Source organism: Sphaerisporangium sp. NPDC005288 (genome assembly GCF_040607475.1).
Lineage (GTDB): Bacteria > Actinomycetota > Actinomycetes > Streptosporangiales > Streptosporangiaceae > Sphaerisporangium > Sphaerisporangium rhizosphaerae.
This window is the reverse complement of the sequence record NZ_JBEXGT010000056.1, coordinates 1-48902: the sequence shown is the minus strand read 5'-3', so window position 1 is coordinate 48902 and position 48902 is coordinate 1. Positions and strand designations below refer to the sequence as shown.

Genomic DNA, 48902 nt, shown 5'->3' with positions numbered 1-48902 from the left:
GTCCGGCCACCGGCCGGCCGGCCGGCCCCTGCCTCGTCCCACCGGCCGTCACCGGGACCTGGAGGCCGGCGAGGCCGAGACGGACGGCCTGTTCGGCGGCGGCGCCGCGGCTGGGGGCGCCGAGCTTGGCGAGGATCGCCGAGACGTGGTGGCCCGCGGTCTTGACCGAGATGAACAGCTTCGCGGCGATCTCGGCGTTGGTGTGCTGCGCGCAGACCAGGGCGAGCACCTCACGCTCGCGCCGGGTCAGCCCGGAGGGATGCTCCCGGGTGGCCGCCCGCGGCCCGGCCGGCAGCGACCGGACGCCGAGCCCGCGCAGCTCCTGACGGACGATGCGGGCCGCGGGGAAGGCGCCCAGGTCGGTGAACGTCGCCAGGGCCTCACGCAGCTCCGGCTCGCCGCCGGCGCCGGACAGGGCGAGCGCGGCGTCGTAGCGGCAGTCCAGCTCGGTCCAGGCCCGCGCCGCCGCGACGGGCTCCCCGCCGAGCTCCAGCCGGTACGGCTCGGGCACCTCCCCCTGCGGCGGCCGCGGGGACCCGGTCCGCACCAGCCAGACGGCGACCGCGCCACGGTCCCAGGGATCGGAACCGGCCGACACGTCGTGGGCCAGTTCGGCCTCGCGGCGCGCCTGTCCCGTCCTGCCCTCCAGCCAGTACGCCTCGGCGCGGGTCAGCCGGACGGGCACGATCTGCTGCGGCTCGCCGGTGCGGTCGGCCAGCACGGCCGCCTCCTCCAGGTGCTCCCACACCCCCGGCTCCCCCCGGCGGGCCAGGACCGAGCCGATCCTGCGCACCGTGCACAGCCGGTTGGACGGGGACGCGCCCACCGTGGCCAGGATGCCCGTGCTGATCGACAGCGACTCCTCCCAGCGCCCGTCGCGCTCCATGACGGTGGACCGCTCGCTGCGCAGGCACGTCCCGTAGGAGGTGAGGTCGTGCTCGTCGCAGTAGGCGATGCCCTCGGCCAGGTAGCGCTCACTGTCGGCGAACCGCCGCCGGCCGTTGTGCAGGGCGGCCAGGTTGGCGTACGCCCTGCCCGCCTGGTCCTGGTGCCGCCCGGCCAGCGCGATCTCCAGCGCGCGGCGCATCGGCCCCTCCCAGTCGCCGCCCCGGGTCCAGGCGCACACGGCGCGGGTGTTCAGCGCGTCGCTGAGCACGTCGGTGGCGCCGAGCCGCTCGGCCAGCTCCTGGGCTCGCAGCGCCGCCCCCTCCGCCGCGTCCAGTTCGTAGCGCAGCATCCGCTGGTTGGCGTAGGTGGCGTACGCCCAGGCCAGCTCGACGCCCGGCCCGAGCGGCTCAAGGAGCGACACGGCGCTCTCGACGGGGGCCCGTTCCCCGTGGCACATGTTCCACATGATGCGCGACAGCCGCCGCAGCGCGTCGCCCTCCCGCAGCCGGTTCCCCGCCTTGCGCCACTCCACCAGGGCGCGCTCGCACGCCTCGGCAGCCTCGTGCCACTGGTCGAGCAGCGCCGCCTCGTCGGCCAGCCCCTCGCACAGCTCGGCGAGGGTCGTGGCGTCCGTGCCGTCCGTGCCGGCCGCGAAGCGCAGTGCTCGCCGGAACTGCGCCGCGGCCTCGCGGTGGGAGGACAGCCACGCCGCGCGGCGGGCGGCGGCGGGCGCGTGACGCAGGACCGCGGCCGCCTCACCGGCCGCCTCGGCGTGGAAGGCCATCCGGGCGTCGTCGTCGCAGCCGAGGGATTCGAGCGCGGTGAGGACCCGGCCGTGGACGGCGCGGGCGCGGTGGGCGGGCACCGCCTCCTGCACCGCCAGCCGGGCGATCTCGTGACGGAACCGCAGCCACTCGCCGTCCCCGACGACCAGCCCGCACGCCAGCAGCTCGTCCACGGCCGGGCCCGGGAACGCGGCCACCGCCTCCAGCAGCCGTGACTCGACCCTGGTGCCGGTCAGCGCCGCGACGTCGAGCACCTGACGGGCCGGGCCGCTCAGCCGCGCCGCGCGCGCCAGCACCGCGTCCCGCGCCGAACCCGGGATCTGTGATGACCCGGGCGCGTGCATGCCGGCCCGCACGACCTCGGTCACGTAGAAGGGGTTGCCGCCGGTCAGCCGGTGCAGCGCGCAGGCGTCGGCGCCGCTGCCTGCGGCCAGCTCCCGCACCGCCTCCGCCGACAGCGGCGCAAGGCCGATGCGCCGGGTCGACCGCTGCGAGGCCAGACCGCCCAGCGTGACGCGCAGCGGATCGGACGGCGCCATGGCGTCGTCCCGGTAGGTCGCGATGAGCAGCAGCCCGGTGCCGCGCAGCCGCCGGCCGAGGAAGCTCAGCAGGTCCAAGGTGGCCTCGTCGGCCCAGTGGACGTCCTCCACCACGACGGCGTCCAGCGCGTGCGGGTCACCGACTTCGCGCAGCAGCCCCCGGAACAGCTCCTCGCGGCCGGCTCCGGCGCGGCACAGCTCCAGCAGGGGGCCGCCCAGCCGGTCGGCCAGGTCGAACAGCGGCCCGAGCGGGCGCGGGGTGAACAGCCCGTCGCACGCCCCCCACGACCACCGTGCCGGCGGCAGGTCCCGCTGGAAGCGCTCGACCAGCGCCGACTTGCCCACCCCCGCCTCGCCGGCGACCAGGACCAGCCGCCCCTCACCCCGCGCGGCCTCGGCCGCGTACTCGGCCAGCGACGCAAGCGACGACTCCCGCTCCAGCAAGCGCATCCCCGTAGTATCCGCCACCGCCGCGACGGCCGGTAAGGGATCGCCCCGGCCTCCGGCGGCCCGGCCGGCCGGGGCGCGGGCGCGAGGAACGGGAACGGGTCTACCCGCCGGAGGTGAACCCGCCGGCGATGATCTCCAGCAGGGCGGCGTGCGTCGGCTGGTCGGCCGCCACGACCAGACCGCCCGCGCCGGTGTGCGCGGGCTCGCCGCGCAGACCGGTCACCACGCAGCCGGCGGCCCGGCACAGCGCGATGCCGGCCGCGAAGTGCACGCTGTCGCGCAGGTGGCCGTCGGTGAGGTACGCGGCCCGCCGGCCGGCGGCCACCCAGGTCACCGCCAGGGTGGTGGAGACGACGCGGGGCCGGAACCGCGCGGCGAAGCCGGGGTCGGCGAGCACGCGGACGGCGCGGAAGCCCGGCTGGTTCGGGAACGGCGGATCGAGGTTGAGGTCGACCAGCCGCGACTCCGCCGAGGGCGCCAGCGCCTGGTCCACGCCGTCGCGGCGGACGTAGGCGTGCTCACCGCCGGTCCAGAACACCTCCCCGGAGAACGGGTCGGCGCAGGCGGCCACGATGACCTCCGGCCCTTCGCGCAGGGCGACGTTCACCGCGACCAGCATGCCGCCCGTGGCGTAGTTGAGCGTGCCGCACAGGGGGTCGACCAGCCACACCCGCTCGGCGCCCGCGGAGCCCGTGCGCCCGCTCTCCTCGCCCACCACCGCGTCGTGCGGGCGGGCGGCGCGGATGACCTCCACGATGGCCTTCTCCGCGTCGATGTCGGCGGCCGTGGCGAAGTCGTCCCCGGACTTGCGTACGCGCGTCATCGACGCGCCGTACATCGCGCGCACAACGTCGGCTCCCGCCTGCGCCGCCGTCCGGGCCAGCTCCTCATCGGTGATCACCATGCGCGCAGCATAGGGGCCGGCACCATGGACGCCCCCGCCACCCCCACGGCCGCCCCCTGCCGGGCCGGCGAGCTCACCACAGCGGCGGTCGAGGACGGGCGGGCCGCCCCCGCGCCGTCGCGATCCGCCGGACGATCGCGGGATCGTCGTCGATGTGGCCCTCGGACCGCCCGCGGCGAACTCCGCGTCGCCGCGGGCGGCACGGCGGAGGCACGGCGGAGGCACGGGCGCGGCGTCCACTGGGGGCCTCCTCCCTCTGCGGCGGCGCGCGAGGCGGGGTGGGACGAGGCGGGGTGGCGCCGCCGGTCGCCTCAGCCGTCCTGGCCAGGGGCGGCGCGGCTGGCGGCGACGGCCAGGCGGGTCTCCTCCTGGACCAGGTCGGCGTTGATCGCCGCGGCCGCGCGCATCCCGGCCGCCGCCGCGGTGACGACCTGGCCCATCAGGTCGGTGACGTTGCCGGCCACCCACACCCCGGGCACACCGGTGGCGCCCATGGGATCGGCGTCGAGGCGGGTGCCCACGACGTGACCGCCCAAGGACTGCTCGACCGGCTCCAGGCCCAGGCCCGCGAGCGCTCCGGTGCGGGCCGACAGGTGCGACATCACCACCAGGGCGGTGCAGGGCACCACCCGGCCGTCGGCCAGCCTCACCCCGGTCAGCCGGTCGCCACCGACCTCCAGCCCGGCCGCCTCGCCCTCGACCACCGCGATGTCGCGGGCGGCCAGCCGCTCACGGTCGCCCGCCGAAGGCTCGGGCGCGGTGTGCAGCAGCAGGGTCACCCGCGGGCTCCATTGCCGCCACAGCAGGGCCTGCTCGGCGGCCAGGGCGCTGGTCGCCAGCACGGCGATCGGCTGGTCGCGGACCTCCCACCCGTGGCAGTACGGGCAGTGCAGCACGTCGCGACCCCACCGCTCGGCCAGTCCCGCCACCTTGGGCGGCTCGTCGGCCAGGCCGGTCGCCACCAGCAGCCGGCGCGCCCGGACCGGCGAACCGCCGGCCGGCACCACACGGAATCGGCCGTCCTTGGTCCGTTCGACCGCGATCACCTCGCCGGAAAGGACGCTGCCGCCGTAACGGGCGACCTCCGCGCGGCCCTCGGCCAGCAGCCGCGCGGGCGGCGTCCCCTCGCGCCCCAGGTAGTTGTGCACCGCCGAGGCCAGGGCGTTGCGCGGGCCGCCCGCGTCCACCACCAGCACCGAGCGGCGCGCCCGGGCCAGGGTCAGCGCCCCGCTCAGCCCGGCCGCCCCGCCGCCCACCACCACCACGTCGAAGTCCCGCTCCCGCTCGTCGGAAGCGGTCCGCGCCGTCTGTTCGTGCCTGTCGGTCATGTCCGGCACCTCCGTTCGCCGCAGATGCTCCGCCACCGTTCGCCGATCGGGCAAACCCTCTTGCCGATCCGGCAAGGGTAAAATCCCGCCAAAGCATGCGAGGGCCCGGCGCCGCCCGCGGCGCCGCTTCACGGGCCCGCACGGCGGGTCCGGCGCGGGCGGGCCCCGCGGCGACCGCCGCCCGCCCCGCGGACGTCACCTGCGCACCCGGCCGACGGCGTAATTTGAGATATGGACCGTGACCGGCCACTAGGAGCCTTCCTCCGGGCCCGCAGAGAGTTCACGACTCCTGAGCAGGCGGGAATCGCGCCCGGCCCGAACCGCCGCAGGACGCCGGGACTGCGGCGTGAGGAGGTGGCGATGCTGGCCGGCGTCAGCATCGACTACTACATCCGGCTGGAGCAGGGCCGCGAGCGCCGTCCCTCGGAGCAGGTGCTGGACGCTCTGGCGCAGGTCCTGCAACTGGACGCCGAGGCCACCGAGCACCTGCACGAGCTGGCCCGCCCGCGCGTGCACCGGCGCGAGGTCCCCGGCCGCGCCGACACGGTCGACCCCAACGTGATACGCCTGATGAACGGCTGGGACCGCGTCGCCGCCTACGTGGTCAACCCCCGCCTGGACGTGCTGGCCAGGAACGCGGTGGCCAGTGCCCTGTACGAGGGCCTCGACCACAACGACAACCTGCTGCGGCTGGCCCTGCTCAATCCCCGGGCGCGGGAGTTCTATCTGGACTGGGAGAAGGACACCCGCTACAAGGTGGCCCACCTGCGCGCCGCGTCCGGCGCCGACCAGGACGACCCGTACCTCAACGAGCTGGTGGAGGAGCTGTCACGGGCCAGCCGGGAGTTCCGCCGGCTGTGGGACCGCCACGACGTGCGCAGCCGCATCCGCGCTCCGGTGCGCTTCCATCACGCGGTGGTCGGCGAAGTGATCACCACCATGGAGGTGCTGAGCGTCGACAGCGCTCCGGGCCAGAAGCTCGTCGCCTTCCAGGCCGATCGGGGCAGTCCTTCCGAGTGCAAGCTGGCAGAGCTCGGCCGCATGGGAGGGGAGACGGCCGGCCGCCGCGGCGAGGGCCCGTCCGGACGCGAGCGGGGCGGGGCGTCCCGGCCCGCCGTCTCACCCGAGGCCGGCGACGCGGCGGGCCGGGTGCGGTGCCACCCGGACGCGCCCTCCGGCGGGCAGGGACGGTGACCCTCGCGGCGCGGCGCGGCGCGGCCGGGCGGAAGATCGGGTGTCCGGCGGGGGCTTTCCGTTCGGGTGCTCGTCATGCCCCGGACCTGCCAGGCGTAGCGTTGCCAAGGTGAGCCCGCCCGCCTGCGGCCTCGGACCGCGCGGCCGCGGGCCCTGGCCGTGACCGGCGAAGGGAGCATTCGATGACCGCCAAGACCTCCCACGTGACGGACGTGGCACGTGAGGCGCATCGGCTGATCGTGGACGTCGGGATGCCCTTCGAGGAGTTCAGGCTGAGATACGAGCGGGCGGTGCCCCCCTTCGACGCGCCGGTGTACGAGCGGCTCGTGGCGGAGGGAGCCGGCTGGCCCGCCGTGCGGGCCGCCGCCGACCGGAACGCGCCACACGGCTTCGTGATCTTCTGGAGCCTCGACAACGGGGCGCTTCTGCGGGGTTCGGGCGAGTGGTGGCGCAGCGTGCAGTACCTCATGGGCAACGCGGCCATCGCCGAGGGGATGTTCCGCCATGATCCGGCGGTGATGCTCTACGCGCCGCTGCGCACCACGATCTACGAGTACCCCGCGGGGGTGACGCACTTCGCGATCGAGCAGCCGAGCGCGCAGTTCGCTCAGTTCGGGCATCCGGAGATCACCGCGGTCGGCGCCGAACTGGACGAAAAGCTCGCGCGTCTGCTCCGCCACCTCCGCGTCCCGGTGCCCGACCGTCTCCTGCACGACGCCCGCCCCTGAAACCCTGACACCCGAGGCGTCCCTGCCGGTCGCCGGCTCCCGGCCGAGTGGCGGCGGGAGGGATGAGGCGGAAAGCGGGAAGCGGAGGCACAAATCTTCCGCTTACTCGTGAGTAATGTCAATTATCGACATTTGTCAGAAAGCTCCTTACTGTGCACCCGTTGGCACCCCCCACCGAGGAGCACGCATGAGACCCCCCGGACGCCGATCGATCCCCGCCGCCAACCGCCTGCTGGCCGCCGCCCTGCTGGCCCTGGGTTCCCTGCTCGCGCTCACCGCCGCCCCGGCGAGCGCCGCCCCGCCGAGCGCCCCGGCCGAGCCCGCCCTGGCCGCCGCGTTCGCCCGCGCCGCCGCCGCCCACGACGTCCCCCGCGACCTGCTGGTCGCCCTGGCCTACGCCGAGACCCACCTGGACGGGCACGCGGGCAAGCCCAGCGCCAGCGGCGGCTACGGCGTGATGCACCTGGTCAGCAACCCCACCACCCACACCCTGGAGCGGGCCGCCGAGCTCACCGGCCGTCCGGCGGCCACACTGCGCTCCGACACCGCCGCCAACATCGACGGCGCCGCCGCGCTGCTGCGCTCCTACGCCGAGGAGGCCGGCCTGGACGAGACGGCCCGCAAGGACGCCGGCCGCTGGTACCCCACCGTGGCCAGGTACGGCAACGCCACCACCCCCGAGGTGGCTCGGCTGTACGCCGACACGGTGTACGAACTGCTCGGCCGGGGACTCCGCGCGGCCGGTGTGAGCATCGCCCCGCGCGAGGTCACCGCCGACCGCGGCGCTTACGCCCGCACCCTGGACCTCAACGCCCAGGCCGCCGCCGCGCCCGACTACCCGAGCGGCACCTGGGTGGCGGCCAGTTCCAGCAACTACACCGCCTCCAGCCGCCCGTCGGCCTACGCCATCGACCGGGTGGTCATCCACATCACCCAGGGCTCCTACGCCGGCACGATCTCCTGGTTCCAGAACCCCAGCGCCCAGGTGTCGGCGCACTACGTCGTGCGCTCCTCCGACGGCGCGGTCACCCAGATGGTGCGCGAGAAGGACATCGCCTGGCACGCCGGCAACTGGAGCTACAACACCCGCTCGATCGGCATCGAGCACGAGGGCTACGTCACCGACGCCTCCTGGTACACCGACGCGATGTACCGGGGCTCGGCGGCGCTGACCCGCTACATCTGCGACAAGTACGGCATCCCCAAGGACCGGGCCCACATCATCGGCCACTCGGAGGTGCCCGGAGCCACCCACACCGACCCCGGCCCGTACTGGGACTGGAACAAGTACATGGGATACGTCACCGGAGGCGCCACCACCTGGTCGGCCACCGTGGACAACGCCACCGCCGGCGCGTTCACCGCCAGCGCCAACTGGGGCGTGTCGACCTACTCCTCCCAGCGTTACGGCGCCGACTACCGCTACGCCGGCCCGCTGTCGGCCAGTGACCCGGCCTGGTACCAGGCGAGCATCCCCAGCGCCGGGACCTACCGGGTGGAGGTCTGGTATCCCGCTGACCCCGGTTACAACAGTTCCGCGCCGTACATCGTCGCCGCCTCCGGCGGCAACCAGACGGTGTACGTCGACCAGCGCTCCGGCGGCGGCGGGTGGCGCTCGATCGGTACCTTCTCCCTCAACGCGGGCACCTACAACGTGGTCGCGGTGAGCCGCTGGACCGGCGGCACCGGCTACGTCGTCGCCGACGCGGTGCGCATCAGCCGCTGACCACCCGCGGTCCTCGACGGCCGCCGACGGCCGCGGCCTGTCGCGACGCCCCGACAACGACCGCGAGCGGCGACGACCCGCGACCGGCGACGACCGCGACGCCCGGCACGTGCCGGGCCCTGCCCGCCCGGGCCCCGCCCGCTCCGCCGGTCCGGAGCGGGCGGCGGGTCATCACAGCTCGGCGCGGTAGGCCTCCAGCCGGTCGGCCAGTTCCTCGGGCCGGCTGAGGGCGATGCCGTGGCCGCCGTCGATCTCGTCGGGGACGATGCCGAGGCGCTCGCCGACGACCCGGCGCATGAACTCCGCCGGGAAGAAGCGGTCGTCGCGGCACAGCAGGAACCGGGTCGGCACCGCCGGCCACGCGCGCAGCGGCCAGGGTTCCAGGAACGGCGTGGCCGACTGCGCGCGGCGCCGGGCGAGCGCCCGCGCCGCCAACTCGGGCGGCACGTCGTGCAGGAACAGGGCGATGTCGTCATCGGGCGCCCTGCCGTCGCGTTCGTCCTGTTCGCGTCTGGCCTGCTCCCAGCCGGTGGCGGCCCACCACCGCCCGGGCGTCTCCCCCGGCGCGGGGATCATCGCCGTCACCAGCACCAGCAGGTCGACCGGCACCCGCTCGCACACCAGGGCCGCGGTGAACCCGCCCAGGGACTGCGCGACCACCACCAGGCCGGTGCGTGCGCCGATGGCGTCGACCACCGTGTCTGCGTACCGGTCCAGTCCGGCCGAATCGTCATCGCAGGGCAGGTCGGGGGCGACCACGTCGTGGCCGCGCGCACGCAGCTCCGCCGTCACCAGATGCCAGTACCAGGAGCCGGACCCGGCGCCCGGGATCAGCACATAGGTCGTCATACCGCCCCGTCCCCGTGACCGCCGTCCCCGTTACCGCCGTCCCGGCGACCGGTCGCGGCCCTCACCGCCGGCCCCGGCGCTCGAAGTCCCGCATGCTGATGCCGCCCGGCAGCCGGGTCTGGAAGTCCAGCACCCCGGCCCAGGCGGGCCGCACCGCGATGCGGACCATCGTGACCCCGGGGTGGTCGAGCGCCGCCAACTGGGCGGCGGCCTGCTCCTGCCCGCCGTAGCGGCGCAGGGCGAGCGCGTACTCCGGGACGACGCCCTCCACGTCGGTGACCCGCGCCCGTCCGCGGATCAGCAGCGCCTCGGGCGGGGTGGAGGCGACGTCGATGGTGATCGCGACGTCGGGCCTGGCCCGCAGGGCGCCGACCTTGGCGCCGCCGAACGTCGACAGCACGATCTCGGCGCCCGTCCAGTGGAACAGCATCGGGAACACCCGCGGCGTTCCGTCCGCCGCGACATAGGCCACCCGGGCCAGTTCACGGGAGGCAAGCAGGCGCCGCGCCACCTCGCTGCCCAGCAGGCCGAGATCCCCCTGCGGCAGCGCCATCACATCTTCGCGGTTCTCGATCGCCATCGGTGCCCTCTCATCGCCGGCCGCGCGTGCCGCGACCGTCCGTTGTTGAGACGGCACGGCGCCCGCGAAGGAATCGCCCCCGGGTGGCGACGGTCACGAACGGCGCACCAGAGGACCGCGGGTGCGAGTGCGGGATGCGGAGAGCAGAGGGGGGTCAGGGCAGCGTAGGTGGGAGATGGAAGGCGGGGAACAGGCGCGCCTCGAAGACGGTGATCTCGGCGATCACCCCGTCCTCGACCCGCAGCACGTTGAGCGCCTGAGCGCGGTACTCCCCGGCTCCCACCGGCCGGGCGTACACCGCCACCGCGGGCTGCCGGTTCGCCCGGGCCGGCAGCCCGCGCCACCGCGCCCCACGCAGCGGCGAGCCGAGCCCGAAGGCGTCGGCGGCGAAGCGGGCCACCGCCGCGCGGCCGTGGAACCAGAACGGCAGCGGGGGCATCGTCATCCGCACGTCCTCGCTGAGCAGCCGCGCGAACGCGGCGCTGTCGCCGCGTTCGTGGGCGTCCATGAAGCGCCGCAGCAGCGCCCGCTCCTGCGCGGTCACCGGCGCCGACGGCGCCCACTGCTCTCGCCGCCGGGGAAGGTGGGCGCGCACGGCGGGCCGCGCCCGTTGCAGCGCGCTCTTCACCGAGGCGACGCTCGTCTCCAGCGCCGCGGCGGTCTCACCGGCCGGCCAGCCGAGCACGTCCCGCAGGATCAGCACCGCGCGCTGGCGGGGCGGCAGGTGCTGGATGGCGACCAGGAAGGCCAGCTCCACGCTCTCCCTGCCGAACGCGGCGGCCTCCGGGCCCGCCTCCCCGGGGGCCACCGGCTCCAGCAGCCGGTCCGGATACGGCTGCAGCCACCGGATCTCGGCCGGTGGCGTCCGGGACGTCTCGCCGTCCTGCCCGGCTTCCCCGGCGGCTCGCGGGAGGGGACGGCGCGGGTGCCGCTCCAGGAAGTCCAGGCAGGCGTTGGTGGCGATGCGGTAGAGCCAGGCGCGGACGCTGGAGCGGCCCTGGAAGCCCTCGCGGGAGCGCCAGGCCCGCAGGAACGTCTCCTGCACCAGGTCCTCGGACTCCTCCAACGAGCCGAGCATGCGGTAGCAGTGCGCCTGCAGCTCGCGCCGGTGCCGCTCGGTCAGAGCGCCGAACGCCGCCTCGTCGTCCCCCTTTACCGCGTCGACGGCCGCCGCCCGCTCCGCCCGGCGCGCCGCCTCCGGCCCCTCCCCTTCGCCCCGCGGCCCGGCAGGGCCCGTGCGCGCGCCGGCGCCCGTCCCGGCCGGGGGATTCCCGCCCGCCGGCGGGACGGCGTCGGCGAGGTAGCGGTGCAGGGAGGTCTTGGGGATGCCCGTCTCGGCCGCGATCTGGGACAGGGAGTCGCCCTGGGCCTTCAGCCGCCGGGCCTGCTCGATCTTGCCGGCCGGGTGGGCGACGGGCCGGCCGACGCGCCGCCCGGCCGATCCGGCGGCGGCGCGGGCGTGGGCGGCGCGCTCGGCGGCGAAGGTGCGGTCCATGTCGGCCAACAGCGCGAGCAGCAGGCGGACGGTGCGGCCCTCGCCCTCGCCGGCGGTGTCGACGGGCAGCGGGCCGGCCAGCGTCCGCACCCCGATGCCGCGCTCGGACAGCTCCCCCACCAGGGTCAGCACCTCGCGCAGGTTGCGGCCGATGCGGTCCAGGGTGTGCACGACGATCGTGTCACCGGCGCGCGCCCCGGCCAGCAACCGCTCCAAGCCGTCACGCGCCCCGCCGCCGGTCCGTCCGCCGGTCCCGCCGTCGGTGTGGACGCGTTCGGCGGGGATGCCCGCGGCGCGCAACGCCTCAAGCTGCTGCTCCAGGGACCGCCTGGTCGCGGACGCGCGCGCGTAGCCGTACTCGACCCGGCCCCCGGACTGCGCAGCACCGCTTCCCATGAGGCGAGCGTACCGAAATCAATCCCCGCACGCCGTTCTGGAACAGGCGTGCCGGAACGGACGTCCGACGAGAACGTCGGCCGCTCGGCAGGCCCCGGCCGGCAGCGCCGGAGCGCCGCAGGTGCGCTCGCCGTCTCGTCATCTCTGCGTGGGATGGCCGCTGGTCGGGCGAGATCAGGTGGCGGGCTCGCCGAACCAGCGGGAGAGGTGGTCGTCCAGGTCCCGCTGGTCGTCGCCGATCCAGGCGACGTGGCCGTCGGGGCGTAGCAGGACGCACGGAGCATCCAGTGCCGCGGTCGGGTCGGCGAGGTGGTCGACCCGGTCCGACCAGCCGCCGACGCTCAGGCGTTCGGTGCGGTCCAGCAGCAGCCCGCGGCCGCGGTGCAGCAGATCGTAGAGGTGGCCCTGTTTCACCTCGATGTCGCGCAGGCGGCGGCCGAGCAGGTCGGGGCCCTCGCCGAAGTCGTAGCGGACGCCGATCGCGGTGATCTTCTCGATCAGGTGGCGGTTCACCTCGTCGAAGTCCATCAGCTCGGTGAGCAGCCTGCGCACGGCCTGCGCGCCCGGTTCGGTGGAATGCAGTTCCATCTGGGCGCGGGTGTTGTCCAGCACGTCCTCGGCGACCGGATGGCGCTCGGCGTGGTAGGTGTCCAGCAGTGTTTCCGGCGCCCAGCCGCGGATCTGTGCGGCCAGTTTCCAGCCGAGGTTGAACGCGTCCTGAACGCCCAGGTTGAGGCCCTGCCCGCCGGTGGGTGGATGGATGTGCGCCGCGTCGCCGGCCAGCAGCACCCGCCCGACCCGATAACGTTCGGCCAGCCGGGTGGCATCCCCGAAGCGGGACATCCAGCGCGGGGAGTGCACGCCGAAATCGGTTCCGGCGATGGCGCGCAGCTGTCGCCTGAAATCCTCGAGAGTGGGCGGTTGCGTGCGATCGCTGACTCCCGCGGCAAGAACGACGACGCTGTAGACTCCTTCGCCGAAGGGCCTGAGCCAGAACCGCTGATGGGTCTGGGCGACTTCAGCCACCTTGGCGGTGATCTCCTCTGGCGGCACGCCCACTCGCATCTCGCCCATCAGCGTCTCGGTGCGTGAGGGCTCGCCGGGGAAGCCGACGCCGAGCCGCTTGCGCACCGTACTGCGCGCGCCGTCACAGCCGACGAGGTAGCGCGCACGCAGCTGTTCCCCGCCGGCCAGCTCGACGGTCACGCCCTGGTCGTCCTGCTCGAAACCGGCCACCGCACAGCCGCGCCGGACCTGCGCGCCCAGCTCGATCGCGTGTTCTTCGAGCAGGTGGTTGATGACCGGCTGCGGGATGCCCAGCAGGTAGGCGTGCGCCGAATCCAGGCCCTTGGGCGCGGGCTTGTTGATGGCGGCGAAGAATCCGCCGGCGGGACGCTGTCTGCCGTGCGGGCGAATGCGCTCCAGCAGTCCGCGCATCGCCATCAGCTCGATACTGCGGATATGCAGACCGACGATGCGGACGAACGAGACCGGTTCGGTGTCCTTCTCCAGAACCAGGACCCGCACATCGTGCAGCCGCAGTTCGGCGGCCAGCATCGCGCCGGTCGGCCCGCAGCCGGCGATGATCACGTCGAACATGAGGGGCGCGCGATCGGCGCCGGAAGCCGGTGACCAGGAAACCTCGGGGACCTCGCCCGCGGGCGAGCCGGGCTCGGCCCTGTCGTTCGACGGCGGCGCGGCGGTGAAATGAGAAGAGCTCATGGTGTTGCCTTTCGGGAGTGCCTTGTCGGCGAGGCGCTCCCGGCGACACCTACCTCGATCGCCCGGCCGTGACGGGAAGGGGGAGCACCCACATTGATACGGCGTTCATGGGGCTCACCTCCTTGGGCGGTGTCACGGTCGAGTGCAAGCTACAAGCCCGGGCGTCATCGCGTCCAATCCTTTTCCCGGCCCCGTGGTCACGGCGCCGAAAGGGGGGTCGCGCGGTCGCGTGGCAGAATCCGGCGTGGCGGCCCGGCAGATACCGGCCACGGTCGACGGTTCGACTCTGACCACCCCGAGGCGGCGGGATCTTCGATGCCCGCCGCCGCCCGGCGTGGGCGAAGGCAAGGCGGCTGCGACTGCGGAGAAGTGGGCCGTCCGCGGCGGACGTCAATGAAGGAAAGGGGAATGCCCGCGCCTCTCCACTCTCAACGTATAGCGCACCGGGGGGCTTGCGGCAAGACCCCGGGCATGCCGCACAATGGCGGGCCGAAGCCGGAACCTGCGGAAACGGGGAGTCGCGTAGTGGGGGTGTCGTTGTCGACGCATGGGTTGGCCGGGGGGACGTCGAGCCGCCGGTGGCATTCGCAGTGCGGTCGCGGGAGTTGGGCGCGCGGGTACGGGGGTGCGCGCCGCCGTGGAAGGACATGAGCCGACGGCCGCCACGGGGCTCGGCGCCAGGCTGAGCGCCGTCCGCCATGGCCGCCCCTTGAGGTCACATCGGCCCGTACGCCGCGCCGCGCAATGGTCGCCCGGCGACCTTCAGATCGGAGCTTCACCGTGAACCCTTTGACCACCAGCGCGTTCGACCTTCCCGGCCACCTCGCGGCCAAGGCCGACCCGGCGCTGATCGCCCGCGACGAGCGGCACTTCGCGGACATCGCCCGCACCCTCGAGCAGTCGATCGCCGAGCTGTCCGAACGCCTCGACACCGAGCGCAGATCCCCCGGCGGCCTCGGCCGGCAGGCGCTGGACCGCGACCTGGAGATCCACCGGCTGACCGCGCGCCTGCGCGCGCTGCGCCGCTTCGGCCTGGACCTGTGCCTTGGGCACATCGTCGGCGCCGACGACCCCGAGCCGGTGTACATCGGACGGCTCGGGCTCACCGACCGCGAGGGCCGCCGGCTGCTGCTGGACTGGCGCTCCCCCGCGGCCGAGCCGTTCTTCGGAGCGACCCACGCCAACCCCATGGGTCTGGCCAGCCGCCGCAGATACCGCTGGACCCGCGGCCGCATCAGCGACTACTGGGACGAGGTGTTCACCTCCGAGGGGTTCGACGGGCACGCCGCGCTCGACGACCAGTCCGCCTTCATCGCCAGCCTGGGCGCCGACCGGTCGGCGCGCATGCGCGACGTGCTGGGCACCATCCAGGCCGACCAGGACGCCATCATCCGCGCCGGGTCCAGCGGCGCCCTGGTCGTCGACGGCGGCCCCGGAACCGGCAAGACCGTCGTCGCGCTGCACCGTTCGGCCTACCTGCTCTACTCCGACCCCCGCCTGGGTCACCGCCGGGGCGGGGTGCTGTTCGTCGGCCCGCACCAGCCCTACCTGGGCTACGTCGCCGACGTCCTGCCCAGCCTCGGCGAGGAGGGCGTGCAGACCTGCACCCTGCGCGACCTGGTCGCCGAGGGGGCCGCGGCGACGGCCGAGACCGATCCGCAGGTCGCCCTGCTGAAGTCGTCGGCCCGGCTGCTGCAGGCGATCGATCCGGCCGTCAGGTTCTACGAGAACCCGCCTCCCACGGGGATGACGGTCACGACCCCCTGGTCGGACATCTGGCTGAGCGCCGAGGACTGGGCCGAGGCGTTCGAGGCGCCCGACCCCGGCACCCCGCACAACCAGGCGCGCGACCAGATCTGGGACCACCTGCTCACCATCCTGGTCGACAAGCACGAGGAGGAGACCCCGGCCGATCTGCTCCGCAGATCCCTCACCCGCGACAGGGAGCTGCTGACGGCCTTCAACCGCGCCTGGCCGCTGATCGAAGCGGCCGACCTGGTCGGAGACCTGTGGACGGTGCCCGCCTACCTGCGCAAATGCGCTCCCTGGCTCAGCATCGAGGAGGTGCGGCGGCTGCAGCGCGACGACGCCCAGGCATGGACGGTGTCCGACCTTCCGCTCCTGGACGCGGCGCGGCAGCGGCTGGGCGACCCGGAGGCCTCACGGCGCAGGCGCCGGCATGAGGCCGCGGTCGCCGCCGAACGCGCGCGCATGGCGCAGGTCGTCGACAATCTGCTCGAAGCCGACGACGACGGCGAAGGCGCGGTGACGATGCTCCGCGGCCAGGACCTCCAAGACAGCCTGGTCGACCCGACGGCGCCGCCTGGCAGTGACCCCGACCTGCTCGCCGGCCCGTTCGCGCACATCGTGGTGGACGAGGCGCAGGAACTCACCGACGCGGAGTGGCAGATGTTGCTGCTGCGCTGCCCTTCACGCAGCTTCACCATCGTCGGGGACCGCGCGCAGGCCAGGCACGGGTTCACCGAGTCCTGGCAGGAGCGGCTGCGGCGCATCGGCCTGGACCGGATCACCCTGGCCTCGCTGAGCGTGAACTACCGCACGCCGGAAGAGGTCATGGCGCAGGCCGAGCCGGTGATCCGGGCGGTGCTCCCGGACGCCAACGTGCCGGTCTCCATCCGCGGCAGTGGCGTCCCCGTCGTGCACGGGTCCGCCCGCGACCTGGATGCCATCCTCGGTGCCTGGCTCGCCGCGCACGCCGAAGGCATCGCCTGCGTGATCGGCGATCCCACTTTCCAGGCCACGGGCCGCGTCCGCTCGCTGACCCCGGAACTGGCCAAGGGGCTGGAGTTCGACCTGGTCGTCCTCATCGATCCCGAAAACTTCGGCGAAGGCGTGCAAGGGGCGGTCGACCGCTATGTCGCGATGACCCGCGCGACCCGGCAACTGGTCATCCTCACCCACCCCTGACAGCGGCCAGCCCTTCACCAAACCGGTGCGGGATGCCCGCGCCGCCCCTCGACAGAGCAGGCCTGTCCTCTGGGCTCGCTGGCCCCGCCAAAGGCATCGGTCACGGGACCGTCAGCGGGCGGACGGCCCGCGGCGCGGCGGGCGGCGCCCGCGTCGGACCGCCGCGGCGGTGCCCCCGGACACGTCGGGCAGGCCGGGCTCCCCGGGCTTTCCGGGCCTGGCGGTCCTGGCGGTGCCTGCGGGGGCGGCGGTGGCCGGCCAGTGGGCGGGGCGGGCCAGCGGGGACGGCAGCCGGGTGGCGCCGTCGCCCCTGGCGGCGTTGAGCTGGGGCCGGGTGAGGAACAGGCAGCCGGTCAGGTCGGCGCCGCCGAGATCGGCGCCCCGCAGATCGGCGCCGATCAGGTCCGCCAGCCGCAGGTCGGCGCCGCGCAGGTCGGCGCCGATGAGGTAGGCTCCGCGCAGGTCGGCCGCCCGCAGGTCGGCCCCGCGCAAAGACGCGCCGATCAGGTCGGCCCCCCGGCGGTCCTTGCCGCGGCGCCCGGCGCTCGCGCGCACCAGTTCGCTCGCGCGGGCCAGCAACGGGCGGATCTTCTGGCGCCGCTCCTCCACGTCCAGCTCCGCCAGGGTCTCGGCGGGCCGGGACGTGAGCCTTTCCAGGTCGGCAAGGGCCAGGCGGACCTCGTCGTGCACGGGGACGGCCCGGGGATGCCCCAGCGCCTGGGTGAGGTACCACATCAGCTCGTGCAGCCGGTGCATGACCGGGAAGACCGCGAACATCCGCTCGGCGTCGCCCGGGTCGGCCCGCCAGTCACGTCCGGCGAAGGTGAGCTGGGAGACCTTCTGCCCGGCGCCGAAGCAGTCATAGGCGACGCAGCCCGGGTATCCGCTGTCGGCGAGCCGGTCGTGGATGCCGCACCCGAAGTCCGGCCGCAGGTTGGCGCACGGCCGGCCTGCCTGCTTGCCGGCCGCGAAGTCCGCCGACGCCGAGAAGGGCAGTGCGACGCAGCACAGTCCGAAACAGCTGCCGCAGTCGCCCTGGAGCAGGGCGAGCGGGCCGCCGTCCACCACTGGGCGGGGGGTGTGTTCTCGTCTGTCGGACACCGTGCGTGTTCTCCTCGTGCGCCGCCGTCACCGCCTTCCGGTACGGCGCTCCCAGGGTACGTCGAACCCGTCCCCGCACCGTCGAGCGCGGTCCCCGCGCGACCGGTCAGTGGTGGCCCGTCAGTGCAGGGGCCGGTGTGGTCAGTGGCCGGGGGCCAGGCCGGTCAGGTCCAGGTCGCTCAGGCGGTCGGGGTCGGCCAGGATGTCGATGGCGGCGATCCGCCCGCCGGAGACGGTGAAGCTCAGCACCGACGCCGGACGTCCCTGGACGACGCTGACGACCCCGGCCGTGCCGTTGACCACGGCGGGCAGGATGGTGGCCGTGCCGCCCGACAGCCGGTGGAAGGTGAGCGCCTGCCCGGCGACCGCCTCGGCGCCGCGGACGACGCGCAGCCCGCCGGAGGCCGCGCCGGCGTCCACGCGCAGCACCACGTCGGGGTCCAGGGTGGACAGCAGCGTGGCGAAGTCGCCCTCGTGCGCGGCCGCCAGGAACGCCTCCACCAGCTTGCGCCGGCGCACCGGGTCGTGGTCGGGGACGGGGGTGGCCCCCTGAACCCGGCGGCGGGCGCGGCTGGCAAGCTGCCGGGTCGCCGCCGGCGAGCGGCCCACGATCTCGGCGATCTCCTCGAACGGCACGGCGAACATGTCGTGCAACACGAACGCCAGCCGCTCGGCCGGTCCGAGCGATTCGAGCACCACCAGCAGGGCCAGCCCGACCGCGTCGGCCACCATCACCTGCTGCTCGGGGTCCATGCCATCGGCCGCCGAGGCGACCACCGGGTCGGGCAGGCGCTCCTCCAGCGGATCCTCACGCCGCGAGGTGCGCGAGCGCAGCATGTCCAGGCACACCCGGCCGACGACCGTGGTCAGCCAGCCGCCCAGGTTCTCCACCTCGTCGCCGCCCGAGCGGGCCAGCCGCAGCCAGGCCTCCTGCACCGCGTCGTCGGCCTCGCTCAGGGAGCCCAGCATCCGGTAGGCCACCGCCTTCAGGTGGGCGCGGTGCCCCTCGAACCTGCTCGCCAGCCACTGGTCCTGCTCCATCGGTCACATCCTCCGGTCACGTCCCGTCATGGCTATGACGAACCGGACCGCCCGGGTGTGACGCACCAGCGCGAACCGGTGACCGGCCCGCGCGCGGTCCCGGCGAGGGGCGGCGGCCACGGTGAAGCGGCCGCCGCGAACGCCCGCGGGCCCGGACCGGGGACGGCGGATGTCGGTCGATCGCTCCAGGTCGATCAGAGGCCGGTCGATCAGAGGCCGGTCAGTCGGTGCCGGACTCCATCGCGGCGTGGTCGAGCAGCTCCTCGTCGCTGGGCACCTCGCCGCGCGAGGCGATCGCCTCGGCGCCGCCCTCGGACATCGAGCCGATCAGCTCGGTCGGGGCCGCCTGCGCGGCGCCGATCAACGTCGGGTGCTGGCTGCCGACCATGCCCAGCTGGGCGTACTGCTCGAGCTTGGCGCGCGAGTCGGCGATGTCGAGGTTGCGCATGGTCAGCTGCCCGATGCGGTCGACCGGCCCGAACGCGGAGTCCTCGACCCGCTCCATGGACAGCTTGTCGGGGTGGTAGCTGAACGCCGGCCCGGAGGTGTCCAGGATGGAGTAGTCCTCGCCGCGCCGCAGCCGCAGGGTGACCTGGCCGGTGACGGCCATTCCCACCCAGCGCTGCAGCGACTCGCGCAGCATCAGCGACTGCGGGTCCAGCCAGCGGCCCTCGTACAGCAGCCGGCCGAGCTTCCGGCCTTCGGTGTGGTAGCTGGCGAGGGTGTCCTCGTTGTGGATCGCGTTGACCAGCCGCTCGTAGGCCGCGTGCAGCAGCGCCATGCCCGGCGCCTCGTAGATGCCCCGGCTCTTGGCCTCGATCACCCGGTTCTCGATCTGGTCGGACATGCCCAGGCCGTGCCGGCCGCCGATGGCGTTGGCCTCCAGCACCAGGTCGACGGCGGAGGCGAACTCCTTGCCGTTGATCGTCACCGGCCGGCCCTGCTCGAAGCCGATGGTGACGTCCTCGGCGGCGATGTCGACGGCGGGGTCCCAGAACCGCACGCCCATGATCGGGTCGACGATCTCGATGCCGGCGTCCAGGTGCTCCAGCGCCTTGGCCTCGTGGGTCGCGCCCCAGATGTTGGCGTCGGTGGAGTAGGCCTTCTCCGTGCTGTCCCGGTAGGGCAGGCCACGGGCCAGCAGCCACTCCGACATCTCCTTGCGGCCGCCGAGCTCGCTGACGAAGTCGGCGTCCAGCCATGGCTTGTAGATGCGCAGGGAGGGGTTGGTGAGCAGGCCGTAGCGGTAGAACCGCTCGATGTCGTTGCCCTTGAACGTGGAGCCGTCGCCCCAGATCTGCACGTCGTCCTCGAGCATCGCGCGCACCAGCAGGGTGCCGGTGACGGCGCGCCCCAGCGGGGTGGTGTTGAAGTAGGTGCGGCCACCGGTGCGGACGTGGAAGGCCCCGCAGGACAGGGCGGCGAGCCCTTCCTCCACCAGGGCCGCCCGGCAGTCGACCAGGCGGGCGATCTCGGCGCCGAACGCCGTGGCGCGCCCGGGCACCGAGGCGATGTCGGGCTCGTCGTACTGGCCGATGTCAGCGGTGTAGGTGCAGGGAACCGCACCCTTCTCGCGCATCCACGCGACCGCTACGGAGGTGTCGAGGCCGCCGGAGAAGGCGATCCCGACACGTTCGCCGACAGGAAGGGAGGTGAGAACCTTGGACACGAGCAGAAGTATATACACACCAGTGCATGACCATGCAAAGCCTTCGGCCTGTGTCCCCTCCCCGGCCCTGCCCGCCACGGCTCCCGCTCGCGTCCGCTCGGGTCCTGTTCGGGGGTGCGGGCAGGGGGTCGAACACACACCCACGAGATCGTGCGCTGAGCGTCCGGGGCTGTCTGTGACGGCTTGACCTGGAGTTATCACCCGCCGACACCTTCGCGGATCGGTTGGCCGATCTTTCTCCGGAGGGTGTCGTGGCGGTCGAGTTCCCGGCCGATGAGCTTCGGACCGAGGAATGCACACTTATTTCGTCAGGGCAACTTGACGTCAAGGTGGCTTGACGTGAGACTCGGAGGCATGTCGACCCCTGACGACCTTGAACGCCATTTCACGCTGGTGACCGCGGTCGCCCGCTATGAGGCGTTGAGGACGCGCGACGCCCTCGCGGCCGCAGATGACGACGACGGTGTGACCGACGCGGTGCCGCTGACAGGTGAGGAGACCCTGGAGATGCTCGCGCTGAGCGAGGTGATCGCACGTAAGGCCGTCTACGGCCGCCAGCTGTCGGTCCGCTCCGCACGCCGGGCCAGGGCATCGTGGGCCCAGATCGGCGCCGCGCTGGGCACCAGCAAGCAGGCGGCCTGGGAGACCCATAACCGCTGGATCGATGAGCAGGCCAAGCGAGACCACAGCCCGGGGCATTGGGGCTGGGACGACGACGACGTCGCGGCCGCACGAGCCCTGGCGGGCGAGCCGGACGAAGAGAACCAGGCATGACCGTGGAAGCGCACGCGCTGGTCCGTCCCTTCGAGCTCGACGTTCCGCACGCGGCCCTGGACGGCCTGGCCGCGCGCCGCGACGCCACCCGGTGGCCGGACGAGGCCGCCGTTCCCGGCCGGCCGCAGGGCGTTCCGCCGGCGTATCCGAAGGAACCGGCCGCGTACTGGCGCACCGTCCCCCGCCCCGGCGGGGGCTACCGCCCGGCGTCCTCGGGATACCAGCGCAGCTCGACGGTGTTGCCGTCGGGGTCCCGCACGTAGATCGCCTGCGCGTCTCCGCGCGCGCCGAACCGGCGGACCGGCCCCTCCAGCACGGTGAGGACGCCGGATTCGATCACCTGCCGCCAGTCCACCGGATCCACGACAAGGCAGATGTGGTCCACGTTGGACTCGCCCCGCGGGCGTTCCACCAGGTCGATGATGGTGCCGGCGTCGACCCGCACCGACGGGAAGGGCGCCTGGCCCGCCCGCCACGCGGCGACCCGTTCCTGTGCGAGCCCGAGCGTTCCCGAGTAGAACTCCAGCGCCCTCTCGGCATCGCTCACGTTGAGCACCAGGTGATCGAAGCCCGTCACGCGCATCGGCGATCTCCTTTTCTGGACGTGCTGATGGGTGGTTCACGGCTGGAGGGATCCGGTCTGTTCGCCGGCGGCCGGCGCGTCGCGGGGCACGGCGGGTGAGATCCGCCGGCGGGCGCCGAGCGTGAGCAGCGCCGCGGCCGCCGTCAGCGCCACGCCGAACCAGACGACGCTCGCCACACCCAGATGATCGGCCAGCAGCCCGCCGAAGAGCGCCCCGAGCGCGATGGAGGTGTTGTACGCCATGGTGTTGAGCGACATCGCCGCCTCGAAGGCCTCGGGCGCGGCGGCCTGCGTCATGGTGAGCTGGCACAGCTGGACCACGCCGAAGCAGACTCCCCAGGCGATCAGCGAGATGACCGCACCGGCCCGCCAGTGACCGATCGTGAGCAGCGACAGCAGGGACGCCACAAGACCCGCGCAGCCGGCGATGAACCAGCCCCGGGGATTCCTGCTCACCACGTGTCCGGCCAGGAGGTTCCCGGCCGCGCCTCCGGCGCCGTAGAGCATCAGCACCACGGTGACGAACAGCGGCGTGGCGGAGGCGCCGTCCTCCAGGTAGGGGCGCACGAAGGTGTAGGCGCCGAAATGGCCGAGCACGAACAGCACGACGGTGCACAGCACCAGGCGCAGCGGCGCGTTCCCGACCGGGAGCGCGAAGACCTCCCGCACCGAGACCGCGTTCGCCGAGGGCAGCGACGGGACCATGGCGAGGACCGCGGCCAGCACCAGCGCCCCCAGGCCGGCCCAGATGAGGAACGTGGTGCGCCAGCCGGTGAGGCTCTCCAGGGCCGTGCCCAGCGGTATGCCCACGACCGTGGCGACCGAGATGCCGGACATCACCACCGCGGCCGCCCTGCTCGCGTGGCGTCCGGGAACAAGGCGCATCGCCATGCTCACGCCGATGGCCCAGAACACGCCGTTGGCGAATCCCATGATCAGCCGGGTCGCCAGGACCAGGGGATAGTTCGGCGCGATGGCGGTGACCAGGTTCCCCAGCGTCAATATCGCCAGGAGGACCGACAGCATGACCCGCCGGTCGACGCTCCTGGTGCCCGCCACGATGAAGGGGACGCCCAGGCCGGCCGAGACGCCGTACAGGGTGACCATCAGCCCGGCGACCCCCACCGATATGCCGAGGCCGGCGCTCACCGGAGTGAGCAGGCCGACGGGCATCAACTCGGTGGTGAGAAAGACGAACAGGCTGGCCGTGATCGCCGAGACCCCCAGCCATGATCTCAGGGCCGGATACCGGCCTCCCGCGTGTACGGCGGTCTTCTTCAGTGTCACCATCATGCGTTCAAGGGTGCGCGATCATCGATCGATGAGTCCAACACATACTTGTCATCGTGATCGATCGCGATCCATCATGGATGGATGGAGCTGCAGCAGCTGAGGTACGTTCTCGCGGTCGCCGAGACCCGCAACTTCACCCGGGCGGCCGAGCGCTGCCGGGTCGTGCAGTCGGCCCTCAGTCATCAGATCGCCGCTCTGGAACGGGAACTGGGCGCCCGGCTGTTCGAGCGCACCAGCCGCCGCGTGCGGCTGACACCGGCCGGAGAGGCGTTCCTGCCCGCTGCCCGCGAGTGCCTGGAGGCCGCGGACCGCGCGCGGTCGCACGTCGCGGCCGCCGGCGGGGAGATCCGCGGGCGGCTCGCCGTCGGCGCCATCCCCACGGTGACCGCCGTCGACCTGCCGGCCGCCCTGAAGGACTACCGCCGGCGCCATCCGCGGGTGCGCATCACCCTCACCTCGGCGGGGAGCGACGGCCTGATCGACGGTGTCCGCCAAGGCCGCGTCGACGTCGCCTTCCTCGGCCTGCCGCCCCACACCGAACCGAAGGGCGTCCAAGGCCGCCGGCTCGGCGCGGGAGAACTGGTCGCCGTGGTCGCGCCCGACCACCACCGGGCGGAGCAGGAGGTGGACCTGTTGAGCCTGGCGGAGGAGCCGTTCATCGACTTCCGCGCCGGCGCGGCCGGGCGGGCACAGTCCGACCAGGCCTTCGCGGCCGCGGGGGTGCGGCGCGAGGTGCCCTTCGAGGTGTCCTCCGCCGACTTCATGGTCGAACTGGTACGGCAGGGCCTCGGCGTCGGCATGCTCCCGGCCGCCTACGCCTCGCGCTTCCCCGACCTGCGCCTCATCCGCCTGCGCGACGCCCCCACCCGGATGGAGCACCTCATCTGGGACAACCGGCCCTCCCCGGCGGCCACGGCCTTCCTGGAGCTGATCCAACAGAGGACCTGACGCGGCACCTGACAGAAAGCGCCCGGGGCGGAGTGGTTCTCGGTCAGATGGTCCAGCAGTTGGTCCACGACGTCGGAGCCGGGAGCCGACCAGTTCACCAGGCTCTCCCTCAGCGCCGCGCGCACGGCATCGGGCCTGCCGTCGATGAGGTCCGCTACCAGCCTCGTCTTGTAGAGGAAGGCGTGGAGGAAGGCGTTGACCGCCTTCTCCTCCAGGCTCCGACGGCCGACCCCGAGCGCCGGCGGCGCGATCACCACAGATCTGACGAGGTCGGGGCGCTTCACCGCGATCGTCTGAACGGTGAAGCATCGGTCGGCCTGGAGAACGGCATGGTCTGACCCCGCATTCGTGCGGCCGTACCGGCCCGTGTGGACCGCGGCTCGTTCGCGCCGCCCGCCTGGCCCCAGAGCAAGCGCTCCAACGCTACCTACGAGACGGTTGACCAGCGCCGAAACACGCCTTGGCCTTCGCTACGTTGCCGAGTTCACGACAGCTATGGCGACGGCGTCCCGCTCACCGACGGCGTCAAAGGCGCGCACGTGCTCGAGGCCGGCTCTTTCCGCCCGGCGCCGGCGACGGTGACCTCGACCGGGCCCTGCGGCACCGTGGCGGCCGCCGTGCACACGATCTGCTCCACGGCCAGGCGGGACAGTTCACCGGCCGGAGAGGACAAGGTCACCACCAGGCGGCCGGCCGGTTCGGCGGTCACCGAGAACGGGCCGGCCTGCGGCGGGACGTCGCTGGTCAGTCCGTGCGCCTGTTCCCTCGCGGTCGGCCCGGCCGCCAGCAGCGCGAGGGTGTCGGCCTGGGACAGCCGGCCGCCGGGCCGCGTCACCGCGCTGACCCGGCCGTTGCTCACCAGGTAGAGGGTGACCGCCGTGATCGGCTCGACGGCTCCGCTCGGCGGGTCGCCGGCGGGGATGACGTCGCTGGGTTGCACGCCGCACCCGGCCACGGCGACCAGCGACACCAGGCCCGCGGCGAGCACGCGGCGCGGGGGCCCGGCCCTCACTCGGGGCCCCGGCGGGAGTCGGGCGCCCGGCGTGGCAGACGCACCGTGAACACCGCGCCGCCGTCGACGGCGTTCACGACGGTCAAGTCGCCCCGGTGCAGGCGCGCGTTCTCCCGCGCGATGGCAAGGCCCAGACCGCTGCCCTCGGACCTGGCCCTGGCCGCGCTGGCCTTGTAGAACCGGTCGAACACGTGCGGCAGCACCGCCTCCTCCAGCCCCGGTCCGTGGTCACGGACCTCCACGGCGATCCAGTGCGCATCGGCGGACAGCCGCAGAGACACCGGCGGCTCGCCGTGCCGCAGAGCGTTGCCGACCAGGTTGGCCAGGATGACGTCCACTCGGCGCGGGTCCAGCCGCGCCGACACCCCGGACGGGAGCTCAGAGCGCACCGACTCCGACCACCCCCGTACCCGCAGGGTGGCACGCACCAGCTCGGCCACGTCGACCTGGTTCAGCGCCAGGGCCGCCACGCCGGAGTCGAACCTGCTGATCTCGATGAGGTCGTTGACCAGAGCGGTGAGGTTGAGCGTCTCCTGGCCGACCAGCCGGGCGGCCCTGCCCGCGGGCTCGGGCAGCCCGGCCGCCTCCTCCTCCAGAACGTCGGCGACCGCGGTGAGCGCGGCCAGCGGGGTGCGCAACTCATGCGACACATCGGCCACGAACCGGCGGGCGTCGGCCTCCATCTCGCGCAACTGCGTGACGTGCCGTTCCAGCTCCGCGGCGGTGTCGTTGAACGTGCGCGCCACCTCGGCCAGCTCGTCGGAGCCGCGCACCGCGATCCTGGCCCGCAGCTCCCCCTCGCCCAGCAGGCGCGCCGCCCGGCCGAGCTCACGCACCGGGCGCAGCACGCCGCGGGTGGCCAGCAACGCCAGCACCACCGCGAACGCCAGGGTCGCCCCACCGGTGCGCCAGGCCCGCGCGGCGAGCTCGTCGATGCTGCGCTGTTCGGCGAGCAGGCTGCGCGCGGCGTAGACCTCGATGCCCGACGGTCGCGCCGGCCCGTCCGGCTCGACGATCAGCAACGGCGTGCCGATGAGCAGCACGGGCGCGCCCCGCCACACCACGCGTTGCCAGGCGACGTCACCGCCGGCCACCGCCCGCCGCAGTGGCGGTGGAATCACCCCCGGATCCAGGATCGGCGCGTTGCCCTCCGGCCTGCCCTCCGGCGGCGGGCCGGGCCGCGGCGCCCTCACCCCGGAGTCCGACAGCGGCGCGTCTCCCACCGGCCCCAGCCGCCCCGGCAGCGGCACGACCGGCGAGCGCACCTGGTGGTACACGGCGACCGCGGAACTGTACTGGTCGGTCACCGCGCGGGCGATCTCGCCGAGCTCGGCCGGGCCCGGCGCCGGGTTCCGCAACGGGAACAGCGCCTGCAGGCGGCTCGTCATGACCTGCACCGCGGCATCCTGGGTCCGCTGGAGGATGTCGTTGCGGGCCTGGACGTAGATCCCGCCGGCCACCGCCGCCGCGGTCACCACACACAGCAGCGCGAAGGCGAACAGCAGCCGGGCACGCAGCCCCAAGGTCGGTCGAGGTGCCACCGGCGGCTCACACCGGCCCGAACCGGTACCCGAACCCACGCACCGTCTGCACGTAGACCGGCGCCGCCGAGTCGTCCTCGATCTTCGCGCGCAACCGCTGCACGCACGCGTCCACCAGACGCGAGTCGCCGAAATACCCGTGCTCCCACACCGACTCCAGCAACTGCTGACGGCTGTGCACCCGGCCCGGCGTGCCCGACAGCTCCAGCAGCAGGCGCAGTTCGGTCGGGGCGAGGCTGACCGGCACGCCGCGGTTGGTGACCACCAGCCCGGCCCGGTCGATGGTCAGCTCCCCGTGCCGCTCCAGCTCCGCCTGGTCGCGCCCCATCCGCCGCAGCACCGCGCGGATGCGCGCCTCCAGCACCCTGGGCTGCACCGGCTTGACCACGTAGTCGTCCGCCCCCGCCTCCAGCCCGGCCACCACGTCCATGTCGTCGCCGCGCGCGGTCAGCATGATGATCGGCACCTCCCCGGCGGCCCGGATGCGGCGGCAGACCTCGAACCCGTCCATGCCGGGCAGCATCAGATCGAGCACGACGGCGTCGGGAAGGTCGGTGCGCAGCCGGTCCAGCCCCTGCTCGCCGGACTCCACCGCCCGCACCCGGTGCCCGTGCCGGGTCAGGGCCAGTTCAAGACCCTCCCGCACGGCCGGGTCATCCTCGATCAACAGCACCCGCGACACCCCGCCGAGTTTCACCGCACGCTCCGTAACTCGCCCGCCGGTCAACTCCATCCACTCTCGACCGGCCGTGTCCCCGCCTCGTCCGCGCCGTGTCATGGTCGTGTCACGGTCGCGCCGACGGCGGCCGCCGTCGACCAACCATGACATTCGGCGCACAACGCGGGCACATTCGGCGCCAATCGTAGTCGTCCATGAACCAACCACACACGATCCCCCCTCGGCCCCGGGACCGGCTGTTCGCCGTGGTCACCCTGATGCTCGCCGCGCTACTGCTACCCGCGGCGTTCGCCCGCCGGCCCGGCCGCGCCCGCGAACTGGCCTGCCGCTGGGCGTTGAGCATGCGGTTCCCCGCCGAGGATCTCACCGGCCTCACCGACGGCGCCATGGCCGCGTTCACCGCGGCGCGCACCGAGGCGCTCTGGCGTCACGGCCAGATCATCGGCCTCACCTCCGGATACCGCGACCCCCTCGTCCAGCAACGGATGTTCGACGAACAGGCGCGCCGCTGCGGCTCCCACCCCTCGCCGCGAACACTCGTGCTCCCACCGGCGCAATCACCCCACGTCAAAGGCATCGCGCTGGACGTGCGCCCCCACGAAGGCGCGCGCTGGCTGGAGCGGCACGGCGCCCGCTACGACCTGTACCGCATCTACGACAACGAGTGGTGGCACTTCGAGCACCGCCCCGAATGCGGCGGCATTCCGCCCCGACGACACCCCCACCCCGGCGCCGGCCACATCGACGACGAGTGGACATAGCAGCCGGCCCAGTGCCATTCGGGTACCTCGACAGGCTCGCGCCCGAAACCCCGGAAAGAGATCCGGCGGGCACGACGGGCCCGCGCTGATCATGGACGCTCCGGACCGTCCGGCCGGAGGGCACGGCGCGGCGGCCGGGGCTCACACCGCCGAGGGGGCCCGCGGAGTCGTCTCACGGGCGCGGCCGACCAGCGCCCTGGCGTACACGCGCGGCGGCGTCACAGGGCGCGCGGACGGAACCGGAGACGGCGCGGTCGCCGACCAGTCCCCCGGGCGGCCGTCAAGGTCGGGCCGGAAGGGATGCTCCAGCCGGGTGACCTCCAGGACGCGTTGCAGGATGCCCCGGACGCCCACCAGTCGCAGCGAACCACCGGCGCCCGCTGTCCGCTCGCTCGCCGCGATCATGGCCTCCAGTCCGGTCGAGTCACAGAAGCGCAGGTCAGTGACGTCCAGCGCTAGGTGCGCGTGTCCGCGGCCGATCAGATCCTTGGCGCTCGCGACCAGGATGTCCGCCGTGGCCAGGTCGAGTTCCCCCGCCAGCGCCAGGAGGACGACGGGTGGCCGGTAGGCGATGGACACCTCGAATTGTGCGGCCATCTGTGCCCTTTCATCCGATTCGGGATGTAGGTACGAACGCTACCCGTCCCAGGTCAACCGGCCGGTAACGTCGCCGGCCCGCCAACACCCCGGAATGGTCGAGAATCCCTCATCAACACCAGACCGCCGTCAAAAGTGCAAAGCCCCCCAACTTGACAGCCCCACCTGCCCCACCCTTCAAGCGCCCTGGGCCCAAGACCGCCGCACCACCGCCCCGGACGCCAACCCGCACCACCGCCCCGGCCGCGCCACCCCGGAGACCACCCCGGCACCCGGGCCGCGCCGTACCCCTACCCAGGGGCCCCGCACCGCGCGGCACCCCTGGGATCACGCGGCGCCCCGTCGCCGCACCACGGCCTCACCCGGCGGCCCGCACCGCCCCGCCGTCCGGGTCACGCACCTCGCCACCCCGCGAATCACGCAGCACCCGCACCGCCAGCGCGGTCAACCACGCCATCCCGACCACCAGCGTCAGGCGCTGCAAGAGCCCGCCCACCGCCACCAGCCCGGGATCCTGCGCGAACGCCTTGGACGCCAGCACGAACCCCACCAGGAACACCACCGCCGACGCGGCGCTGTAGACGGCGAACCACCGATGCCCCGATTTGGCGAAGCGGTAACAGGCCACCAGAGCCGCCACCGGCAACCCCAGGAACACCGGAGTCCCGAACACACCGTGCAACGTCCCGTGGATCGTCGCCGCCGCGCCCTGCGGCACCGCCGGCGTCCCCGGCGGATATCCACTCCACGGATCGGTGGTGAACAGTGCCGAACCCACCAGACCTAATCCGGCCAGCGCGACCAGCAACGGCACCCATAGGCCGCCCCCGTAGAGCCGCATCGCCGGCCGCAGGGCGAACGCGAACACCAGCAACGACAGACCCACCATCAGGAAGTCCGCCACCTGGATCCACCCCAGTTCGCCGATGGCCAGCGAACTCACCGGATGCCGCAGCGCGCTGTACCCCTCAGGGCGGAGCACCGACCCCTCCAGCAGCCACACCGCCACGAACAGCGGCGGCCCGACCACTCCGAACGCCACCAGCTCCGGCCGAACCGCCCCACCGGAACGCCGCGCACTCGCACCGGACTCACCAAGAGCCATCCCGTCGCTCCAATCGTCGGCCTGACCCGGAATTGCAACGTACGGCCAACGCGATCGAAGCGCCAGATGCTCGATCGACCTTCAACGGGAAAAGGGCGGTCGAACCGCCGGGGCGCGCGTTCAGGCGCTAGTGGAACTTCCCTTTTGCCCCGCCTCTGGCCTTCTCTCCAGCCTTGGCCGGTTTGCCAGGAATGGCGGAAATACCCGGACTACCAGGCCTATCGGGCTTGCGCGCGGAGCCCTTGCCTTTCGCGCCGCCGCCCTTTCCCCCCTCACCCTTCCCCTTACCGGACCCCTTCTCCTTCCCGGACCCCTTCTCCTTCCCGGACCCCTTCTCCTTCCCGGACCCCTTCTCCTTAGCGGGCCCTTTCCCCCCACCAGGCCCCTTCGCCTCACCGTGCTTCTTCGTCCGCCCGGCGCCGGACGGACCTCCCGGCGCCTTCTTCACCGACCTCACCCCCTCCGGCCGTCCCCCGCCCAAGAGGGACACCGCCTCCGGGCGCGCCGCCCCGCCCCGCGAGCCCGTCCCACGACCCCCCGGCGCACGACCGGCACCCTCCCCCGTCCGATCCGCAACCCGCTCGCCGCCGGTGCCAGGCTCCTCCGCGACAGGCCGGGACGGCGCCACCGTCACCCGCACCGCCTCCGGCGCCGCCGCCATCCCCTGATCGACCGCAGGACGCAGATAGGCCAGCCCTCCGACGACCAGCCCGCCCAGCAGCAGCGTGGCACCCGCCGCGGCGAACAGGCGGCGCGGCGCCGGCAGGGAGACCGCCTCCGGCGACAAGGCCCGGCCGGCCATCGCCATGGGCCGCGACAGCCCCCCAGGACCGGACACCACACCCGTCCCCGACGTCGAGCCCCGCACCGGACCCGCGCCCGCCTCCGGGATCGGCATCGGGGCCGACACGGCGGTCGGCACCCCCACCGGCTCCGTCGCACGACCGGACGCGACCTCGCCCAGCAGGCGGGCCACCTCGGACGCCCGCATCCGGACCGCCGGGTCCTTCACCAGCAGCCCCTCGATCACCGGAGCCAGCGCCCCCGCGCTCTGGAACGGCGCCGCCTCCTGGTACAGCACCGCGGCCAGCGTCGCCAGCATGTGCCCCCGCTGGAACGGCGACCTGCCCTCGACCGCGAAGTACAACGTCACACCGAGCGACCACAGGTCCGACGCCCGCTCGGCCCGCCCCCCGAGCGCGCGCTCCGGGGCGATGAACGCCGGCGTCCCCACCAGCGTCCCGGTCCTGGTCACCGGCGAGTCCTCCTCCAGCGTCGCGATGCCGAAGTCGGTCAGCACCGCGTTGCCGTCCGCCGTCACCAGCACGTTGTCCGGCTTGACGTCCCGATGCAGCACCCCCGCCTCGTGCGCGGCCGTCAGCGCCGCCAGCACCTGCAGGCCGATCTCGGCGACCCGCCGCGGCGGCAGCGCGCCGTCCTCACGGACGATCGCCCCGAGCGTCCGTGAGGGCACCAGCTGCATCACGATCCACGGATGGCCGTCGTCCTCGAAGACGTCATAGACGGCCGCGACGCCCGGATGGCTCAGCCGCCCGGCCGCCCGCGCCTCGCGGAAGGTCCGCGTCGTGAAGATCTCACGCTCCGGCTGGGTCAACTCCGCCGAGCCGAGCAGCTCTTTGATCGCCACCTCGCGGAGCAGCAGCTCGTCCACGGCGCGCCACACGACTCCCATGCCACCCTGCCCAAGGGGTTCCAGGAGCCGGTAACGTCCCGCGACCACACGTCCGGAGCTACAAGTATCGGCCATGAGCCCATCGCTACCCCAATAGGGCGCGCACACTCACCACAACATCACAACGGCCTCGCAACACTATTGATCACCGTGAACACCGCGACGGCCGCCCCCTCCCCGCAGGTCACGAATATTGATCGTTCGCGCAGGCCCAGGTGATTTTCCCGAACAACACGCCGACGGGACCCTCCTGTCGCACGAATGCGCCGCCGCCGAGGAGTCGCAAGGGTCGGTTCGTCGTTGCGGGTTGATTGGTCTGAGGAATTTATAGGTGGTTGTACATATTCAGCGCCTTTACATTGTAGATCAAAGCGCTGTCGGGAGTCGCGGGCCCAGTTCTGAGAACGGCACGGGGGCCGATGGTCCGGCCACCGATCGGAGAACTCCATCAGCACCCCGGCCGGCGGATGTCACTTCCCTGCCGTGCCGGGTTGCCCGCCGGTGGACTCCTGATGGATGTCCGCGTAGGTGCGCGAGTCCTTGATCAGCTCGTCGCAGAAGGCGGCGACATCGTCGCCGATGAGCTCCAGGACTCCCCTGCCGGCCGCGACGCCCTCCTGGAAGAAGTCGAGGATGCCGGAGAACAGGGATCCGTCGGTCAGGTCCAACGCTCCGACCTTGAACAGGTACCTCTGGATCTCCTTGTAGACGATCCGATAGTCGGGCGGGAGCGCTTTGACCCGGGCCATGTGCGCCCGCCATTGCCTCTTGCCCTCGATGATGTCGTGGATGCCCACGTCAGCCTCCCAGCCGGCCCAGTTTCCTGGCGACGTTCTTGTTCAACCGCTCGCGCCACCGGTCGCGATAGCTCCGAGCCCCCTGCCCGCCCGCCAGGGCCGCACAGAAGCCCTTGATGTCCTCACCCAGCACCTCGTGAATGCTCTGCCCATCGGCCGCCGTCTCTTCGAGCAGCCCCAGAGCACCGTCGAGAATCGGCATCAGGTTTCGGCCGGTGAAGTCCCCATAGGGGAACAGATGGCACTTGATCTGTTCCCACGCCGCCCGGTAGTCGGCCGGCAACGCCTCGGCCCGGGCTTCGAAGGCATTCCATTCCCTGGTCAGATCGCTGCCCGTCATGGTCTCCCAGAGGTTCATCTCCCGCCCTCTCTGAGCTTGTCGATCCGCGATGTGATGTACTCCCACTTCGCCCAGAAGGTCGCGAGCTGCGCGCGCCCCGCGTCGTTGAGTGCGAAGAACTTGCGCGGCGGCCCCAGCTCGGACGGTCGTTTCGCCACCTCGACGAGCCCGTTCTTCTCCAGGCGCAACAGGATGGTGTAGACGGTCCCCTCGATGACGTCGGCGAAGCCGAGTTCGTTCAGCCGGCGCGTGATGGCGTACCCGTAGGTCTCCTCGCTGTCGATGATCTCGAGCACGCAGCCCTCGAGCGTGCCCTTCAGCATCTCCGTCAGGTCGTCCACCGTGAGTCCTCTTCGGTATCCAGTACTCGGTAGCACCAAGTACCACTACAACGTACCACAGAGTAGTGAACCGGCAAGGCCCTGATCTCCGAGGCGTGCTCGCAGGCGGCCGTCGGCCGGGCCTGGCACTCCGGCGCGCGCACGCCGCCCGACGCCGATGTGCCCGGCGCCGCCCCACCCGGCGGTGCCCCCCGGGCGCACGCCTGCGGGCGCCGCGCCCGCCATCGGACGCGACGCCCGCAAGGGGTCAGGTGGAGGTGGGGTCAGACCCTCTGCCACAGGGCCGGGACCTTCGGCGGCTCCCAGCCCACCAGTGCCGTGTGCGCCTGGAGGCAGCGATACCGCAGGCCGTCGTAGGTCACCTGGGCGCCCACCGCGTACGCGGTGCCGGCCGCCCACGTGCCGCCCGGCGCGGGAGTCGTCGGAGTCGGGGTGGGAGTGGGCGTCGGCGTGCGGGTCGGCGTGGGCGTCGGGGTCGGCTGCGGGTTGCCGCCGCCGCCGATCTGCAGGTCGACGCAGGAGTAGAACGCGTTCACCGTGTCGGCGATGTTCCAGATGGCCAGGACCTTCTGCCTGCCGCTGAAGCCGGACAGGCTCACGGTGTGCGAGACGGTCGCCCCCGGCTGCCGGCCCCCGTCGTCGAACACCGCCACCCGGGTGTTGCCGATGTAGTACTCCCAGGTGCTGGTGGCGTGGCGGGCGGTGAGCACCCAGTTGAAGGTGACCGTGGAGCCGACGGAGGTCGCCGGCCACGACTTGCCGTCGTCGCTGAGCTGGGCGAAGCGCGCGACCCCGCCGTGACAGTTGCGCTGCCCCTTCGGCCCTTCGACGCTCTGCGGCTCGTAGATGATGTCGCCGCAGCCGGTGACTCGGCCCTGGGCGCACATGGCCTGCCGGCTCGGCGGCGAGTTCACGTACCCGTGGGCCAGGGCGGGCGAGGCGGCGAACACCGTGATCCCGGCCGTCATCAACGCCGTGACCACCACCAAGATCGTTCTTCGCATGCCGGACTCCTTCGCTGGGGGGTGCGGCAAACATAAAAGAAACTTTCTTAAGAGTAAAGGCCCAGGACGGTGATGGTGAGGGCGGATGTCAAGGCCCGCACGCGTTGCGCTCCCCATGAGCCCCGTGTTACCACTGGCACACCACGCCGTGCGCCGCCGGGCAGGGCCGTACGGGCGAAGCTCCCCTCGCTCCCCCGTCGAGAGAGACCGGCCCATGCCCCTGCCTCCATTCCGCAGAGCGCGTCTCGCGCTGCCCGCCGTGCTCCTGCTGGCCGGCACCGCGCTCAACGTCGCCGGCGCCGCCCCCGCCCAGGCCGCCGGCGAGACCGTCAACGTCTGGCTCACCACCACCTCCGACGCCGCCGGCCGCACGGTGACGCGCGGCCTGCAACAGCAGGCGCCCATCGGCTTCACCGCCACCAGCCCCGGCGCCGCCCAGACCATCACCGTCGACGAGAACACCACCTACCAGCAGTTCGAAGGCGGCGGCGCCTCGGTCACCGACTCGGCCGCCTGGCTGCTGAACAGCAGCGGCGTGCTCAGCGCCGGTGCCCGCGACACGGTGATGCGCAGGCTGTTCGACCCCGTCCAGGGCATCGGCCTGGGCTTCCTGCGCAACCCGATGGGCTCCTCCGACCTCGCCCGCTCCAGCTACTCCTACGACGACACCTGCTGCGACCTGTCGGGCTTCTCCATCGCCCACGACCTGACCGACATCGTGCCGCTGACCAAGCAGGCCAAGGCGCTCAACCCCGCACTGAAGGTCATGGCCTCGCCGTGGAGCGCGCCCGCCTGGATGAAGGACAACGACGCCTGGAGCCAGGGCTGGCTGGAGGCGCAGTACTACGGCATGTACGGCGAGTACTTCGCCCGGTACATCCAGGCATACCAGGCCCAAGGCGTGCGCATCGACTACGTCACGCCGCAGAACGAGCCCACCTGCTGCGCCGGATACCCCTCGATGAACTGGAACGCCTCCGGGCTGCAGTACTTCATCAAGAGCGCGCTGTGGCCGGCCTTCCGCACCGCGGGGATCACCACCAAGACCCTCGTGCACGACTGGAACTGGGACGGCTGGAACACCTGGGGCGCCCCTCTGCTGGCCGACACCGCGATCCGCGACGACCCGCTGTTCGGCGGCATCGCCTGGCACGGCTACGGCGGGGACGTCGGCACGCAGAGCACGGTGCACGACCAGTACCCGAACGTGAACGCGTACATGACCGAGCACTCGGGCGGCACCTGGATCGGCGACCAGCACCGCGAGGACATGAACAACCTGATCGACTACACCCGCAACTGGGACCGTAGCTGGATCAAGTGGGGGCTGGCCATGGACCAGGCCCACAACCCGCACAACGGCGGCTGCGACGTCTGCACCGGGCTGGTCACCGTGCACAACGGCGACGCGCGCCACGGCCAGGTCGACTACACCATCGAGTACTACACCATGGGCCACCTCACCAAGTTCGTCAGGCCCGGCGCCTACCGCATCGCCTCGACGGCCGGCTCGGCGGTGAAGAACGTCGCCTGGCGCAACCCCGACGGCTCCAAGGCGCTGATCGCCTACAACACCACCGGCAGCGCCCAGTCGGTGAAGGTCAACTGGGCCGGGCAGTCGTTCACCTACACCCTGCCCACCCGCACCTCGGCCACCTTCACCTGGCCGGGCACGGCCTTCGCCGGCGGCCGGCCCATCTCCGGCTACGGCGGCAAGTGCGTCGACGTCGCCGGGGCCTCCGGCGCCAACGGCACGCAGGTGCAGCTGTACACCTGCAACGGCAGCGCCGCCCAGCGGTGGGCCACCGGCGTCGAAGGCAGCCTGCAGGCGCTGGGCAAGTGCCTGGACGTGGCCGGGGCGAGCAGCGCCAACGGCACCAGGGTCCGGCTCTACGACTGCAACGGCACCGGCGCCCAGCAGTGGACGGCGGCCTCCGACGGCACACTGCGGGTGCTCGGCAAGTGCCTGGACGCCACCGGCCCGAGCTCGGCCGACGGCACGCCCCTGCAGATCTGGGACTGCACGGGCGCCGCCAACCAGAAGTGGTCTCCGTAGGAGTGAGGCCGGAATGCGAGCGAGACATGCCACGGCGATCCGCGCCGAGGTGAACCGGGACGTATTCGCCACCCCTCGCCGGCCGGATCACTCTGGAGCGGCGCATGTCGCGGACGCCGACTCATGTCTCGTAGTCGAGCGCTTTCCGCAGATGGAAGTCCGCCACGTCGAGCATCCACCGCCGGTTCGGGGAGTCGCCCTCGGCGATGCGAAGCGGGCCGCCGACCAGGTCCAGGTGCATGACGTACTGGTAGTACCTCATGCGCCGCGGGTCGAGGCCGGGGTCGCGGAGCGTCTCGTAGTGCGGGCCGAAGCGCATCCGCATCCAGCAGTGCTCCACTTCGATGTCGGCGTACATCAGGCCCTCGATGTCGATGATGACGGGTTCCCCGTCCGGCCCGACGAGCGTGTGTTGCGCGCAGAGTTCGCCGTGGACCACGCCGAGCTCCGCGCGCGGCTCGATTGCGGCGTGAAGGACGCGGAGCTTCTCCTCCAGCATCGCCTCGCCTCGCGCCGCGCGGACGTCACGGGGCACGGCGGTGGCGATGTTCACCAACGTGCGCTCCAGGTATGCCTGCTCGCAGGTCGTGTCCGGCGGCGCGCCCCCGCCGTCGATCCACGCCACCCGCCCGAACGCCGGCGCGCGGTAGGCGTGCATGCGCCGAAGCATGTCCGCGAGCCGCGCGAGCGTTCGCCGGCCGGCGTCCGGATCGCGTTCCAGCAGCGCCTCCAGCGTTCCGCCGCGGACGTCCTCCGCGACGGCGATGTCGCCCGGGTACAGATTCCTGCCGCGGTCGGCGAGCAACAGCCGCGGCGAACGAGCTCCGACCGCTTCCAGCCGACGGGTGGCGCCCTCGAAGAAGGAGATGCCGGAGGCGTGGGCGAACGGGTTCGACGGGTCGTCGTGGCCATCGGGAAGCAGCCCGTCCCAGTAGTCCTCGTCGGCGTTCCAGACATAGACGATCGTGCTCGTGGCGTCGTCCAGCGTGACCCGGTAGACGCCCTTCTTGCTGCCGTTGAGCAGCCGGTCGACGCCCGCGATGCGGCGGTCGGAACCGAAGACCTCCCGCATCACCGGGGTCAGGGATCCGGCGTCGGCGAATTTTCGTGCGGCGGTCATCTCTGGTCCTCCTCCGGAGCGCTCGTATTCCGGTCCCCCATAGTCCCCTACCTCGGCGGCAACGAGCCTCTTGACTCCAAGTGGCCGCAGGGCGTTGAATCCTCTCATTAAACAAGAAACCTTCCTAAGAGTTTCGGGGCTGCCCACCCGAAGCGCAAGGAAGGACCGACCCCGGGCGAGGTCCCTCTCGCCTCCGTCCCCGCACGACCACAGGAACAGCACAGAACACGGCACCTCCCCCCACGCACGAAGGAAGCGACACCCCCCATGAATCCGGAACACTCCGGCCGTTTCCGCTCCCCCTCCCGACTCCGTTCCCGGGTGCTCACGGTGGCCGCCGCCGCGGCGCTGCCCCTGCTCGCCACCGGCCTGATCCCCGCCTCGGCGGCCACCGGCCAGATCACCGGCTACGGCGGCAAGTGCGTCGACGTCGCCGCGGCCTCCAGCGCCAACGGCACGCAGGTGCAGCTGTACACCTGCAACGGCACCACCGCGCAGCAGTGGACCACCGGCTCCGACGGCACCATCCGCGCCCTCGGCAAGTGCCTGGACGTGGCCGCCGCCAGCAGCGCCAACGGCACCAAGGTCCAGCTCTACGACTGCAACGGCAGCGCCGCCCAGGTCTGGACCGCCCAGAGCGACGGCACACTGCGCGCCCTCGGCAAGTGCCTGGACGCCACCGGCCCGAGCTCGGCCGACGGCACGCCCCTGCAGATCTGGGACTGCTTCGCCGGCGCCAACCAGCAGTGGACCCTCCCCGGAGGCGGCACCACCCCGCCGCCCACCCCCGGCAAGATGGCCGGCGCGCCCTACCTCTACATGGGCTGGGGCAGCCCGCCGAGCGCCACCTCGGTCATGAGCGCGACCGGGGTGAAGTCCTTCACCATGGCCTTCATCCTCTCCGGCGGCGGCTGCACGCCGATGTGGGACGGCTCGCGCCCGCTCACCGGCGGCGCCGACGCGCAGACGATCTCGGCCGTCAAGGGCGCGGGCGGCAGCGTCCAGGTGTCCTTCGGCGGCTGGTCGGGCAACAAGCTCGGCCCCAACTGCTCCTCCTCCAGCGCCTTCGCCGGAGCCGTCCAGCAGGTCATCAACGCCGTCGGCCCGGCCGTGGTCGACTTCGACATCGAGAACACCGACGAGTTCTCCAACTACACCGTCCAGGACCGCATCCTCGGCGGACTCAAGATCGTCAAGCAGAACAACCCGAACGTCAAGGTGGTCCTCACCTTCGGCACCGGCACCAGCGGCCCCAGCGGCGACGGCATCCGCCTGATCAACCAGTCGAGGGCGCTGAACGTCCCCATCGACAACTACACGATCATGCCGTTCGACTTCGGCGGCGGCGCCAACATGTACCAGAGCACCGTCAACGCCTCCGAAGGGCTGAAGAACGCCCTCAAGAGCGCCTGGGGCTGGACCGACGCCCAGGCCTACGCGCACATGGGCATCTCCGGCATGAACGGCCTGTCCGACCAGCAGGAGGTGACCTCGACCGGGACCTGGACGCAGATCCGCGACTGGGCCAAGTCCAAGGGCCTCACCCGCCTGGCCTTCTGGTCGGTCAACCGCGACCGTCCCTGCCCGGGCGGCGGGGTGTCGGAGACCTGCAGCGGCGTCTCCCAGAACAACTGGGACTTCACCCGCATCACCGCCGGTTTCTGACCGGCCCGTCCGACCGCGGCCGCCGTCACGCACACCGATGGCGGCGGCCGCCCGGCCCGGCGGCACGCCACAAAGCGTCCCCGCCGGGCCTTTCCCGTCCCCGCGGGCCGTAGCGGCGGGCTCATCGCGACCACGGCCCTGGCGCGGGGGCGGCGGGACGGAGCGTCCGCGCACCACGCCGGGTAGAGGACCATGGAGAGCATGAACTTCGTCCTGACCGCCTGGCACGAACCCGAGCCGATCACCAGGGAACGCGCGAGGGAGATCCACGCGGCCCTCGGCCGCGGCGACACCACGGCCGTCCGGCCCCACCCAGGAGTCGCGGCCTTCGCCGGGGGCCTGCCCGAGGCCGAGGCCGCCTCCCCCGAGGCCGAGGCCGCCTCCCCCGCGTACGCCGTCGTCACCGTCGGCCTGGACAGGTCCGACGAGGTCGCGCGAACCGCGTTCGCCCTGGCCCGCGCGTGCGGGCTGGTCTGCTACGACCCCCAGCGCCACCTGGTGCACAACCTCGCGCCCACCGGCTCCTTCCGCGAGATGCAACTGCACACCGGCGACGGCATGGTCATCACCGACCCCGATCTGGGGCTGGTGTCGGACGTCCTCGCCACCCTCTCGGCGCAGAACCCGTTCGCCGCCCTGGTCGTGTTCGGCCGGCACTTCCTCCAGGTCTCCCCCGAACCCGGCGGATACGAGCTGGAGTTCAAGGACAGCCCGCGCGACCTGCTCCTGCGCACCCACGTCACCGGACTGAAGGCCCTGCAGGAGTCCTTCACCGACTACGCCACCGGCGACCACACCTTCCTCGAACGCCACGACTGGCATCAGGCCTGATCATGGGTCCGTTCGTCGCTGTGGTTCTGATGGTGGTTTCTTTGCAGTGTGTCCGAGCGGCCTCCTTTACAAAGTAAGTCAATGGTGAGCACGGTAGCGGAGGGAACGGCACGGTGAACGAGGGCGACGGCGACCACGGGAACGCCGGAGATCACGGGGACGCGGCGCGCACGGCCCCGCGCAAGCGGGCCGACGCCCGGCGCAACGAGGCGGCGCTGCTCGACGCCGCCGCGGCGGCCTTCGTGGCCTCGGGGGTCGAGGCGCCGGTGCGCGACATCGCGGCCAGGGCGGGGGTCGGCGTGGCCACGATCTACCGCCACTTCCCGACGCGGGCCGATCTGATCATCGCCGTCTACCGGCACCAGGTCGAGGTGTGCGCCGAGGCCGGTCCGGCCCTGCTGGCCGCCGGCCCGACCCCGCACGCCGCACTCGGGGCGTGGATCGACCGGTTCGTCGATTTCCTGGTCACCAAGCACGGGCTCGCAGCGGTGCTGCGCTCCGACGACGCCGGGTTCGACGCGCTGCACGCCTACTTCCTCGACCGGCTCGTGCCGGTGTGCGCCGGCCTGCTCCGCGCCGCGGCCGCCGCCGGCGAGATCCGCGCCGACGTGGACGCCTACGAGCTCATGCGCGGCGTCGGCAACCTGTGCATCGGCGCGGACACCGATCCCCGCTACGACGCGCGCCGGCTGGCCGGCCTCCTCATCGCCGGCCTGCGCCTGCCGTGACGGCCGCTCCACGGAGTGGAACCGCCCGTCAGGGATGAAGAGGGGACCTTAGCCCCTAACCGGATCCCCCCTCGCTCGGGCAGGCTGTGACGCGTGAAGATCGATGCTGCCGGCCTGCAGGTGCTCTCCCGGGAAGAGTGCTTGGAACTGCTCGCCTCGACCCCGATAGGACGGATCGTCTACACCGACCGCGCCCTCCCGGCCGTCCAGCCTGTGAACTTCCACCTCGACGGCACGAGCATCGTGATCCGCACCGGGACGGGCTCCAAGCTCGCCGCCGCCGCGGGCAACGCGATCGTGGCGTTCGAGGCCGACGAGATAGACCCGCGGGCCCGCACCGGCTGGTCGGTGACCGCTGTGGGGCACGCGCGCGCCGTGAGCGACCCCGAGGAGATCGCCCGGCTGTCGGAGCTGCCGCTGACCCCGTGGGCGCCGGGCGGCCGCGAGCACTTCATCGTCGTGTCCACCGAGCAGGTATCCGGGCGGCGCATCCGGCGCTAGCCGAGCGGCACGCTCCAGGTCAGGCGGGTGCCCCCGCCCGCGGGCGCGTCCAGCTCGAACGTGCCGCCGAGGCCGGCCGCCCGCTCCTCCAGGTTGCGCAGCCCGCTGCGCCGTCCTCCCCCGGACAGGCCGACGCCGTTGTCCTCCACGATCAGGGTGAGCCGGTCGTCCCGCGTCCGCGCCACGACCTCGGCGCGGGTGGCCTTGGCATGGCGCACGACGTTGGACAGCGACTCGCTGAGCACCGCGAGCACCTGCTCGGCGAGCCGGGGCGGCACCTGGTTGTCGAGCTGGCCCTCCATGCTCAGCGCGGGCATGAACCCCAGGTGGCCGCGCGCGTTCTCCACCACCTCGACGATCTGCGCGCGCAGGCTCGGCCCCGCGGCCTCACGCGGCGTCTGCAGGGCGAAGATCGTGGAGCGGATCTGCCGGATGGTGTTGTCCAGCTCGTCGATGGCGCTCTGCAGCCGGGAGGACGCCTCCGGCCGCTCCACCAGGCGCACCGCGCTCATGAGCGTCATGGCGACGGCGAACAGGCGCTGGATGACGACGTCGTGCAGGTCCTTGGCGATGCGGTCGCGATCCTCCAGCAGGCCGAGCCGCTCGGCGTCCTTACGGGTCTCGGCCAGCTCCAGGGCGACGGCGGCCTGCCCGGCGAAGGCCGACAGGGTGCGCAGCTCCGAGTGGCTGAACGGGATGCGCCCATGCCGTTTGCCCAGCGAGAGCACCCCGCGCACCGCGCCGGCCGCGCCCAGCGGCACCGCGACCACCGGTCCGGGCATGGGGTGGTCCTCCAGGCCGTCGAGGATCTCGCTCTCCCCCGCGTTGTTCAGCATCAGCGGCTCGCCCCGCACGAACGCCCTGCCCTCCAGGGACACCCCGACCGGCACCTCGTCGCCCGGCCGGCGGGCGCCCGGCTCGCCGTCCCGGATGACCACGCGCAGCGTCTTGCCGCCCTCGTCGCCGTCGTCGGGCAGCAGGATCGCCGAGACGTCGGCGTCGGCCATCTCGCGGGCCCGGCGCGCCATGAGACTCAGCACCTCCCCCGGGTCGGCTCCCGACAGCAGGCGGGTGGTGATCTCCGAGGAGGCCTGCAGCCAGGTCTCGCGACGCCGGGTGTCCTCGTACAGGCGGGCGTTCTCGATGGCGACGCCGGCGGCGGTGGCCAGGGCGACCACGATGGCCTCGTCGTCCTCGTCGAACTCCCCTCCCCCGCGCTTCTCGGTGAGGTAGAGGTTGCCGAAGACCTTCTCGCGCACCCTGATCGGCACGCCGAGGAAGCCGCCCATGGGCGGGTGGCCGGGCGGGAAGCCGGAGGACTCCGGGTGCTGGGAGATGTGGGTGAGCCGCAGCGTCTGGGGCTCCTTGATCAGCAGGCCGAGCAGGCCCAGCCCGTGCGGCCAGTGCTCGATGCGGGTGATCTCCTCCTCGCTCAGCCCGACCGGGACGAACTGCACGAGGGTGTTCTCCTCGCCGATGACGCCCATGGCGCCGTAGGTGGCGTCCACCAGGGTGGTGGCGGTCTCGACGATGCGGTGCAGCACCGTCTCCAGGGCGAGGTCGCTGCCCACCGACACCACCGCGTCCAGCAGGGCGTGCACGCGGTCGCGGGTGGCCAGCACGGCCTCCAGCCGGACCCGCAGCTCCGACAGCAGGTCGTCCAGCCGCATGTTGGGGATGACTGAACGCGACTCGTTGTCCGTCATACGAGGAAGTGTCGCACCGACCGCGTCCGGTGCCGGACACAGGGCGATGCAGGGATCGCGGCGCGTCCTCCGGCCGCCGATGACCTCCGGCTCAGGGCGCGGGTCCGGCGCCCCGCCGGCGACCCGGAGCCCGGTCACCGGCGGCGGGTTCGGAGGGCGGGGCCGGCCCCGTGGGCGGGGGCAGGACGACGACGGGGCAGAGCGCCTGGTACAGGAGGGCGTGGCTCACCGAGCCGAGCACCAGCCCGGTGAGGACGCCGCGCCCGCGCGAGCCGACGACCAGCAACTCGGCCCGCGCGGACGCCTCGGCCAGCACGTCCACCGCCTCCCCGCTCACGACCGGCTCGCTCACCTTCACCTCGGGGTGCAGTTCCCTCCATCGGTGGCAGGCGGCGGGCGGCGGCCCCTGATTTCCCCCGCCGGGGCCGTTCCCGAGGTGCACGACGACGAGTTCGACCTGACGCAGGGCCGCCTCGGCGAACGCGAACCGCAGCGCCTCCTCGCCGGAGCCGGGGCCGTCGACGCCGGTGACGATCTGCGGCCGCGCGCCCTGCGGCACGGGCCGCACGACGGCCACCGGGCACGGCGCGCGCCCGGCGACGCCGAGCGCGACCGACCCGAGCAGCAGTCCGCGCAGGCCGCCGAGGCCGTGGTTGCCGACCACGAGCAGCTCGGCGGCGCCCGCGGCCTCGATGAGAGCCGCACGGGGGTCGCCGGGCAGACGCACGTGGCTCATCTCCGCGCCGGGGGCGACCCGGCGCGCCTGATCCAGCGCCTCACGCAAGATCGCGTCGGCGCCGTCGCGCATCCATCGCGCCACCTCGGCGTAGGGCCCGGCCCCGGCCTCGGCGGCCCACGCCGGCATCGCGTGCGCCACCAGCAGCCCGGCGCCGCGCAGCGCCGCCTCCCCGGCGGCCCAGCGCGCGGCTTCGAAACCGGCCGGGGACCCGTCGACTCCCACCACGATCATGACGCCCCCCGCCTTTTGCACCGTTCCATTCCATCGGCCGGCACGCCGGGGGGAACAGAGCCCAAGGTCCCTTCCGCATATACGTCCCAAGACGGTTCGGAGTGGGGCGAACCACGCCGTTCACGCCGTCAGGCACGAAAACCCCTTCAAGCGAAGCGAGGAGACCGGGCGGGCCACGTGTGCGCCCCGCCGCCCGCGGCGAGGGAACCGGCGGGCGCCCTACTGCGGCGGTCGCAGGGGTGGACGCCGGTGCCGCGCGGGCGGACGGCGTCCGGGGTCTAGGACCTGGTGATGCGGCGGCCGGTGATCTGGACCGGGTTGACGCGGACGTACAGCCGCCGCTCACCACCCGCCCACGGCTCCACGCCGGAGGCCCGCACGGCGGCGAGCTCGTCCTCGGCGGACACCCGATGGGCCGCGCCCTGGATCAGCACACTCCAGCCCACGCGGTCGTCGGCGTCGAAGTCGTCGACCTCGAAGGCGACCTTCAGCTCGACGCCCGCCACCCCGGTGCTCAGGTCCTCGTCGAGCGGGCCGCCGAAGGCCGTGCGGAACAGCACCGACTTCTCGTACATGACGTAGGTCACCGGCAGGATCACCGGACCGGTGGCGGCCGTGAAACCCACCCGGCCGATGCCTCCCGGCGCGATGAGCCGCAGGCATTCCGCGAGATCGAGCTCTTCCAGCGACGGAGGGGCGACGCGGTCGTTCATCTGAGTCTCCAACTTCGGGGCCGGTGTCATTGCTCCATGGTCGCGCCGCCGCGGCGGGTGGCCACAGGGACGAAGTACCCTTCCACGCGGGACCCACGTCCCTTCGGTCCCGCCTTCCTCCCGGACCGACCCTCCCGGGACGGCCGGTCCCTCGGTTCCCCTGCCACCTCCGCGGACGCCAGGAGTAGCGTCGGAGATGGCAGGCGCGCTCGCGCGCGCACAAGGGGGTGCCGATGTCCTACGGAACGGCCTCACCCGGCGACCTTGGACGCCGCCTCGCCTACCACCGGCGCAGGCTCGGCCTGACGCGCCGCCAGGTCGCCGAACGCGCCGGGGTGGTGCCCGGCTACGTGCAGTATCTGGAGACCTATCCCTCCCCCCTCGACGAGGGCGTGCTGCTTCGGCTGGCCGCGGCTCTGGAGACCACGGCCCTGGAACTGCTGGGCGGGAACGCCGACCGGCCGCCCTGTCAGGGCGGGCCCGCCGGGCGGCCCGTCCTTCGCCCGCTCGGCCGCGACGAGTGCCTGCGCCTGATCGCGCCGGGCGGCGTCGGGCGCGTCGCGTACGCGGGGTCCACCGGCCCGGCCGTCTTCCCTGTCAACTACGTCTTCCACGGCGGTGCGATCGTCTTCCGCACGCGGGCGGGCGGGCCGATGGACCGGGACCTGCGCGGCGGCGTCGCGGGCGTCGCCGTCAGGGCCGGCTTCGAGGTGGACCGCATCGACGAGGCCGAGCGCCGCGGCTGGAGCGTGCTGGTGCAGGGCCCGGCGCAGCACCTGGCCCCCGATGCGACGCCACCGCAGGCCGCCGTCCTTGACGTGCGGCCATGGGCGAGCGGCGAGCGCGACCAGTGCATCCGCATCATCGCGCAGGAGGTCTCCGGCCGCCGCATCGAGGGCATCTGACCGACGCCGCGCTCATCCGCCGGGAGGACGCCTGGGCGGCAGCACCGGCTCCAGGCGGAACAGGCCCGCGACCACCTCGGTCGGCCCGGCCGCGCGCGCCGGCCGCCCGGCGACCGCCTGCAGCACGTCGGTGGAGGTGACCAGCCCCTCCAGGGTGCCGGCGGCGCCCACGACGGGCACGACGTCGACGCAGGAGTCCACCATCGTCGCGGCGACGCTCGCGAGCCCCGTCCCGGGGGCCACGTGGGGGCAGCGCCTGCCGCCCAGAAGCTGCCGCACCTGCTCGCTGGACTGCTCGGCCGGACCGCCCGACCAGTGGGAGGCGATGTCCTCGCGCCTGAGGACGCCGAGCACGTGGGAGCGGGCGTCCACCACGGGCAGGTGGTGGACGCCTCCGCGCCTCATCAGCTCCCAGGCCATCAGGGGCGACTCATCGGGCCTCACCGTGACGACGACCCGGCTCATCACGTCCGCCGCGGTCATGCTCGCGATGTCCATGGCGCCTCCTTGGGCGAGTGCGGCGGGGCCGTGACGGCTCGCCCGTCACCTCATCGAACAACGCGGCGCAGGGCGGGCGCAGGGGCCGAACGTCCCGCCCTGCCGGGACCTCCGGCTCCCAGCCGTCCTCACCCTCGCACGACGGCTCGCGCGCCGCCGGGCTGAGCGGTCCGCGGGGTCCGCGGAGCGGGGATCGGCGCGGCGGAACTCGCGGCCGAGGGCGGGCGCAGGTGGTCCAGGGCCGAGCGGAGCCGGGCGCGGACGGCCGCGTCGGTGACGCGGCCTTCGGCGTCGAAGTGCCCGAAGGCGGGGGAGATGGCGAGGTCGGCGCCCTGGACGTGCGCGCCCGCGGCGGCGAGGGCCCGCTGCAACCGGGTCTGGGTCCACATCGCCTCGTGGTGGCGCAGGCAGGAGGTCACCACCAGGGCCGGCTTGCCCAGCAGGACCGTGCCGCCGTGCTGGGAGGCGATCCAGTCGAGCGCGTGCGTCAGCTGTGGGGGCAGGACGCTGTGCGCGGGGGCGGTGATCAGTAAGCCGTCCGCCCGGGCGAGCCGGTCGCACAGGCGCGAGAGCGGGGACGGCAGCGGGCCTTCCTCGACCGGCGGCACCCGCTCCAGGCCGTCCCACACCGCGAGCTCCGCCCGAGCGGGGAGCTCCCGGCCCGCCGCCTCCAGCAACCTGCTGACGTAGGCGTTGGACAGGACGCTTCCCGCGATGCCGACGATTCTCATGCTCTCCCATCTCTGCCGCGTCCCCGCGACGCTCCGAGGGAGGGCGGGCCGCAGGCATGGCCACCGGACCTGGACCGCCCCCCGCTGTCCACCGGATGCCGCTGCCCCAGGAATCGCGGGACGAACATCGGCGGGGGTGTCTTCGAGTCCTTTTCCGATCTCCGGCGGGCGCGGGGAGGCGGCGGCCGCACCACGACCCCCGCGACAAGATTCCCTACGGCATGTGGTCGACTGCCTATAGGGGGATTTGGCATGGGTCCGGGGCACCGATGGCCGGTGAAACGCCGTCTGACGCTGTACGCCGGCGTGGTGGCGGCGGTGCTGTGCGCCCTGCTGGCCGCCGTGATCCTGGTCGCCGTGCACATGACCACCACGGCCTACCTGACCAAGGAGATCATGGGCACGGCGGGGCGGGTGGGCACCGAGGTGGACCGCGGCAACATCCTGGACCCGATCCCGCACGGCCTCATCTACGACATCCAGGTGATCGACCCGATGGGCAAGGTGGTGGCGGCGTCCAAGGAGATGGAGGGCAAGCCGCCGATGGCGGACCTGCACCTGCGGGACGGCCGGAGCGGGATCACCGCGACCGTGTGCGACGGCCCGGCCTTCGCACGCGATGAGTGCTCAATCGTGGTCGGGGAGCAGGTGTTCCTCGCGGGGCGGGTCTGGACGATCTACACCGCCGCCCCGGTGGTCCCTCCGCTGACCCACCCGCTGGTGGCCGCCTCCGTGATCGGGGGCGCGCTGCTGCTGACCGCGGGGATCGCCTACGGCACCCACCGCGCGGTGTCGGCGTCGCTGTCCTCGGTGGACGCCATCCGGACGGAGCTGGACGAGATCAACGCCGACTGCCCGGGACGGCGGGTGCCGACCCCGGACAGTGAGGACGAGCTGCGCGACCTGGCCGAGAGCGTCAACCTCACCCTGGGGCGGCTGCAGTCGGCGATGGAGCAGCAGCGCCGCCTGGCCTCTGACGCCTCCCACGACCTGCGCACGCCGATCGCCGCCATACGCGCCGAGGTCGAGGACGCCCTGATGGACACCGATGACCACGACTGGCAGGCGACCAGCCGGGCCGTCCTCAGCGGGCTCGACCGGCTCCAGGCGATCGTGAGCGACCTGTTGACGCTGGCCCGCCTGGACGCCGGCACCCCCGGCGCCAGCGACCGGGTCGACCTGGCGGAGCTGGTGATGAGCGAGATGAAGAGCCGGCACATGCCCAAGCGGCTGGAGCTGGTGCTGGGCGAGGGAGCGGAGGTGGTGGCCGACCGGGTGCGGCTCGCCCGGCTGGTGACCAACCTGGTGGACAACGCCGTGCGGCACGCCGAGACCACGGTCACGGTGAAGGTGCACCGGGGCCCCAGGCCCGGCGGCCCCGGCCACGCCTTCGGCGCCGCGGTGCTGGAGGTGCTGGACGACGGGGGCGGCATCGCGCCCGACAAGCGCGAAGTGGTCTTCCAGCGCTTCACCCGCCTCGACGCCGCGCGCAGCAGGGACACCGGCGGCACCGGTCTCGGGCTTCCCATCGCCCGGCAGATCGCCGAGATGGCCGGGGGCACGCTGACCATCGAGGACAGCGCGCGCGGCGCGCGGTTCGTCCTGTGCCTGCCCCGGGCGCCCTCGCCGGGCGAGGAGCGCCCACCGCCGACGCCCGCCCCGGTGACCGGCACGCAGGGTCAGGCCGGCCCGCTCGCGGAGGGGTCGCCGCCGGCCGGGTAGGGGGTCACGCCGCCGAGCTCGCCGGGCAGGCGGGCGAGCGAGGCGCGGACGGAGCGCTCGGCCGCCGCCAGGTCGTCGCCGGCGCCGACCATCAGGCCGGTGAGCTGGGCCTCGAACACCACGTCCGCGTTGCAGGGATCGATGAGGTACTCGCCCAGCTCCAGCGTGACCAGCCCATGGACGGCGGTCCACAGCAGATGGGCCGCCAGCTCGGCGTCGCCGGCGCGGAAGCGGCCGGCCTCGATGCACCGGGTGGCGCAGCCGACCACCGTGCCCAGGGTGTAGCGGCCGTGCTGGCGGTCTTCGTCGGTGAGCGAGAACCCGGCCGGCCGCGCGCCGCCGAACATGACGGCGTACAGGTGGGGGTTGGTCACGGCGTTGCGCCGGTAGGCGCGGCCGAGCAGCGCCATGTCCGCCACAGGGTCGTCGGTGGCCTTGACGTGCGAGAAGTAGGCCTCCAGCCGGGCGAACCCCTCGAGCACCATCTCGCGGACCAGGCCGCTCATGCCGCCGAAGTTGGTGTAGACGGTCATCGTCGAGCTGCCCGCCTCCGCGGCGACGCGGCGGGCCGACAGCGCCTGGGGGCCCTCGCCGGCGAGCAGGCCGGCGGCGATGTCGACGAGGGCGGTGCGCGTCTGGGGGTCGGTTCGGCGTGGACTCATCTTGACAGTATGGCATAACGGCGTTATTTTTTTCATAACGCTGTTATGCCAGCCGTCTTCCCGGAGGTTCGATATGACCGTCGCCGAGCACAGCGCCGCCGTCGCGGCGTCCGGTCGCGGGCCGCACGACGCGTCGCTGACCGTCGACGGGGCCCTTCCCTCCGGCCTGGAGGGCGCCCTGGTGTGCACCTCGGCCCACCCGGCGGACGGCGCCGTCCCCGCCTCCCGGTCGCCGCTGGTGTACGGCGTGCGACTGTCCGGCGGCGCCGCCCGCCGGCTGACCCTCCCCTCCCCCGCCCCGGG

General features: G+C 73.0%; 46 protein-coding genes. 17 read left to right on the top strand and 29 right to left on the bottom strand.

Annotated elements, in window-relative coordinates; translation table 11 throughout:
- The 3 genes from ABZU32_RS36075 to ABZU32_RS36065 form a co-directional block, all read right to left on the bottom strand.
- Window positions 1-2662: AAA family ATPase (locus ABZU32_RS36075; RefSeq protein WP_354929939.1), on the bottom strand; the 2662-nt coding region annotated here is incomplete at its 3' end.
- A gap of 100 nt (window positions 2663-2762) precedes the next feature.
- Complete coding sequence (locus tag ABZU32_RS36070) at window positions 2763-3566, bottom strand: inositol monophosphatase family protein (RefSeq protein WP_354929936.1); 804 nt, start codon at window positions 3564-3566, stop codon at window positions 2763-2765.
- A 311-nt stretch (window positions 3567-3877) separates the two neighbouring features.
- Window positions 3878-4894 carry an NAD(P)/FAD-dependent oxidoreductase gene (locus ABZU32_RS36065; protein ID WP_354929933.1) on the bottom strand — a complete coding sequence of 339 codons (1017 nt, stop codon included), beginning with the start codon at window positions 4892-4894 and terminating at the stop codon, window positions 3878-3880.
- A 231-nt stretch (window positions 4895-5125) separates the two neighbouring features.
- Between ABZU32_RS36065 and ABZU32_RS36060 the strand changes: the two genes are divergently transcribed.
- The 3 genes from ABZU32_RS36060 to ABZU32_RS36050 all read left to right on the top strand — a co-directional run bounded on the left by ABZU32_RS36060 (window position 5126) and on the right by ABZU32_RS36050 (window position 8542).
- Window positions 5126-6088 carry a helix-turn-helix transcriptional regulator gene (locus ABZU32_RS36060; protein WP_354929930.1) on the top strand — a complete coding sequence of 321 codons (963 nt, stop codon included), beginning with the start codon at window positions 5126-5128 and terminating at the stop codon, window positions 6086-6088.
- A gap of 182 nt (window positions 6089-6270) precedes the next feature.
- The gene (locus tag ABZU32_RS36055) at window positions 6271-6816 is read left to right on the top strand and encodes a DUF302 domain-containing protein (protein WP_354929928.1); all 546 of its coding nucleotides are present in this window, start codon (window positions 6271-6273) and stop codon (window positions 6814-6816) included.
- 187 nt (window positions 6817-7003) lie between these two features.
- A complete protein-coding gene (locus tag ABZU32_RS36050) occupies window positions 7004-8542 on the top strand; it encodes an N-acetylmuramoyl-L-alanine amidase (RefSeq protein WP_354929925.1) in 1539 nt (512 codons plus the stop codon).
- A 171-nt stretch (window positions 8543-8713) separates the two neighbouring features.
- Here ABZU32_RS36050 and ABZU32_RS36045 read toward each other — a convergent pair whose 3' ends face one another.
- The 4 genes from ABZU32_RS36045 to rox all read right to left on the bottom strand — a co-directional run bounded on the left by ABZU32_RS36045 (window position 8714) and on the right by rox (window position 13461).
- The gene (locus tag ABZU32_RS36045; RefSeq protein ID WP_354929922.1) at window positions 8714-9391 is read right to left on the bottom strand and encodes an alpha/beta hydrolase; all 678 of its coding nucleotides are present in this window, start codon (window positions 9389-9391) and stop codon (window positions 8714-8716) included.
- 61 nt (window positions 9392-9452) lie between these two features.
- Window positions 9453-9971, bottom strand: a complete 519-nt coding sequence (locus ABZU32_RS36040) for a pyridoxamine 5'-phosphate oxidase family protein (RefSeq protein WP_354929919.1) — start codon at window positions 9969-9971, stop codon at window positions 9453-9455.
- 154 nt (window positions 9972-10125) lie between these two features.
- Window positions 10126-11862 (bottom strand): RNA polymerase subunit sigma-70, encoded by a 1737-nt coding sequence (locus ABZU32_RS36035; RefSeq protein ID WP_354929916.1) that lies wholly within the window; start codon window positions 11860-11862, stop codon window positions 10126-10128.
- A gap of 174 nt (window positions 11863-12036) precedes the next feature.
- On the bottom strand, window positions 12037-13461 hold the full coding sequence (rox, locus tag ABZU32_RS36030; protein WP_354929913.1) for a rifampin monooxygenase: 1425 nt from the start codon (window positions 13459-13461) through the stop codon (window positions 12037-12039).
- 903 nt (window positions 13462-14364) lie between these two features.
- Between rox and helR the strand changes: the two genes are divergently transcribed.
- On the top strand, window positions 14365-16512 hold the full coding sequence (gene helR / locus ABZU32_RS36025; RefSeq protein WP_354929910.1) for an RNA polymerase recycling motor ATPase HelR: 2148 nt from the start codon (window positions 14365-14367) through the stop codon (window positions 16510-16512).
- A 111-nt stretch (window positions 16513-16623) separates the two neighbouring features.
- Here helR and ABZU32_RS36020 read toward each other — a convergent pair whose 3' ends face one another.
- The 3 genes from ABZU32_RS36020 to argG all read right to left on the bottom strand — a co-directional run bounded on the left by ABZU32_RS36020 (window position 16624) and on the right by argG (window position 20323).
- Entirely contained in the window at window positions 16624-17613 is a 990-nt protein-coding gene (locus tag ABZU32_RS36020) for a pentapeptide repeat-containing protein (protein WP_354929907.1), read from the bottom strand.
- 141 nt (window positions 17614-17754) lie between these two features.
- Entirely contained in the window at window positions 17755-18654 is a 900-nt protein-coding gene (gene sigJ / locus ABZU32_RS36015; RefSeq protein WP_354929904.1) for an RNA polymerase sigma factor SigJ, read from the bottom strand.
- A gap of 220 nt (window positions 18655-18874) precedes the next feature.
- Window positions 18875-20323 carry an argininosuccinate synthase gene (argG, locus tag ABZU32_RS36010; RefSeq protein WP_354929901.1) on the bottom strand — a complete coding sequence of 483 codons (1449 nt, stop codon included), beginning with the start codon at window positions 20321-20323 and terminating at the stop codon, window positions 18875-18877.
- A 354-nt stretch (window positions 20324-20677) separates the two neighbouring features.
- Between argG and ABZU32_RS36005 the strand changes: the two genes are divergently transcribed.
- Window positions 20678-21097 carry a hypothetical protein gene (locus ABZU32_RS36005; protein ID WP_354929898.1) on the top strand — a complete coding sequence of 140 codons (420 nt, stop codon included), beginning with the start codon at window positions 20678-20680 and terminating at the stop codon, window positions 21095-21097.
- Window positions 21094-21360, top strand: a complete 267-nt coding sequence (locus ABZU32_RS36000; RefSeq protein WP_354929895.1) for an epoxide hydrolase N-terminal domain-containing protein — start codon at window positions 21094-21096, stop codon at window positions 21358-21360. The genes ABZU32_RS36005 and ABZU32_RS36000 overlap by 4 nt, the downstream gene beginning before the upstream one ends.
- On the opposite strand, the gene ABZU32_RS35995 is transcribed toward ABZU32_RS36000, so the two are convergent.
- Together ABZU32_RS35995 and ABZU32_RS35990 are read right to left on the bottom strand one after the other, a co-directional pair.
- A complete protein-coding gene (locus ABZU32_RS35995; RefSeq protein ID WP_354852615.1) occupies window positions 21294-21680 on the bottom strand; it encodes a VOC family protein in 387 nt (128 codons plus the stop codon). The genes ABZU32_RS36000 and ABZU32_RS35995 overlap by 67 nt on opposite strands.
- 36 nt (window positions 21681-21716) lie before the next feature.
- Window positions 21717-22973: an MFS transporter gene (locus ABZU32_RS35990; protein WP_354929892.1), complete on the bottom strand. Its 1257-nt coding sequence runs from the start codon at window positions 22971-22973 to the stop codon at window positions 21717-21719.
- Between the two features lie 81 nt (window positions 22974-23054).
- Between ABZU32_RS35990 and ABZU32_RS35985 the strand changes: the two genes are divergently transcribed.
- Together ABZU32_RS35985 and ABZU32_RS35980 are read left to right on the top strand one after the other, a co-directional pair.
- Window positions 23055-23921, top strand: coding sequence for a LysR family transcriptional regulator (locus ABZU32_RS35985; RefSeq protein WP_354929889.1), 867 nt, complete (start codon window positions 23055-23057; stop codon window positions 23919-23921).
- Between the two features lie 47 nt (window positions 23922-23968).
- Window positions 23969-24259 carry a hypothetical protein gene (locus tag ABZU32_RS35980; RefSeq protein WP_354929886.1) on the top strand — a complete coding sequence of 97 codons (291 nt, stop codon included), beginning with the start codon at window positions 23969-23971 and terminating at the stop codon, window positions 24257-24259.
- A gap of 155 nt (window positions 24260-24414) precedes the next feature.
- Here ABZU32_RS35980 and ABZU32_RS35975 read toward each other — a convergent pair whose 3' ends face one another.
- Genes ABZU32_RS35975 through ABZU32_RS35965 form a run of 3 tightly spaced genes read right to left on the bottom strand, consistent with a single transcriptional unit; the run spans window position 24415 to window position 27156 of the window.
- On the bottom strand, window positions 24415-24933 hold the full coding sequence (locus ABZU32_RS35975) for a GerMN domain-containing protein (RefSeq protein WP_354929883.1): 519 nt from the start codon (window positions 24931-24933) through the stop codon (window positions 24415-24417).
- Window positions 24930-26474: a HAMP domain-containing sensor histidine kinase gene (locus ABZU32_RS35970; protein WP_354929880.1), complete on the bottom strand. Its 1545-nt coding sequence runs from the start codon at window positions 26472-26474 to the stop codon at window positions 24930-24932. The genes ABZU32_RS35975 and ABZU32_RS35970 overlap by 4 nt, the downstream gene beginning before the upstream one ends.
- 7 nt (window positions 26475-26481) lie before the next feature.
- On the bottom strand, window positions 26482-27156 hold the full coding sequence (locus ABZU32_RS35965; RefSeq protein WP_354852627.1) for a response regulator transcription factor: 675 nt from the start codon (window positions 27154-27156) through the stop codon (window positions 26482-26484).
- Window positions 27157-27347: 191 nt separating this feature from the next.
- On the opposite strand from ABZU32_RS35965, the gene vanY-N reads away from it, so the two are divergent.
- Window positions 27348-27914, top strand: a complete 567-nt coding sequence (vanY-N, locus tag ABZU32_RS35960) for a D,D-peptidase/D,D-carboxypeptidase VanY-N (RefSeq protein ID WP_354929877.1) — start codon at window positions 27348-27350, stop codon at window positions 27912-27914.
- 141 nt (window positions 27915-28055) lie between these two features.
- Here the strand turns inward: vanY-N and ABZU32_RS35955 are convergent, their stop codons facing one another.
- The 7 genes from ABZU32_RS35955 to ABZU32_RS35925 form a co-directional block, all read right to left on the bottom strand.
- On the bottom strand, window positions 28056-28511 hold the full coding sequence (locus ABZU32_RS35955) for an STAS domain-containing protein (RefSeq protein ID WP_354929874.1): 456 nt from the start codon (window positions 28509-28511) through the stop codon (window positions 28056-28058).
- A gap of 358 nt (window positions 28512-28869) precedes the next feature.
- Entirely contained in the window at window positions 28870-29553 is a 684-nt protein-coding gene (locus ABZU32_RS35950; RefSeq protein WP_354852633.1) for a DUF998 domain-containing protein, read from the bottom strand.
- 190 nt (window positions 29554-29743) lie between these two features.
- Window positions 29744-31384 (bottom strand): serine/threonine-protein kinase, encoded by a 1641-nt coding sequence (locus ABZU32_RS35945; RefSeq protein ID WP_354929871.1) that lies wholly within the window; start codon window positions 31382-31384, stop codon window positions 29744-29746.
- A gap of 395 nt (window positions 31385-31779) precedes the next feature.
- On the bottom strand, window positions 31780-32106 hold the full coding sequence (locus tag ABZU32_RS35940) for a DUF1048 domain-containing protein (RefSeq protein ID WP_354929868.1): 327 nt from the start codon (window positions 32104-32106) through the stop codon (window positions 31780-31782).
- A 1-nt stretch (window position 32107) separates the two neighbouring features.
- Window positions 32108-32464 carry a DUF1048 domain-containing protein gene (locus ABZU32_RS35935; RefSeq protein WP_354929865.1) on the bottom strand — a complete coding sequence of 119 codons (357 nt, stop codon included), beginning with the start codon at window positions 32462-32464 and terminating at the stop codon, window positions 32108-32110.
- A complete protein-coding gene (locus ABZU32_RS35930) occupies window positions 32461-32787 on the bottom strand; it encodes a PadR family transcriptional regulator (RefSeq protein ID WP_354929862.1) in 327 nt (108 codons plus the stop codon). The genes ABZU32_RS35935 and ABZU32_RS35930 overlap by 4 nt, the downstream gene beginning before the upstream one ends.
- Window positions 32788-33050: 263 nt before the next feature.
- Complete coding sequence (locus tag ABZU32_RS35925) at window positions 33051-33791, bottom strand: lytic polysaccharide monooxygenase (RefSeq protein ID WP_354929859.1); 741 nt, start codon at window positions 33789-33791, stop codon at window positions 33051-33053.
- Between the two features lie 214 nt (window positions 33792-34005).
- Between ABZU32_RS35925 and ABZU32_RS35920 the strand changes: the two genes are divergently transcribed.
- Window positions 34006-35847: a ricin-type beta-trefoil lectin domain protein gene (locus ABZU32_RS35920; RefSeq protein WP_354929856.1), complete on the top strand. Its 1842-nt coding sequence runs from the start codon at window positions 34006-34008 to the stop codon at window positions 35845-35847.
- A 121-nt stretch (window positions 35848-35968) separates the two neighbouring features.
- On the opposite strand, the gene ABZU32_RS35915 is transcribed toward ABZU32_RS35920, so the two are convergent.
- Window positions 35969-36967, bottom strand: a complete 999-nt coding sequence (locus ABZU32_RS35915; RefSeq protein ID WP_354929853.1) for a phosphotransferase — start codon at window positions 36965-36967, stop codon at window positions 35969-35971.
- A gap of 267 nt (window positions 36968-37234) precedes the next feature.
- On the opposite strand from ABZU32_RS35915, the gene ABZU32_RS35910 reads away from it, so the two are divergent.
- The 4 genes from ABZU32_RS35910 (at window position 37235) to ABZU32_RS35895 (ending at window position 40692) form a co-directional block, all read left to right on the top strand.
- Window positions 37235-38632 (top strand): ricin-type beta-trefoil lectin domain protein, encoded by a 1398-nt coding sequence (locus tag ABZU32_RS35910; RefSeq protein ID WP_354852647.1) that lies wholly within the window; start codon window positions 37235-37237, stop codon window positions 38630-38632.
- Between the two features lie 201 nt (window positions 38633-38833).
- Entirely contained in the window at window positions 38834-39463 is a 630-nt protein-coding gene (locus ABZU32_RS35905; protein WP_354929850.1) for a hypothetical protein, read from the top strand.
- A 215-nt stretch (window positions 39464-39678) separates the two neighbouring features.
- Complete coding sequence (locus tag ABZU32_RS35900) at window positions 39679-40191, top strand: TetR/AcrR family transcriptional regulator (protein WP_354852714.1); 513 nt, start codon at window positions 39679-39681, stop codon at window positions 40189-40191.
- A gap of 93 nt (window positions 40192-40284) precedes the next feature.
- Complete coding sequence (locus ABZU32_RS35895; RefSeq protein ID WP_354852650.1) at window positions 40285-40692, top strand: pyridoxamine 5'-phosphate oxidase family protein; 408 nt, start codon at window positions 40285-40287, stop codon at window positions 40690-40692.
- Here ABZU32_RS35895 and ABZU32_RS35890 read toward each other — a convergent pair.
- From ABZU32_RS35890 to ABZU32_RS35880, 3 genes are all read right to left on the bottom strand, one after another.
- Complete coding sequence (locus ABZU32_RS35890; RefSeq protein WP_354929847.1) at window positions 40689-42398, bottom strand: GAF domain-containing protein; 1710 nt, start codon at window positions 42396-42398, stop codon at window positions 40689-40691. The genes ABZU32_RS35895 and ABZU32_RS35890 overlap by 4 nt on opposite strands.
- A gap of 91 nt (window positions 42399-42489) precedes the next feature.
- Window positions 42490-43368 carry a universal stress protein gene (locus tag ABZU32_RS35885; RefSeq protein ID WP_354929844.1) on the bottom strand — a complete coding sequence of 293 codons (879 nt, stop codon included), beginning with the start codon at window positions 43366-43368 and terminating at the stop codon, window positions 42490-42492.
- Window positions 43369-43646: 278 nt separating this feature from the next.
- On the bottom strand, window positions 43647-44081 hold the full coding sequence (locus ABZU32_RS35880; protein WP_354852654.1) for a pyridoxamine 5'-phosphate oxidase family protein: 435 nt from the start codon (window positions 44079-44081) through the stop codon (window positions 43647-43649).
- 233 nt (window positions 44082-44314) lie between these two features.
- On the opposite strand from ABZU32_RS35880, the gene ABZU32_RS35875 reads away from it, so the two are divergent.
- Window positions 44315-44986 (top strand): pyridoxamine 5'-phosphate oxidase family protein, encoded by a 672-nt coding sequence (locus ABZU32_RS35875; RefSeq protein WP_354929841.1) that lies wholly within the window; start codon window positions 44315-44317, stop codon window positions 44984-44986.
- Window positions 44987-44998: 12 nt separating this feature from the next.
- Here the strand turns inward: ABZU32_RS35875 and ABZU32_RS35870 are convergent, their stop codons facing one another.
- A complete protein-coding gene (locus ABZU32_RS35870; RefSeq protein ID WP_354852658.1) occupies window positions 44999-45484 on the bottom strand; it encodes a CBS domain-containing protein in 486 nt (161 codons plus the stop codon).
- Window positions 45485-45612: 128 nt separating this feature from the next.
- Window positions 45613-46215 carry an NAD(P)H-dependent oxidoreductase gene (locus ABZU32_RS35865; protein WP_354929838.1) on the bottom strand — a complete coding sequence of 201 codons (603 nt, stop codon included), beginning with the start codon at window positions 46213-46215 and terminating at the stop codon, window positions 45613-45615.
- Between the two features lie 276 nt (window positions 46216-46491).
- On the opposite strand from ABZU32_RS35865, the gene ABZU32_RS35860 reads away from it, so the two are divergent.
- Window positions 46492-47937, top strand: a complete 1446-nt coding sequence (locus tag ABZU32_RS35860) for a HAMP domain-containing sensor histidine kinase (protein ID WP_354929835.1) — start codon at window positions 46492-46494, stop codon at window positions 47935-47937.
- Here ABZU32_RS35860 and ABZU32_RS35855 read toward each other — a convergent pair.
- Window positions 47895-48599 (bottom strand): WHG domain-containing protein, encoded by a 705-nt coding sequence (locus ABZU32_RS35855; RefSeq protein ID WP_354852664.1) that lies wholly within the window; start codon window positions 48597-48599, stop codon window positions 47895-47897. The two genes, ABZU32_RS35860 and ABZU32_RS35855, sit on opposite strands and share 43 nt — an antisense overlap.
- 73 nt (window positions 48600-48672) lie before the next feature.
- Between ABZU32_RS35855 and ABZU32_RS35850 the strand changes: the two genes are divergently transcribed.
- Window positions 48673-48902, top strand: a 230-nt coding sequence (locus ABZU32_RS35850; protein ID WP_354929832.1) for a hypothetical protein, incomplete at its 3' end; no start/stop codon positions are given.

Excerpts from the sequence above, each read along its gene's own strand:
- vanY-N (WP_354929877.1), top strand. The coding sequence starts at position 27,348 with ATGAACCAACCACACACGATCCCCCCTCGGCCCCGGGACCGGCTGTTC.
- ABZU32_RS35920 (WP_354929856.1), top strand. The coding sequence starts at position 34,006 with ATGCCCCTGCCTCCATTCCGCAGAGCGCGTCTCGCGCTGCCCGCCGTG.
- ABZU32_RS35890 (WP_354929847.1), bottom strand. The coding sequence starts at position 42,398 with ATGACGGACAACGAGTCGCGTTCAGTCATCCCCAACATGCGGCTGGAC.
- ABZU32_RS35885 (WP_354929844.1), bottom strand. The coding sequence starts at position 43,368 with ATGATCGTGGTGGGAGTCGACGGGTCCCCGGCCGGTTTCGAAGCCGCG.
- ABZU32_RS35905 (WP_354929850.1), top strand. The coding sequence starts at position 38,834 with ATGAACTTCGTCCTGACCGCCTGGCACGAACCCGAGCCGATCACCAGG.
- ABZU32_RS35935 (WP_354929865.1), bottom strand. The coding sequence starts at position 32,464 with ATGAACCTCTGGGAGACCATGACGGGCAGCGATCTGACCAGGGAATGG.
- ABZU32_RS36035 (WP_354929916.1), bottom strand. The coding sequence starts at position 11,862 with ATGGGAAGCGGTGCTGCGCAGTCCGGGGGCCGGGTCGAGTACGGCTAC.
- ABZU32_RS35875 (WP_354929841.1), top strand. The coding sequence starts at position 44,315 with ATGTCCTACGGAACGGCCTCACCCGGCGACCTTGGACGCCGCCTCGCC.
- ABZU32_RS35910 (WP_354852647.1), top strand. The coding sequence starts at position 37,235 with ATGAATCCGGAACACTCCGGCCGTTTCCGCTCCCCCTCCCGACTCCGT.
- ABZU32_RS36045 (WP_354929922.1), bottom strand. The coding sequence starts at position 9,391 with ATGACGACCTATGTGCTGATCCCGGGCGCCGGGTCCGGCTCCTGGTAC.
- ABZU32_RS36050 (WP_354929925.1), top strand. The coding sequence starts at position 7,004 with ATGAGACCCCCCGGACGCCGATCGATCCCCGCCGCCAACCGCCTGCTG.
- ABZU32_RS35955 (WP_354929874.1), bottom strand. The coding sequence starts at position 28,511 with ATGGCCGCACAATTCGAGGTGTCCATCGCCTACCGGCCACCCGTCGTC.
- ABZU32_RS35880 (WP_354852654.1), bottom strand. The coding sequence starts at position 44,081 with ATGAACGACCGCGTCGCCCCTCCGTCGCTGGAAGAGCTCGATCTCGCG.
- ABZU32_RS35915 (WP_354929853.1), bottom strand. The coding sequence starts at position 36,967 with ATGACCGCCGCACGAAAATTCGCCGACGCCGGATCCCTGACCCCGGTG.
- ABZU32_RS36040 (WP_354929919.1), bottom strand. The coding sequence starts at position 9,971 with ATGGCGATCGAGAACCGCGAAGATGTGATGGCGCTGCCGCAGGGGGAT.
- ABZU32_RS36070 (WP_354929936.1), bottom strand. The coding sequence starts at position 3,566 with ATGGTGATCACCGATGAGGAGCTGGCCCGGACGGCGGCGCAGGCGGGA.
- ABZU32_RS35980 (WP_354929886.1), top strand. The coding sequence starts at position 23,969 with ATGGTCCAGCAGTTGGTCCACGACGTCGGAGCCGGGAGCCGACCAGTT.
- ABZU32_RS35945 (WP_354929871.1), bottom strand. The coding sequence starts at position 31,384 with ATGGCCGATACTTGTAGCTCCGGACGTGTGGTCGCGGGACGTTACCGG.
- ABZU32_RS35870 (WP_354852658.1), bottom strand. The coding sequence starts at position 45,484 with ATGGACATCGCGAGCATGACCGCGGCGGACGTGATGAGCCGGGTCGTC.
- ABZU32_RS36065 (WP_354929933.1), bottom strand. The coding sequence starts at position 4,894 with ATGACCGACAGGCACGAACAGACGGCGCGGACCGCTTCCGACGAGCGG.
- ABZU32_RS36060 (WP_354929930.1), top strand. The coding sequence starts at position 5,126 with ATGGACCGTGACCGGCCACTAGGAGCCTTCCTCCGGGCCCGCAGAGAG.
- ABZU32_RS35990 (WP_354929892.1), bottom strand. The coding sequence starts at position 22,973 with ATGATGGTGACACTGAAGAAGACCGCCGTACACGCGGGAGGCCGGTAT.
- rox (WP_354929913.1), bottom strand. The coding sequence starts at position 13,461 with ATGTTCGACGTGATCATCGCCGGCTGCGGGCCGACCGGCGCGATGCTG.
- ABZU32_RS35985 (WP_354929889.1), top strand. The coding sequence starts at position 23,055 with ATGGAGCTGCAGCAGCTGAGGTACGTTCTCGCGGTCGCCGAGACCCGC.
- ABZU32_RS36000 (WP_354929895.1), top strand. The coding sequence starts at position 21,094 with ATGACCGTGGAAGCGCACGCGCTGGTCCGTCCCTTCGAGCTCGACGTT.
- ABZU32_RS35855 (WP_354852664.1), bottom strand. The coding sequence starts at position 48,599 with ATGAGTCCACGCCGAACCGACCCCCAGACGCGCACCGCCCTCGTCGAC.
- ABZU32_RS35865 (WP_354929838.1), bottom strand. The coding sequence starts at position 46,215 with ATGAGAATCGTCGGCATCGCGGGAAGCGTCCTGTCCAACGCCTACGTC.
- ABZU32_RS35925 (WP_354929859.1), bottom strand. The coding sequence starts at position 33,791 with ATGCGAAGAACGATCTTGGTGGTGGTCACGGCGTTGATGACGGCCGGG.
- sigJ (WP_354929904.1), bottom strand. The coding sequence starts at position 18,654 with ATGGAGCAGGACCAGTGGCTGGCGAGCAGGTTCGAGGGGCACCGCGCC.
- ABZU32_RS36005 (WP_354929898.1), top strand. The coding sequence starts at position 20,678 with ATGTCGACCCCTGACGACCTTGAACGCCATTTCACGCTGGTGACCGCG.
- ABZU32_RS35995 (WP_354852615.1), bottom strand. The coding sequence starts at position 21,680 with ATGCGCGTGACGGGCTTCGATCACCTGGTGCTCAACGTGAGCGATGCC.
- ABZU32_RS36055 (WP_354929928.1), top strand. The coding sequence starts at position 6,271 with ATGACCGCCAAGACCTCCCACGTGACGGACGTGGCACGTGAGGCGCAT.